This is a genomic window from Polaromonas sp., assembly GCF_039930745.1.
Classification (GTDB): Bacteria; Pseudomonadota; Gammaproteobacteria; order Burkholderiales; family Burkholderiaceae_C; genus Polaromonas.
In genome coordinates, this window is sequence record NZ_JBDTTH010000001.1 from 113,712 (window position 1) to 168,529 (window position 54,818).

General features: G+C 62.0%; 62 protein-coding genes (2 of these 62 cut by a window edge). 25 read left to right on the forward strand and 37 right to left on the reverse strand.

Features of this window, described 5'->3' with window-relative positions:
• Positions 1-669, forward strand: partial view of a LysR substrate-binding domain-containing protein gene (locus tag ABI660_RS00540; protein ID WP_348063871.1) — the 3' portion only. The gene continues 228 nt to the left of window position 1, outside the view; only the last 669 of its 897 coding nucleotides appear in the window; the start codon falls outside the window, past its left edge; its stop codon occupies positions 667-669.
• Positions 670-700: 31 nt separating this feature from the next.
• Positions 701-1,189 (forward strand): GNAT family N-acetyltransferase, encoded by a 489-nt coding sequence (locus ABI660_RS00545; RefSeq protein WP_348063873.1) that lies wholly within the window; start codon positions 701-703, stop codon positions 1,187-1,189.
• 40 nt (positions 1,190-1,229) lie between these two features.
• Here the strand turns inward: ABI660_RS00545 and ABI660_RS00550 are convergent, their stop codons facing one another.
• Positions 1,230-1,946: an SIMPL domain-containing protein gene (locus ABI660_RS00550; protein WP_348063874.1), complete on the reverse strand. Its 717-nt coding sequence runs from the start codon at positions 1,944-1,946 to the stop codon at positions 1,230-1,232.
• A gap of 278 nt (positions 1,947-2,224) precedes the next feature.
• Here ABI660_RS00550 and ompR point away from each other — a divergent pair, with 278 nt between their 5' ends.
• Positions 2,225-2,962, forward strand: coding sequence for a two-component system response regulator OmpR (gene ompR / locus ABI660_RS00555; protein WP_348063876.1), 738 nt, complete (start codon positions 2,225-2,227; stop codon positions 2,960-2,962).
• A gap of 79 nt (positions 2,963-3,041) precedes the next feature.
• Positions 3,042-4,439: an ATP-binding protein gene (locus tag ABI660_RS00560; RefSeq protein WP_348063878.1), complete on the forward strand. Its 1,398-nt coding sequence runs from the start codon at positions 3,042-3,044 to the stop codon at positions 4,437-4,439.
• A gap of 336 nt (positions 4,440-4,775) precedes the next feature.
• Here the strand turns inward: ABI660_RS00560 and ispF are convergent, their stop codons facing one another.
• A complete protein-coding gene (gene ispF, locus ABI660_RS00565) occupies positions 4,776-5,273 on the reverse strand; it encodes a 2-C-methyl-D-erythritol 2,4-cyclodiphosphate synthase (protein ID WP_348063880.1) in 498 nt (165 codons plus the stop codon).
• Positions 5,270-6,082 carry a 2-C-methyl-D-erythritol 4-phosphate cytidylyltransferase gene (gene ispD, locus ABI660_RS00570; RefSeq protein ID WP_348063882.1) on the reverse strand — a complete coding sequence of 271 codons (813 nt, stop codon included), beginning with the start codon at positions 6,080-6,082 and terminating at the stop codon, positions 5,270-5,272. Before ispD ends, ispF begins: the two co-directional genes overlap by 4 nt.
• Positions 6,083-6,207: 125 nt before the next feature.
• On the opposite strand from ispD, the gene mfd reads away from it, so the two are divergent.
• From mfd to ABI660_RS00605, 7 genes are all read left to right on the forward strand, one after another.
• A complete protein-coding gene (gene mfd, locus ABI660_RS00575) occupies positions 6,208-9,681 on the forward strand; it encodes a transcription-repair coupling factor (RefSeq protein WP_348063884.1) in 3,474 nt (1,157 codons plus the stop codon).
• Positions 9,682-9,734: 53 nt separating this feature from the next.
• On the forward strand, positions 9,735-10,004 hold the full coding sequence (locus ABI660_RS00580) for a hypothetical protein (RefSeq protein WP_348063886.1): 270 nt from the start codon (positions 9,735-9,737) through the stop codon (positions 10,002-10,004).
• Positions 9,985-10,419: a type II toxin-antitoxin system VapC family toxin gene (locus ABI660_RS00585; protein WP_348063888.1), complete on the forward strand. Its 435-nt coding sequence runs from the start codon at positions 9,985-9,987 to the stop codon at positions 10,417-10,419. Before ABI660_RS00580 ends, ABI660_RS00585 begins: the two co-directional genes overlap by 20 nt.
• Entirely contained in the window at positions 10,412-10,654 is a 243-nt protein-coding gene (locus tag ABI660_RS00590) for a hypothetical protein (RefSeq protein WP_348063890.1), read from the forward strand. Before ABI660_RS00585 ends, ABI660_RS00590 begins: the two co-directional genes overlap by 8 nt.
• Before the next feature lie 62 nt (positions 10,655-10,716).
• Positions 10,717-10,851 (forward strand): hypothetical protein, encoded by a 135-nt coding sequence (locus tag ABI660_RS00595; RefSeq protein ID WP_348063892.1) that lies wholly within the window; start codon positions 10,717-10,719, stop codon positions 10,849-10,851.
• A 112-nt stretch (positions 10,852-10,963) separates the two neighbouring features.
• A complete protein-coding gene (serB, locus tag ABI660_RS00600; protein ID WP_348063894.1) occupies positions 10,964-11,674 on the forward strand; it encodes a phosphoserine phosphatase SerB in 711 nt (236 codons plus the stop codon).
• A 2-nt stretch (positions 11,675-11,676) separates the two neighbouring features.
• Positions 11,677-13,530 (forward strand): ABC transporter ATP-binding protein, encoded by a 1,854-nt coding sequence (locus tag ABI660_RS00605; RefSeq protein ID WP_348063896.1) that lies wholly within the window; start codon positions 11,677-11,679, stop codon positions 13,528-13,530.
• On the opposite strand, the gene ABI660_RS00610 is transcribed toward ABI660_RS00605, so the two are convergent.
• Positions 13,527-15,110 (reverse strand): alkaline phosphatase D family protein, encoded by a 1,584-nt coding sequence (locus tag ABI660_RS00610; protein ID WP_348063898.1) that lies wholly within the window; start codon positions 15,108-15,110, stop codon positions 13,527-13,529. The two genes, ABI660_RS00605 and ABI660_RS00610, sit on opposite strands and share 4 nt — an antisense overlap.
• Positions 15,107-17,914, reverse strand: a complete 2,808-nt coding sequence (locus ABI660_RS00615; protein WP_348063900.1) for a 7TM diverse intracellular signaling domain-containing protein — start codon at positions 17,912-17,914, stop codon at positions 15,107-15,109. Before ABI660_RS00615 ends, ABI660_RS00610 begins: the two co-directional genes overlap by 4 nt.
• A gap of 204 nt (positions 17,915-18,118) precedes the next feature.
• On the opposite strand from ABI660_RS00615, the gene ABI660_RS00620 reads away from it, so the two are divergent.
• A complete protein-coding gene (locus tag ABI660_RS00620) occupies positions 18,119-18,448 on the forward strand; it encodes a cupin domain-containing protein (protein ID WP_348063902.1) in 330 nt (109 codons plus the stop codon).
• A 126-nt stretch (positions 18,449-18,574) separates the two neighbouring features.
• Here the strand turns inward: ABI660_RS00620 and ABI660_RS00625 are convergent, their stop codons facing one another.
• The 14 genes from ABI660_RS00625 to ABI660_RS00690 all read right to left on the reverse strand — a co-directional run bounded on the left by ABI660_RS00625 (position 18,575) and on the right by ABI660_RS00690 (position 27,122).
• Positions 18,575-18,964 carry a response regulator gene (locus tag ABI660_RS00625; RefSeq protein WP_348063904.1) on the reverse strand — a complete coding sequence of 130 codons (390 nt, stop codon included), beginning with the start codon at positions 18,962-18,964 and terminating at the stop codon, positions 18,575-18,577.
• Between the two features lie 49 nt (positions 18,965-19,013).
• Entirely contained in the window at positions 19,014-19,217 is a 204-nt protein-coding gene (locus ABI660_RS00630; RefSeq protein WP_348063906.1) for a hypothetical protein, read from the reverse strand.
• Between the two features lie 204 nt (positions 19,218-19,421).
• Complete coding sequence (locus ABI660_RS00635) at positions 19,422-19,622, reverse strand: hypothetical protein (protein WP_348063908.1); 201 nt, start codon at positions 19,620-19,622, stop codon at positions 19,422-19,424.
• Positions 19,623-19,633: 11 nt separating this feature from the next.
• Positions 19,634-19,798 (reverse strand): hypothetical protein, encoded by a 165-nt coding sequence (locus ABI660_RS00640; protein WP_348063910.1) that lies wholly within the window; start codon positions 19,796-19,798, stop codon positions 19,634-19,636.
• A gap of 5 nt (positions 19,799-19,803) precedes the next feature.
• Positions 19,804-19,980 (reverse strand): hypothetical protein, encoded by a 177-nt coding sequence (locus ABI660_RS00645; RefSeq protein ID WP_348063911.1) that lies wholly within the window; start codon positions 19,978-19,980, stop codon positions 19,804-19,806.
• A 227-nt stretch (positions 19,981-20,207) separates the two neighbouring features.
• Entirely contained in the window at positions 20,208-20,804 is a 597-nt protein-coding gene (locus ABI660_RS00650) for a CDP-alcohol phosphatidyltransferase family protein (RefSeq protein ID WP_348064085.1), read from the reverse strand.
• A 75-nt stretch (positions 20,805-20,879) separates the two neighbouring features.
• Positions 20,880-21,365 carry a hypothetical protein gene (locus ABI660_RS00655; protein WP_348063913.1) on the reverse strand — a complete coding sequence of 162 codons (486 nt, stop codon included), beginning with the start codon at positions 21,363-21,365 and terminating at the stop codon, positions 20,880-20,882.
• Positions 21,366-21,561: 196 nt separating this feature from the next.
• Entirely contained in the window at positions 21,562-22,344 is a 783-nt protein-coding gene (locus ABI660_RS00660; RefSeq protein ID WP_348063915.1) for a DUF2726 domain-containing protein, read from the reverse strand.
• A gap of 227 nt (positions 22,345-22,571) precedes the next feature.
• Positions 22,572-23,189 (reverse strand): S24 family peptidase, encoded by a 618-nt coding sequence (locus ABI660_RS00665; RefSeq protein ID WP_348063917.1) that lies wholly within the window; start codon positions 23,187-23,189, stop codon positions 22,572-22,574.
• A 297-nt stretch (positions 23,190-23,486) separates the two neighbouring features.
• Positions 23,487-24,191: an FHA domain-containing protein gene (locus tag ABI660_RS00670; RefSeq protein WP_348063919.1), complete on the reverse strand. Its 705-nt coding sequence runs from the start codon at positions 24,189-24,191 to the stop codon at positions 23,487-23,489.
• A gap of 40 nt (positions 24,192-24,231) precedes the next feature.
• Positions 24,232-24,444 (reverse strand): DUF3820 family protein, encoded by a 213-nt coding sequence (locus tag ABI660_RS00675; RefSeq protein ID WP_348063921.1) that lies wholly within the window; start codon positions 24,442-24,444, stop codon positions 24,232-24,234.
• Positions 24,441-24,812, reverse strand: coding sequence for a translation initiation factor Sui1 (locus ABI660_RS00680; RefSeq protein WP_348063923.1), 372 nt, complete (start codon positions 24,810-24,812; stop codon positions 24,441-24,443). The genes ABI660_RS00675 and ABI660_RS00680 overlap by 4 nt, the downstream gene beginning before the upstream one ends.
• A gap of 31 nt (positions 24,813-24,843) precedes the next feature.
• Positions 24,844-25,929, reverse strand: a complete 1,086-nt coding sequence (locus ABI660_RS00685; RefSeq protein WP_348063925.1) for a M48 family metallopeptidase — start codon at positions 25,927-25,929, stop codon at positions 24,844-24,846.
• Between the two features lie 11 nt (positions 25,930-25,940).
• Positions 25,941-27,122 carry a YjgN family protein gene (locus ABI660_RS00690; RefSeq protein ID WP_348063927.1) on the reverse strand — a complete coding sequence of 394 codons (1,182 nt, stop codon included), beginning with the start codon at positions 27,120-27,122 and terminating at the stop codon, positions 25,941-25,943.
• 322 nt (positions 27,123-27,444) lie between these two features.
• Between ABI660_RS00690 and ABI660_RS00695 the strand changes: the two genes are divergently transcribed.
• Entirely contained in the window at positions 27,445-28,335 is an 891-nt protein-coding gene (locus ABI660_RS00695; protein WP_348063929.1) for a dienelactone hydrolase family protein, read from the forward strand.
• 157 nt (positions 28,336-28,492) lie between these two features.
• Positions 28,493-29,827: an OmpA family protein gene (locus ABI660_RS00700; RefSeq protein WP_348063930.1), complete on the forward strand. Its 1,335-nt coding sequence runs from the start codon at positions 28,493-28,495 to the stop codon at positions 29,825-29,827.
• Between the two features lie 104 nt (positions 29,828-29,931).
• On the opposite strand, the gene ABI660_RS00705 is transcribed toward ABI660_RS00700, so the two are convergent.
• Both ABI660_RS00705 and ABI660_RS00710 read right to left on the reverse strand, forming a co-directional pair.
• Complete coding sequence (locus ABI660_RS00705; protein ID WP_348063931.1) at positions 29,932-30,384, reverse strand: surface-adhesin E family protein; 453 nt, start codon at positions 30,382-30,384, stop codon at positions 29,932-29,934.
• 162 nt (positions 30,385-30,546) lie between these two features.
• A complete protein-coding gene (locus ABI660_RS00710; RefSeq protein ID WP_348063933.1) occupies positions 30,547-31,098 on the reverse strand; it encodes a hemerythrin domain-containing protein in 552 nt (183 codons plus the stop codon).
• Positions 31,099-31,210: 112 nt separating this feature from the next.
• Here ABI660_RS00710 and ABI660_RS00715 point away from each other — a divergent pair, with 112 nt between their 5' ends.
• Positions 31,211-31,651: a universal stress protein gene (locus tag ABI660_RS00715; RefSeq protein ID WP_348063935.1), complete on the forward strand. Its 441-nt coding sequence runs from the start codon at positions 31,211-31,213 to the stop codon at positions 31,649-31,651.
• 14 nt (positions 31,652-31,665) lie between these two features.
• Here ABI660_RS00715 and ABI660_RS00720 read toward each other — a convergent pair whose 3' ends face one another.
• Together ABI660_RS00720 and ABI660_RS00725 are read right to left on the reverse strand one after the other, a co-directional pair.
• A complete protein-coding gene (locus tag ABI660_RS00720; protein WP_348063937.1) occupies positions 31,666-31,842 on the reverse strand; it encodes a hypothetical protein in 177 nt (58 codons plus the stop codon).
• Between the two features lie 91 nt (positions 31,843-31,933).
• Entirely contained in the window at positions 31,934-34,381 is a 2,448-nt protein-coding gene (locus ABI660_RS00725; protein WP_348063939.1) for a hypothetical protein, read from the reverse strand.
• Positions 34,382-34,647: 266 nt separating this feature from the next.
• Here ABI660_RS00725 and ABI660_RS00730 point away from each other — a divergent pair, with 266 nt between their 5' ends.
• Together ABI660_RS00730 and ABI660_RS00735 are read left to right on the forward strand one after the other, a co-directional pair.
• The gene (locus ABI660_RS00730) at positions 34,648-35,307 is read left to right on the forward strand and encodes a hypothetical protein (protein WP_348063941.1); all 660 of its coding nucleotides are present in this window, start codon (positions 34,648-34,650) and stop codon (positions 35,305-35,307) included.
• A gap of 1 nt (position 35,308) precedes the next feature.
• A complete protein-coding gene (locus tag ABI660_RS00735) occupies positions 35,309-36,160 on the forward strand; it encodes a hypothetical protein (RefSeq protein ID WP_348063943.1) in 852 nt (283 codons plus the stop codon).
• Positions 36,161-36,420: 260 nt separating this feature from the next.
• Here the strand turns inward: ABI660_RS00735 and ABI660_RS00740 are convergent, their stop codons facing one another.
• The 5 genes from ABI660_RS00740 to ABI660_RS00760 form a co-directional block, all read right to left on the reverse strand.
• Positions 36,421-37,065: a glutathione S-transferase gene (locus ABI660_RS00740; protein ID WP_348063945.1), complete on the reverse strand. Its 645-nt coding sequence runs from the start codon at positions 37,063-37,065 to the stop codon at positions 36,421-36,423.
• Between the two features lie 117 nt (positions 37,066-37,182).
• Positions 37,183-37,494 carry a PilZ domain-containing protein gene (locus tag ABI660_RS00745; protein WP_348063947.1) on the reverse strand — a complete coding sequence of 104 codons (312 nt, stop codon included), beginning with the start codon at positions 37,492-37,494 and terminating at the stop codon, positions 37,183-37,185.
• A 380-nt stretch (positions 37,495-37,874) separates the two neighbouring features.
• Positions 37,875-38,327 (reverse strand): VOC family protein, encoded by a 453-nt coding sequence (locus tag ABI660_RS00750; RefSeq protein WP_348063949.1) that lies wholly within the window; start codon positions 38,325-38,327, stop codon positions 37,875-37,877.
• A gap of 330 nt (positions 38,328-38,657) precedes the next feature.
• Positions 38,658-39,239, reverse strand: a complete 582-nt coding sequence (locus tag ABI660_RS00755; RefSeq protein ID WP_348063951.1) for a cold shock domain-containing protein — start codon at positions 39,237-39,239, stop codon at positions 38,658-38,660.
• A 47-nt stretch (positions 39,240-39,286) separates the two neighbouring features.
• Positions 39,287-39,715: a GNAT family N-acetyltransferase gene (locus ABI660_RS00760; protein WP_348063953.1), complete on the reverse strand. Its 429-nt coding sequence runs from the start codon at positions 39,713-39,715 to the stop codon at positions 39,287-39,289.
• A 164-nt stretch (positions 39,716-39,879) separates the two neighbouring features.
• Here ABI660_RS00760 and ABI660_RS00765 point away from each other — a divergent pair, with 164 nt between their 5' ends.
• Entirely contained in the window at positions 39,880-40,902 is a 1,023-nt protein-coding gene (locus ABI660_RS00765; RefSeq protein WP_348063955.1) for an IS110 family transposase, read from the forward strand.
• A gap of 500 nt (positions 40,903-41,402) precedes the next feature.
• Here the strand turns inward: ABI660_RS00765 and ABI660_RS00770 are convergent, their stop codons facing one another.
• The 8 genes from ABI660_RS00770 to ABI660_RS00805 all read right to left on the reverse strand — a co-directional run bounded on the left by ABI660_RS00770 (position 41,403) and on the right by ABI660_RS00805 (position 49,303).
• The gene (locus ABI660_RS00770; protein WP_348063957.1) at positions 41,403-42,281 is read right to left on the reverse strand and encodes an N-acetylmuramoyl-L-alanine amidase; all 879 of its coding nucleotides are present in this window, start codon (positions 42,279-42,281) and stop codon (positions 41,403-41,405) included.
• Between the two features lie 130 nt (positions 42,282-42,411).
• Positions 42,412-42,696 carry a hypothetical protein gene (locus ABI660_RS00775; protein WP_348063959.1) on the reverse strand — a complete coding sequence of 95 codons (285 nt, stop codon included), beginning with the start codon at positions 42,694-42,696 and terminating at the stop codon, positions 42,412-42,414.
• 9 nt (positions 42,697-42,705) lie between these two features.
• Positions 42,706-43,368 (reverse strand): hypothetical protein, encoded by a 663-nt coding sequence (locus ABI660_RS00780; RefSeq protein ID WP_348063961.1) that lies wholly within the window; start codon positions 43,366-43,368, stop codon positions 42,706-42,708.
• Positions 43,369-43,645: 277 nt separating this feature from the next.
• Positions 43,646-44,146: a peptidoglycan-binding domain-containing protein gene (locus ABI660_RS00785; RefSeq protein ID WP_348063963.1), complete on the reverse strand. Its 501-nt coding sequence runs from the start codon at positions 44,144-44,146 to the stop codon at positions 43,646-43,648.
• A gap of 263 nt (positions 44,147-44,409) precedes the next feature.
• Positions 44,410-44,712 carry a hypothetical protein gene (locus ABI660_RS00790; protein ID WP_348064087.1) on the reverse strand — a complete coding sequence of 101 codons (303 nt, stop codon included), beginning with the start codon at positions 44,710-44,712 and terminating at the stop codon, positions 44,410-44,412.
• 177 nt (positions 44,713-44,889) lie between these two features.
• Entirely contained in the window at positions 44,890-45,411 is a 522-nt protein-coding gene (locus ABI660_RS00795; RefSeq protein WP_348063965.1) for a hypothetical protein, read from the reverse strand.
• Positions 45,412-45,532: 121 nt separating this feature from the next.
• On the reverse strand, positions 45,533-46,759 hold the full coding sequence (locus ABI660_RS00800) for an MFS transporter (protein WP_348063967.1): 1,227 nt from the start codon (positions 46,757-46,759) through the stop codon (positions 45,533-45,535).
• 129 nt (positions 46,760-46,888) lie between these two features.
• Positions 46,889-49,303, reverse strand: coding sequence for a transglycosylase domain-containing protein (locus ABI660_RS00805; RefSeq protein ID WP_348063969.1), 2,415 nt, complete (start codon positions 49,301-49,303; stop codon positions 46,889-46,891).
• Between the two features lie 81 nt (positions 49,304-49,384).
• On the opposite strand from ABI660_RS00805, the gene ABI660_RS00810 reads away from it, so the two are divergent.
• From ABI660_RS00810 to ABI660_RS00830, 5 genes are all read left to right on the forward strand, one after another.
• On the forward strand, positions 49,385-50,680 hold the full coding sequence (locus ABI660_RS00810) for a serine hydrolase domain-containing protein (protein ID WP_348063971.1): 1,296 nt from the start codon (positions 49,385-49,387) through the stop codon (positions 50,678-50,680).
• Between the two features lie 39 nt (positions 50,681-50,719).
• Positions 50,720-51,133: a DUF1801 domain-containing protein gene (locus tag ABI660_RS00815; RefSeq protein WP_348063973.1), complete on the forward strand. Its 414-nt coding sequence runs from the start codon at positions 50,720-50,722 to the stop codon at positions 51,131-51,133.
• A gap of 240 nt (positions 51,134-51,373) precedes the next feature.
• Positions 51,374-51,574 carry a hypothetical protein gene (locus ABI660_RS00820; RefSeq protein ID WP_348063975.1) on the forward strand — a complete coding sequence of 67 codons (201 nt, stop codon included), beginning with the start codon at positions 51,374-51,376 and terminating at the stop codon, positions 51,572-51,574.
• A 161-nt stretch (positions 51,575-51,735) separates the two neighbouring features.
• Positions 51,736-52,809, forward strand: coding sequence for an ROK family protein (locus tag ABI660_RS00825; protein ID WP_348064089.1), 1,074 nt, complete (start codon positions 51,736-51,738; stop codon positions 52,807-52,809).
• Positions 52,810-52,988: 179 nt separating this feature from the next.
• Positions 52,989-53,297 (forward strand): hypothetical protein, encoded by a 309-nt coding sequence (locus ABI660_RS00830; RefSeq protein ID WP_348063977.1) that lies wholly within the window; start codon positions 52,989-52,991, stop codon positions 53,295-53,297.
• A gap of 21 nt (positions 53,298-53,318) precedes the next feature.
• On the opposite strand, the gene ABI660_RS00835 is transcribed toward ABI660_RS00830, so the two are convergent.
• A complete protein-coding gene (locus ABI660_RS00835) occupies positions 53,319-53,900 on the reverse strand; it encodes a DUF2889 domain-containing protein (RefSeq protein ID WP_348063979.1) in 582 nt (193 codons plus the stop codon).
• A gap of 163 nt (positions 53,901-54,063) precedes the next feature.
• Between ABI660_RS00835 and msrB the strand changes: the two genes are divergently transcribed.
• Together msrB and msrA are read left to right on the forward strand one after the other, a co-directional pair.
• Positions 54,064-54,567 (forward strand): peptide-methionine (R)-S-oxide reductase MsrB, encoded by a 504-nt coding sequence (gene msrB, locus ABI660_RS00840; protein WP_348063981.1) that lies wholly within the window; start codon positions 54,064-54,066, stop codon positions 54,565-54,567.
• Positions 54,568-54,612: 45 nt separating this feature from the next.
• Positions 54,613-54,818, forward strand: partial view of a peptide-methionine (S)-S-oxide reductase MsrA gene (gene msrA / locus ABI660_RS00845; RefSeq protein WP_348064091.1) — the 5' portion only. Its footprint extends 475 nt past the window's final position; 206 of the gene's 681 nt are visible here — the first part of the coding sequence; the start codon lies at positions 54,613-54,615; its stop codon lies beyond the right edge, outside the window.

Here is a 54,818-nt window from a genome sequence, read left to right on the forward strand (position 1 = left end):
CTCGCGCAGTTGGAGGCCGCGACGCTGGACCTCATTACCAGCAGCGACGGGGGCGGTGCCCTGCACCTCTCGACGCTGCCCACCTTCGGCGCCAAATGGCTGATCCCGCGCCTGCCGGCGTTCCAGAAGGCGCATCCACGCATCGCGCTGCATTTTGTGCCCTACCTGCAGGGCTATGACTTCCAGCGCGCCGACCTGGACTGCTCCATCCTGTTCGGTAACGGCAACTGGCCGGGTACGGTGGCCGACTACCTGACAGGCCGCGATGTCGTGCTGATCGCGCCGTCCGCCGGGTCCGGCCGGCCGCGCCTGCGCAAGGCGCAGGACATTGCGGCCTTCACGCTGCTGCAGCATGTGAGTGTTCCGCATGCCTGGTCGCACTGGTGTGCGGCCCATGGGGTCAGCGGCGTCAATGCACTGGTGGGCCCGCAGCTGGACCAGTTCCACAGCCTGATCCGCGCGGTGATGGCCGGCATGGGCCTGGCGCTGGTGCCGCACTGCCTGGTCAAGGACGACATTGCCGCCGGGCTGGTGTCGGCCCCGCTCAAGGACGGCTACATGGACGACATGGGTTATTACCTGTGCTACCCGGAATCGCGCAGCCACCTCAAGCCGCTGATCAGCTTCCGGCAGTGGCTGCTGGACTCGGTGAACAAGGTGGATGGCTAAGTACACCCATAGGAAAGAAAGAAAAGCATCCATGAACATCAACATCCGCGAAGCGCAAGCATTCGACGCCGCCCTGATCCATGCCTTCATCGTCGAACTGGCTATTTATGAAAAAGCCGAACAAGAAGTCGTGGCCAGCGTGGCGGATATACAGGGCAGCCTGTTCGCGCCAGACTCCCCCGCACGGGCACTCATTTGCGCGGTCGACGGCCAGCCCGCGGGTTATGCGGTGTATTTCCTCAGCTATTCCACATGGCTGGGTCGCAAGGGCATGTACCTCGAAGACCTTTACATATCCCCCAAACTTCGCGGGGGAGGCGCCGGCAAACACTTGTTGCGCCACCTGGCCAAACTGGCCGCTGACAGCGGCTGCGGACGGCTGGAGTGGAGCGTGCTGGACTGGAATGAGCCCGCGATCGCGTTCTACCAATCACTGGGGGCCAAGCCGCAATCGGAGTGGGTGCGCTATCGCATGACCGGCCAAACCCTGAACGACTTCGCGCGCCAGGAAGTCAGATAAGGCCAGCCAGCCGCAGAGAAGCTGGCTGCCCTCTCATGGATCACTTCATCTGCACGAAACCCGACACATTCACCAGCACCGTGCTCTTGCCGGCCTCCACCGGAATGGAAGCATCCGACATGGAGGCTTTGGCTTCCATCGCCATCATGCGTGGCCGGATTGGGCCCTGGTCGTTGGCATTGACGGAGACTTCGCGCAGCGTGTAGCTGGAAAAACCAAAGCCCCTCGCAATTTCCGAGGCCTTGGCCTTGAACTGCTCAATCGCCTGGGCCTGTGCATCGCCCTCGACACGCGCACGTGCCTCGCGGCTCAGTGCAAAACCGACATTACCCATGGTCAACGTCTGGATCCTGCCGGCAGCCGCCGTGATGCGCGGAAAGTCCTTGCCCTCCAGCACCAGCTCCGTGCTGCCCTGCCAGCCATTGATCTTGCCGTCCTTGCCATGGCGCGGGTACAGGCTGAAGTTGCCGGTCCGCACGTCCATCAAGCCGGGCTGCGCGGTTTTTTTGGCTTCAGCCAGCGCGGCTTCGAGTGCCTGCCTGAGCTGGTTCTGCACTACGGCAGCATCCGTGCCATCGCGCGTGGTGCTCATCGCAATTGACAGCAAGTCCTGCTGCACCTCGACCGCGGCGCTGGCCGACAGCTGGGCGACGTTTTGCAACGGTGCGTAGGGCATGGGCATCACGTTCTGGGCGAACAGCCCGGTGCTGCCGGCCAGCAGCGCACAGGCAGCGATGAGTTGGATTGATTTTTTCAAGAAATGGCTTTCGGTTGAATAAAAGGAAAAAGAGGGGTACCGCGCGGACATACTGCACAGCAGACGAAACGATAGGCTGCTTTTTCGGTACACCGTGTCAGCATTGGTCGCCAATTGTTGTCATCCGCCACGCCGAGCGTGGCATTGGCGCGCATCTGCTTGTTATCTGGCTTGCCCTCGGCTGAAACTTCTGTAACAGTATGTCAAAGTAACCAAAAAAACTGGATTCTCCATTTTTAGCCCTCAAAATCGGCTCTGTTACAAATTACGATAGCCTTATGACACAAGCTAGCAATTCAACCCGAGCCGACAAGATTCTGATTCTGGACGATGACGCCCGCATCCGCGACCTGCTGCGCCGCTACCTCACGCAGGAAGGTTTCGAGGTCATCCTGGCTGAAGACAGCAAGGCCCTGAACCGCATCATGATGCGCGATGCCGTGGACCTGATCGTGCTGGACCTGATGATGCCCGGCGAAGACGGCCTGTCCATCTGCCGGCGCCTGCGTTCCGCCAACGACCGCACCCCCATCATCATGCTGACCGCCAAAGGCGAGGACGTGGACCGCATCGTCGGCCTGGAAGTCGGCGCCGACGACTACCTGGCCAAACCGTTCAACCCGCGCGAACTGCTGGCCCGCATCCACGCGGTGTTGCGCCGCCGGCCTGCGGTGGAGGTTCCTGGCGCGCCTTCGAGCGAGCAGGAAGTGGTCAACTTCGGCCCTTTCAGCTTCGACATGGGCTTGCGCACCCTGCAGAAAAACGGCGAAGAACTTCCGCTGACCACCGGCGAATTCGCCATGCTCAAGACCCTGGTGCGGCATCCGCGCCAGCCGCTGTCCCGCGAAAAGCTGGCGCAACTGGCACGCGGCCGCGAATTCGAGCCTTTTGACCGCAGCCTGGACGTACAGGTTTCGCGCCTGCGCAAGCTCATTGAGGTGGACGCTGCCGCGCCGCGCTACATCCAGACCGTCTGGGGCATAGGCTACGTCTTCGTGCCGGACGGCACAAGCTGAAGCGCCACTTGCTGCCGGACGCCAGATTCCCCTCAGGCTGACCGGGCCGACCCACCTCTTCCGTCCCCCGAGTCCCCGAATGCAAGGCACCCGCGCCGTACACCTGGAAACTGCTCCCGCCGCGCTGGAAACTGCGCCGGCCCCTCTGGAGATGCGGCCACGCGTCGGCCTGAGCCTGTTCTGGCGCACCTTCCTGTTCCTGTCGATCCTGTTGATCGGCTGCATCGTCGCCTGGCTGCAGACCTTCCGGGCACTGGAATTCGAGCCGCGCGCCGTGCAAAGTGCCAGGCAGCTTGCCTCGCTGGTCAACCTGAGCCGCGCCGCGCTGAAATATTCCGACTCCATCACGCGGGTCTGGCTGATCAAGACGCTGGCCGAAGAAGAAGGTGTGCGCATCTCGCCGCGGGAGCCGCGCGACAAGTACGAACGCTTTGTCAACGACCCTTTCAGCGAGCGCATCGGCGATGAACTCACGGCGCGCATGGGCGAAGGCACGGTGGTGGCCAAGTCCGTCAACGGCACGGTCGGCCTGTGGGTCGGGTTCAACATCGACGGCGACTCCTACTGGCTGCTGACCGACCCTTCGCGCCTCGGGCCGCTGCAGGGCGGTACCTGGCTGATCTGGCTGATCACCGCTGCCATCCTGTCGCTGCTGGGCGCGGCACTCATCGCGCGGCTGATCAACCGCCCGCTCAAGCAGTTGTCCTTTGCCGCCAGCCGCATGCGCGACGGCGACTTCGACGCCAGCCTACTCGACGAACAGGTGGCAACCAGCGAGATCCGCGAGGTCAACATCGGCTTCAACCGCATGGCCGAGCAGCTTTCCAAAATCGAGGAAGACCGCGTCATCATGCTGGCCGGTATTTCGCACGACCTGCGCACTCCGCTGGCACGCCTGCGGCTGGAAACGGAAATGAGCGTGTCCGACGCGGAAGCCCGGGCCCACATGGCTGCCGACATCACGCAGCTCGACGCCATCATCGACAAATTCCTCGACTACGCCCGACCCGACCCGCCGCAGCTGGCGCCGGTGTCGCTCAATGCCATCATCAGCGCGGCCGTGTATTCGGTGGCCGAATACACCGACATGCGCGTGAACGTGGTGTTGCCGGGCCAGATCACCGTGCTGGCCGACGAGGTGGAATTGTCCCGCGTCATTGCCAACCTGCTTGAAAACGCAAGGCGTTACGGCAAGACGCCGGAGACCGGCATGGCCATGGTTGACATTGCGGCCAAGGAACGCGACCAGTGGGTGCTGATCAAGGTGCGTGACCACGGCACCGGCGTTGCGCCGCAGGCACTGAACAACCTGACCAAGCCATTCTTTCGCGGCGACGCTGCCCGCACCGCCGCCACCGGCGCCGGCCTGGGCCTGGCGATTGTCGAAAAAACCCTGCACCGCATGGGCGGCGTGTTTGCGCTGGCCAACACCAGCTCCGGTGGATTGGCTGCACATATCAAACTAAGGCGTGGTTAGCCCCCACGGTTGCTCACTGCGTGTAGCGCCCTGCCCCCCGAGGAGGCCGCTGCGCCTGCGGACTGGCGGAGCCAGATCCGCGGCCCCTGCTTGAATTGGAGAGCTCCCACGGTTGCTCACTGCGTGTAGCGCCCTGTCCCCCGAGGGGGCCGCTGCGCCTGCGGACTGGCAAAGCCAGATCCGCGGCCCCTGCTTGAATTGAAGAGCTTCCACTCTCCCACCGGTTTGCCCCCTCTTCCTCTGGGAGAGGGTTGGGGTGAGGGCTGCAGTCCAATAGAGCAGCTAATTCTTGATCAAATAAGCCTTCAGCCCTTATCCAGTGGGCGCAAGAAGCTATCAATACAATAGCGCTACGGCGCGGGCTTCCATACTCAGGCCCTGCCCCACCGGGCCTAGTTTCTCGGCGGTCTTGGCTTTCACATTGATGCGCGACACGTCCAGGTCCAGCGCATCGGCCAGGCACTGGCGCATGGCCGGAATGTAGGCGGCCAGTTTGGGCGCCTGCGCAATCACCGTGCTGTCGATGTTGCCGATGCGCAAGCCGCGCTCAGCCAGCAGGCGGCCGGTTTCACGCAGCAGCACGATGGAATCGGCGCCGCGAAAGCGCGCGTCGGTGTCGGGAAAATGCCCGCCGATATCACCGAGCCCAGCCGCACCCAGCAAGGCGTCAATGATGGCGTGAACCAGCAGGTCGGCATCGGAGTGCCCCAGCAAACCGGCACTGTGCGGCACTGTCACGCCGCCAATGATGAGCGGCCGGCCCGGCACCAGCGCATGCGTGTCCCAGCCTTCTCCAATCCGGAATGGGGGGACGGCAGCATCGGATTGGGTCATGGCATGGCTTCGTTGGGGGGCACGGCAAGAGGGGCAGCCTTCGCAACGGAAGCCTTGCGGGCACGCGGTTTTGTCCGACTTTTGATCAGGGCCTCGGCTAGCACAAAATCTTCCGGGTAGGTCACCTTGAAATTGAGGGCACTGCCGCGCACCAGCTGCGGCGCCAGGCCGGCAGCTTCCATAGCGCTGGCCTCATCGGTCACGGCCTCGCCCAGGGTCTGGGCCATCAGCAGCGCCTGTGTGAGGGCTCCCAAGCGGAACATCTGCGGTGTTTGCGCCAGCCATTTGTCCGAGCGCTCCACGGTGACCACCACGCGCTCGTCCCGCCCCTGCTTGAGGGTATCGGGTACCGGCTGGGCCAGCAGGCCGCCCACCGGGTCGCTGTGGCAGGCGTCGATCAGGCGATCAATCAGCGCAGAGGTAATCAGGCAGCGCGCAGCGTCGTGCACCAGCACCCAGTCATCAGGCTCTGCGCCGCCGGCGGCGAGCTGCTGCAGGCCACCGAGCACACTGGCCGCACGTGTGGCGCCGCCACAAGACGCAACCTCATACTTGGCTTGGGCCTTTCCGTTGAAAAAATTGTCGCCCGCAGCCACCACCACCAGGCAGGAGTCAACGCGCGCCACCCCCGCAAACGCCTGCAGCGTGTGCTGCACCATGGGCAACCCGGCAATCGGCTGGTATTGTTTGGGCAAAGCCTCGCCACCCTGCGCCGCGATACTTTCGGCGACGGCGCGTGTTCCCTGGCCAGCGCACGGAATCAGCGCAAAAAGGCGGGGAATCAGGGATTTCGGCGGGATCGGCGTCATGACTTGATCATAGATTCTAAAATCAGGGCTTCAAAGACCAGCCAGGTCCGTTCACACCCCACTCCGCACCGTTTGGGGTGTTTCCCTTTTGTCCCCCCGATTCCTGTTACCTTTCCGACTGCTTCATGGATTTACCCAAACTGCTTCCGGGCAAACGCTACACCCTCCCGCAACCCGCCGGCTCTGCCGACGCCCTGTTGCTGGCGCAGCTGGGCTTGCGGGAAAAAACGGCGGGACGGCTCATAGCCATCATCACCTCGGACGCCGCTACCGCGCAGCGCCTGCTCGACGAACTTGCTTTCTTTGCGCCCGCGCTGCGCTGCGCGCTGTTCCCGGACTGGGAAACCCTGCCCTACGACACGTTTTCACCGCACCAGGATCTGATCAGCGAACGGCTGGCGACCCTTTGGCGCATCAGCCAGCATGACAAGGAAACCGGCGCCGACGTGGTCATCGTGCCGGCCACTACCGCGCTGTACCGCCTGGCACCCCCGGCTTTCCTGGCCGGGTACACCTTCCACTTCAAGGTCAAGCAAAAGCTCGACGAGGCCAAACTCAAGAGCCAGTTGACCCTGGCCGGCTACACTCACGTCTCACAGGTGGTCAGCCCCGGCGAATACGCCGTGCGCGGCGGCCTGATCGACCTGTTCCCCATGGGCTCAGCCGTGCCTTATCGCGTGGACCTGTTCGACGACGAAATCGACAGCATTCGCACCTTCGACCCCGACAGCCAGCGCAGCCTGTACCCGGTGCCCGAAGTGCGGCTGCTGCCGGGCCGCGAGTTCCCCATGGACGACGACGCGCGCGCCAAGTTCAGGAACCGCTGGCGCGAGCTGCTGGACGGCGACCCGACCAAAAGCCGCATCTACAAGGACATAGGCAACGGCGTGGCGACGGCTGGTATCGAGTATTACCTGCCGCTGTTTTTCGACGACACGGCCACGGTGTTCGACTACCTGGGCAGCGAAGCCACCGTGGTGCTGCACGGCGACCTGGAGCCGGCTTTCCAGCGTTTCTGGCAGGACACCAAGGACCGCTACCGACTGGTGCGCGACGCGCCGGACCGCCCGGCGCTGCCGCCCGAAGCGCTGTTCCTCGGCACCGAGCAGTTCTACGCGCGCGCGAATGACTACCCGCAACTCGCGATGCGCCCGGCGATCGAAGACGTGGCCGATAACGCGAACTTCCAGAAACTCGGCGAGATGTCAGTGCTGCGCGGTGCGGAAGACCCGCTGGCCCGGCTGAAAACCCACATCCGCAACACGCCGCAACGTGTCTTGCTGCTGGCCGAAAGTGACGGCCGGCGCGAAAGCCTGCTCGACTTCCTGCGCGCCAGCAGCCTCAGCCCGCCAGCCTTTGACTCGCTGGAAGACTTCCAGACCAGCAGCGAGAAACTCGGCATCGCGACGGCGGCACTCAACACCGGTTTCAGCTGGCTGGCCGGCGACATCGACTTCGTCACGGAAACAGAACTGTTTGCCGCCGGCGCGGTCACGCGACGCCGCAACAGGAAACAGGAACAGGTCAGTGACGTCGAAGCGTTGATCAAGGATCTCTCCGAGCTCAATGTCGGCGACCCGGTGGTGCACAGCGCCCACGGCATCGGCCGTTACAAGGGCCTGGTCAACATGGACCTGGGCCAGGGCAACACCGAGTTCCTGCATCTGCAGTACGCCGACGAAGCGACCCTGTATGTACCGGTCAGCCAGCTGCAGCAGATCAGCCGCTACACCGGCGTCAGCGCCGACGAGGCACCGCTGCACCGCCTGGGCAGCGGCCAGTGGGAAAAAGCCAAGCGCAAGGCTGCCGAGCAGGTGCGCGACTCTGCCGCAGAACTGCTCAACATCTATGCCCGCCGCGCGGCGCGCGAGGGCCATGCCTTCCGCTATTCACCGGACGACTACGAAACCTTTGCCAATGACTTTGGCTTCGAGGAAACCGCCGACCAGCGCGCCGCCATACACGCGGTTATCCAGGACATGATCAGCCCACGGCCGATGGACCGTCTGGTCTGCGGTGACGTGGGTTTTGGCAAAACCGAAGTCGCACTCCGCGCCGCCTTCATCGCCATCACCGGCGGCAAACAGGTGGCGCTGCTGGCGCCCACCACCCTGCTGGCCGAGCAGCACTACCAGACGCTGGTGGACCGCTTCGCCAAATGGCCGGTCAAGGTTGCCGAGATGAGCCGCTTCCGCTCGGGCAAGGAAATCACCGCCGCCATCAAGGGCATCGCCGACGGCAGCATCGACATCGTGGTCGGCACGCACAAACTGCTGAGCCAGGACGTGAAGTTCCAGCGCTTGGGCCTACTGATCATCGACGAGGAACACCGCTTCGGCGTGCGCCACAAGGAAGCGATGAAAGCCATGCGCGCCGAGGTGGACGTATTGACACTGACCGCCACGCCTATCCCGCGCACCCTGGGCATGGCGCTCGAAGGCCTGCGCGACCTGAGCGTGATCGCCACCGCGCCGCAGCGGCGCCTGGCCATCAAGACCTTTGTGCGCAGCGAAAACAATGGCGTTATTCGTGAAGCGGTGCTGCGTGAGCTCAAGCGCGGCGGCCAGGTCTACTTCCTGCACAACGAAGTCGAGACCATCCAGAACCGGCGCGAAAAACTCGAGACCCTGTTGCCGGAAGCGCGCATTGCCGTCGCGCACGGCCAGATGCCGGAGCGAGAACTCGAGAAAGTCATGAAAGACTTCATCGCCCAGCGCTACAACCTGCTGCTGTGCTCCACCATCATCGAGACCGGCATCGACGTGCCGACCGCCAACACCATCGTCATGAGCCGCGCCGACAAATTCGGCTTGGCGCAGTTGCACCAGCTGCGCGGCCGCGTCGGCCGCAGCCACCACCAGGCCTATGCCTACCTGATGGTGCCCGACATCGAAGGCCTGACCAAACAGGCCAGCCAGCGGCTCGAAGCCATCCAGCAGATGGAGGAACTCGGTTCGGGCTTTTACCTGGCCATGCATGACCTGGAGATACGCGGCACCGGCGAGGTGCTGGGTGAAAACCAGAGCGGCAACATGATGGAGATCGGCTTTCAGCTCTACAACGAGATGCTCAACGAGGCCGTGTCCTCGCTGAAGGCCGGCCGCGAACCCGACCTGCTGGCGCCGCTGAACATTGGCACTGAAATCAACCTGCATGCGCCGGCCCTGCTGCCCAGCGACTACTGCGGCGACGTGCACCTGCGCCTGAGTTTTTACAAAAAACTGGCGACCGCCAAAAACACCGATCAGATCGACAGCCTGCTCGAGGAAATCGTGGACCGCTTCGGCAAACTGCCGGCGCAGGCCCAGACCCTGATCGACGTGCACCGGCTGCGCGTGATTGCGAGGTCTTATGGCGTGGTCAAAGTCGACGCAGCACCCACCTTGATCAACATCACGTTCAAGAAAGACCCGCCCATCGATTCGATGGCCATCATGCATCTGATCCAGAAGAACAAGCACATCAAGCTGGCCGGTAACGACAAGCTGCGTATTGAGCGCGAGCTGAAAGAGCCAAAAGACCGGGCGCAGATGGTGCGCGATGTGCTGAAGAGTTTGGGTGTGCCGCCGGTAATGGCAACTCACGACAAGGTTATTTAAGGGGTGAGTGCGATGCACTTATAATTGCGAAATGTAATTATTTAGGAACCCTCATGTCTCAAGTCACCATTTACCTTGAAGAAGATGCCTTGGCTGCCGCCAAAATAGCGGCGACTCGCTCCCAAGTCTCTGTCAGCAAGTGGTTTGCCCAGTTTGCGGAAGCAGAAAAGACCAAGCTCACCAGTGACCGCACGCATTTTTGGGCAGAGATTGATCGTTTACGCAACCCTGCGAGCGATCAGGAACTGGATTTCTTGCTCGACCCCCAGCAACGCTACGCAGATTTGGCGCCGGACCGCCGACTTGAGTCGTTTGACCATTGATTCCTTTGGCGTACCACTTATGTATCTGCTGGACACGAATATCCTGATTTATGCCTATCGACATCTCGGCGGATGTAGAGAGCGCCTGGAGGCGCAAGCCCCATCGGACCTGCGCATCTGTGCAATCAATCTCGCCGAGATCGAATACGGCATTGCCAAATCTTCGCGCCCTGAGGCGCTAAGTTTGTTCCTGACAAATATTCAGGCCCGATACGCACTGCAGCCTATGAACGCTGAGTCAGCGAAGCAAGCCGGACAATTGCGTGCGAATCTTGAGCGGCAAGGACAACCTATTGGCGCTTATGACGTGCTGATTGCTGGAATTGCACTGGCCAATAACCTGACCGTGGTGACCCGCAACGTGCGCGAGTTCTCAAAGGTGCCGCACCTGAAAGTGGAAAACTGGTATGACTGACAAAGCCGACGTACCCCGGGACGCGCCAGTGGATGGACGCATCGCCATCAAACTCCAGCGCGACAAGGATGGCCAGTTTCTCAACCTGCCCAAAGGCTGGAAATTCACCAATAACAAGGTGACCGCTCATAAAACCGAAGCTGCCTTGGTGTTGATGTCGGTGCGGCCCGGAAAACTAAAACGGCCGCAGATGTCACGCCAAGCCTCGGACTACCCAAAAACAACAGCAAAGTAGGCCTCCAGCTCAAGCGGTACCTGCGCAAGCAGTTATCAAAAAAGTAGCACCTAAAAATCAAAATGACCAAGCTCCTGCTCAACGCCGCCAAGCTCCCTGACAACGGCAGTGTGGGCGACGTGGTGGACTTTGATGACCTGAGCCGGCTCAAGGCCTGGACGCGGCAGACGCGGCCGGCCGCCCAGGCCATGGGGTAAGGCGTTCATTGATTGGCTGAGCAGAAGACGCACTGCAGCTGAAGCATCAAATAGCCTTCCAGCCCTTTATTTAACCGCATAGTCAGCTACAAAACTAATAGCATAAACTTCCATGACCCCCACCGAAATGTCCTCCGGCCTCGTTGTCAACATTGCCACGCCCGACATCAAACTCGAACACTTCAAGCTGATCGCCTTCGACATGGACTCGACGCTGATCAACATCGAGTGCGTCGATGAAATTGCCGACGCCGCCGGCCGCAAGGCTGAAGTGTCGGCCATCACCGAGGCAGCCATGCGTGGTGAGATCACCGACTACAAGGAAAGCCTGCGCCGGCGCGTGGCCCTGCTCAAGGGGGTGAGTGTGGACAGCATGGACGAGGTCTACCATCAGCGCCTCAAACTCAACCCCGGTGCGGCCGAACTGGTGCACGCCTGCAAGGCCGCCGGCATGAAGACACTGCTGGTCAGCGGCGGCTTCACCTTTTTCACCGATCGCGTCAAAGGCGAACTCGGCATCGACTACACCCGCTCCAATGTGCTGGAAGTCGAAAATGGCCTGTTGACCGGGCGCATGGTGGACCAGCCCTGGGGCGACATCTGCGACGGCGAGGAAAAACGCCGCATGCTGCTGGAGACCTGCGGCATGTTGGCCATCAATCCGCTGCAGGCCATCGCCATGGGCGACGGCGCCAATGACTTGCCCATGATGGGGGTGGCCGGCCTGTCGGTGGCCTACCATGCCAAACCCAGGGTACGCGAGCAAGCCATGGTGGCCATCAACACGGGCGGACTCGACCGCCTGCTGGAAGTTTTTCTCTAAGAATGTTCCTTCTCAAGCGTTTCGAAAAACTGCTGCACGCCTATCCCGAGGGGGAGCCGGCCCTGCCGCCTAAGGGGTTCATCGCCTTCATCTGGGCCGCTTCCCATGGCGCACGCGGCTACATTGTGTTGCTGGCCCTGCTGTCGGCCACGATGGCCGCTTTCGATGCGTTGCTGTTTGCCATGCTTGGGCGCATCGTGGACTGGCTGTCCACTACGCAGCCTGCCCGGCTGTGGGAAGAACGCGGGCCCATGCTGACCCTGCTCTTCATCGTTGTCTCGGCCAGCACCGTGGTGGTCGCGCTGCAGACCATCGTCAAGCACCAGACCCTGGCGATCAACTTCCCTATGCGCCTGCGCTGGAATTTCCACCGGTTGATGTTGGGTCAGAGCCTGTCTTTCTACCAGGACGAGTTTGCCGGGCGCCTGACGACCAAGGTGATGCAGACGGCGCTGGCGGTGCGCGACACGCTGTTTGTATTGGCCGATGTGCTGGTCACCATGGGTGTGTACGTGGCCACCATGACCCTGCTGGCTGCGGCCTTTGACGTTCAGCTGGTGCTGCCCTTCCTCGCCTGGCTGGTGCTGTACCTGATGACGCTGGCCTATTTCGTGCCGCGGCTGGGGCGCATGGGCAAGCAGCAGGCCGACGCGCGCTCGCTGATGACCGGGCGCATCACTGACGCCTACACCAACATCACCACGGTCAAGCTGTTTTCGCACACGCAGCGCGAAGCCGGTTTTGCCCGCGCCGCCATGCAGGACTTCATGAAAACCGGCCATCAGCAGATGCGGCTGGTCAGCCTGTTCGAAATCGTCAACCACGCGCTTAGCATGGGGCTGATCCTGGGCATGGCGGGCACGTCGTTGTGGCTGTGGTCACGCGGGGCCGTGGGTGCCGGTGCGGTCGCGGCGGCCACGGCCATGGCGCTGCGGCTGCAGGGCATGTCGCACTGGATCATGTGGGAGACCACCAGCCTGTTCGAAAGCGTGGGCACAGTGCAGGACGGCATCAATACCTTGTCGCAGGCCCACGCGATTGTCGACCGGCCGGATGCCACCGGGCTGCAGGTGCCGCGCGGCGAGATCCGTTTTGAAAGCATCAGCTTCAGCTACGGCAGCGGTGCGTCCGTCATCGACAGGCTGAACCTGACCGTGCGGCCGGGTGAAAAAATCGGCCTGATCGGCCGCTCCGGCGCTGGGAAATCCACCCTCGTCAACCTGCTGCTGCGTTTTCACGACCTGCAGGGAGGCCGTATCCTGGTCGACGGCCAGGACATCGCAGCCGTCACGCAGGACAGCCTGCGCAGCCACATCGGCATGGTGACGCAGGACACTTCGCTGCTGCACCGTTCGGTGCGTGACAACATTGCGTACAGCCGGCCCGGCGCCACAGAGGCTGACGTTCACCGGGCCGCGGAACGCGCTGAAGCTGACGGTTTCATCGCGCATCTGAATGACCCGCACGGACGCACCGGCTACGACGCCCACGTGGGTGAGCGCGGCGTCAAGCTCTCCGGCGGGCAGCGCCAGCGCATTGCGATTGCCCGCGTGATGCTCAAGGACGCGCCCATCCTGCTGCTCGACGAAGCCACCAGCGCGCTGGATTCGGAAGTGGAACTCGCAATCCAGAGCAGCCTGAACCGGTTGATGCGGGGCAAGACGGTGATTGCGATTGCGCATCGCCTATCCACCATCGCAGCCATGGACCGGCTCATCGTGCTGGACCAGGGCCGCATCATCGAAGAAGGCGACCATCGCAGCCTGCTGGCCAGTGGCGGACTGTACGCGCGGCTCTGGGCACACCAAAGCGGAGGTTTTCTCGCGGAAAGTGTTGAGGAAGCCGTGGAGATTTAGGTTTTTTCAAGCACCGGCCGACCGGCCTGCACCGCAAACCGGGCGAGTGTTTCAATGCCGCTGTCCTTCTGCGTCACATCGCTCACCACCCGCAGCGTGGTTGTCAACTGGTGCGGTGCGAACTCGACCACGCCATAACCTCTGCGTTCCGAATCGGCAAATACAAAGTGCGGATTCTCGTCCAGCATCTCCGGAATCCTCTCGTTGCCCGCCGAGCGGGACGTGATGCTGGTGCCGCAAAATTCCACGCCGATGGCCGGCTCGGATGTCCGCGCGTAGTCGGCCTTGACATGCCCGACCCAGTTCTCGTGCACGTCACCGCCCAACAGCACCGGATTGGCCACTGTGTGTTTCTGCAGCGCACGGGTCAGGCGCGAACGGGCAGCCGGGTAACCGTCCCAGCCGTCGTTCCACAAAACATGGCCCTCCCCCGCGCGAAAATCCCGCTGCCCGAAGAGCGACTGCTGGCCCAGCACGTTCCAGCTGCCTTGCCTGCCGGCGTTCCTGCCCAATTCGCCGTCCAGCCAGCGCTCCTGCTGCTGGCCGAGCATGCTGCGGCCCGGATCGTTCCACGCCGGGCAGGTGGATGGGTTCACCGTGCTGGAGCCTTTTTTTCCATCGCGCGTGCAGACCTGCGCATCCTTGTACTGGCGCGCATCGAGCATGTACAGCGAGGCCAGGCGCCCATAGGCCAGCTGTCCGTAGATGCGCATTTCGGCTCCAGCAGCCAGTCCGGCCAATGCCCGCGTGAGTACCGACGCACGAACCGGCATGTGTTCGTAAAACGCCTGATAGGCTGCGGCCCGCCGTGCGGCAAAGTCCGGCACCGGTTGGCCGCTGTTACCTTCAGTCAGCCCTGCGTAGTCATTCTGGACTTCGTGGTCGTCCCAGGTCACCAGCCAGGGACAGTTTTCGTGCATCGCCTGCAGGTCTGCATCTGCCTTGTGCAGCGCATAACGCTGGCGGTAGTCGTCCAGCGTCAGAACCCAGCCGCCCGTCGGCACACGCACCGCATTCGAGGCGCTTGGGTACTCATAGATGTAGTCCCCGAGAAACATCACGAGGTCCAGGTTTTCATCGCGCATGTGCCGCCAGGCGCTGTAGTAGCCGTGCTCCCAGCGCTGGCAGGATGCATAGGCCAGGCGCATGCGGGCCACTGCCGCGTCGGGCGCGGGCAGGGTTCTCGTGCGCCCGGTGGGGCTGACAGCGTCGCCGAAGATGAAGCGGTAGAAGTACCAGCGGTCCGGCGGCAACCCTTGCACCTCCACATGGACGGCATGCGCCAGGGCCGCCGGCGCAGGAGCCAACCCGGTCTGGACCATGCGCGAAAATTTTTCGTCATGCGCCACTTCCCAGCGTACTTCAGGCGCCGGCTGTCGCGTCTGGTCCGCGTCCAGCATCAGGCGGGTCCACAGCACCACTGAATCCTGTGTCGGCGAACCACTGGCAACACCCAGCGTAAACGGGTTGCCGGCGATGCTGGTGCGCGCACGAGCGCCGCGCGGCAGACAAAGGCCAGCGCCGACTGCACTGGCCCAGTGCAGCAAGGCCCGCCGGTCGATCGGAGTGGCGCCGTTCATGGCGCCAGATCCGCAGCCAGGGGGAACAATGCAGCCTGCGAGACGGCCTGCAGCGGCAAGCGTACAGAAAAGCAGGTGCCCACGCCCGCCTGGCTCGTGACAGAAATGGTTCCGCCATGAACGCTCACCGCGTTCTTTGCAATGGCCAGACCCAGGCCTGTGCCCTGGATGGTTCCCACATTGCTGGCCCGGTGAAATGACTCGAACAGATGGGCAATCTCGTCTTCGGGAATGCCGATGCCGCTGTCGGACACCTCCAGCACCAGCGCCTCAGGCTCGGTGTACACCCTGAACAGCACTTCGCCCCCATGCGGAGAGTACTTGACGGCATTGGACAGCAGGTTGCCTAAAATGTGCCGGAGCAGTTTTTCGTCGTAAAGACCGGGTTCATTGCTTCCGGCGTAATCCAGCCTCAGCGCGCAGGCGCTGTCGGGCTGCTGCACCCGCGCTTCGTCGAGCAGTTCGCGGCACAACCGTTGCAAATCCAGGGTATGCGGGTCGAACTCCAGCATCTGCGCCTCGGCCTTGCCTATCAGCAATACCCTGTCCAGCATGCGCATCATGCGCTGCACGCCGGCGGCAATGGTGTCCAGAATCTCGGCCTTTTCCGCGGCCGGCAGGCGCTCTCCGTAGTGCCTGAGAATTTCGCCCGAAGACAAAATAGTCGCCAGCGGCGTGCGGAACTCATGGCTGGTCATCGCCACAAAACGGCTGCGCAAGGCATTGAGTTCTTTTTGCCGCTCCACCGCTTCGCGCGTGTCTTCTTCGGACTTCTTGCGCTCGGTGATGTCCAGGAACGTCCAGATCACCCCGGCGTCCGGGTCTTGCGGCTGTAGGCAGCTGCCGCCCATCTGCACCCACAGCATCTCGCCATTGCGCCGGCGCAGCTGTTGTTCGCAGGTGTAGGTTCCCATCTCCCGCAAAACCGCGCGTGCGCGCCGCCCGAAGGCGTTCCATTCGTCGGCATCTGCATGCAGCTGAAGTGCGGACTGGCCCATCAGCTCCCCGCGCGGGTAGTCCATCATCTCGGCAAACTTTTCGTTGACCCACTCCAGCCTGCGCCGCACCGACAGCACAATGCCGACCAGCGCGGTGTTCAGGATGGCCTCGCGTTCGGAAGACGTGCGCACCAGCTCGGCTTCCAGTTCCTTGCGCCGCGTGATGTCCATCATCACCCAGACCGTGCCCTGCGACAGGTCGCGCGGGCTGACGGCCTTGCCGGAGAGCGAAATCCAGATCAGTGTCCCGTTGTACTGGCGAACCTGGATCTCTGTCAGGTAGGCCCGGCCTTCGCCGATGCAGGCGGCCACCTCGCCGCCGACACGCAGGTACTGCTCGCGCGACAGGTAAAACGGCTCCATCGAGGTCAAGGGCCGGTCACCTGCACCGAAAATTTCAAGCATGGCCTGGTTGGCCCAGCGGAAGCGCCCTTCCGGCGTCAGGAATGCAATACCGACGATGGAGTTCGCAAGAATGATTTCGCGCTCCTGCAAAACCGCGCGGTAACGCTCCTGCGACTGGCTCAGCGCCTCGAGCATGGCCTGGTCGGCCTGGCTGGAGGCCTGTGCCCGCTCTTTTTCGTTCCGCTCGATATTGATGCGGTCGGCCAGTGCAAAAGACAGCAGCACCATCTCCAGCGCGGAACCGATCAACAGGGAATTGGAGGTCAGCAGGTTGGAGGGCAGCACGCCGGTGTTGTGCAGCACCAGGGTGGCCACGCCCAGCAGCAGCACGGCCCACGCCGTCAGAAAGTAAGACGCACCCGGGTGCTTCTGCCGCACACTGAGGGCGCCAGCCAGCACCACCACCGTGACGCTGACCACGGCCAGCACGGTCACCATCCACGACGACACCGTGTAGGGCAGCAGCAGCGCGGCCAGCAGCGCCAGCAACCAGCTCCCCACCAAAGCCAGCATCACGCGGTTCATGCGCGGCATGCGAACGGCGCTGTTGAGGAAGTTGCGCGCAAACAGGATGCCGAAAGCGGCGGCGGCGGCCATGCCTACCGGCGGCGACACGCTGTTCCACCAGGTCTGCCCAGGCCAGAAAAACTGCCCGCCCATGCCAGTTAGCGCGGCCTGGGAAACAGCCATGCCGCCGACAAAACCGACATAGATCAGGTAAGCGCGGTCACGCACCGACAAATACAGCAGCAGGTTGTACAGCAGCAGGCCGACCAGCAGGCCGAAGTACAGGCTCAGCAGCGAATACTCCAGCTGGTCGTGCTGCCACAGCGCCGGTGCCTGCCACAGGCGCACCGGCGCCGACAGTGTGCCCTGCGACTGCACGCGCAGATACACCAGGTTCTCCCCACCCGGCTGCAGCGTCACCGGCAGGACATGGTTGCGGTGCGGCACCACCCGGCTGGCAAAAGGCCGCAGATCACCCCCGCTCTGACGGACAAACTCGCCTCGGTTGTTGGGGGTGTAGAGGTCCAGCTGGTCAAGCGCCGGGTACGCTACTTCGAGCAGCCACTGCGCGGGCGCATCGGCCTGTGCCTGGAGCGCAATGCGCAGCCAGAAGGCGGACCGTGTCAGTCCGAAATTGGTGGCGGCCCCGCTTTGCGGCACGTGGTTGAAGCGCGCCTGCTGCGCCGGCTGCAGTACTTCGTCGAGCGTCAGCTCGCCGCTGCTGTCTTCCAGCACCATGAAGGCGCGCGACAAGGTGTAGCTGCCTTGCTGGCCGATGGACGTGGCCCCGCCTTGCGCATGCAGCGCCAGGGCTGCCAGCGCCAACAGCGACAGCCAGAGCCAGCGCAGGAACCGATGCGGTTGGATGGCGTACGGGGAACGGTGGTTGGGCATGGGGCGGCTGAGCGAATTGGCGCCATTATCCGCTGCCCGAAATTTCTGCTGGACAAGCACTGCGAGGCTGGGTACGGTAGGGACTCATTCCATTTCTAAATCATCCGTGCACTTTGTCGGCTTCGCTAGCCGTACGTCTGTACTGTCGTTGCTTCGCCTTCGCGTTCACGAATGATTTAGAAATGGAATCACCGGAGACATACCATGGCCCTTGTTCACGCCCAGCCGCTCGACGTCATCAGCGTGCGGCCCTTCGCAGCGCAGTTGCAGGGTGCCAAGACCCACAGCCTGCTCAAAACCGGCAAGCTCCAGCTCATGCGCCTGGTGCTCTCGGCAGGCCAGCATGTGCCCGAGCATCATGTGCCGGGCGAGATCACGATTCACTGCCTGGAGGGTGAGGTGGTGGTCAGCACGCCCGGGCTTGCCCGCACGCTGGGCGCCAGCGAACTGATGGCACTGCCGGGACGGGAGCCGCATGCCTTGCGGGCCGTCACCGATGCCTCGCTGCTCGTTACCATCCTGTTGCATCCGTGAGCAGGCAAGCTCCCGATAAGCTGCTGATCGCTATCTAGCTATTTGTTTCATAGCAGTCTGCGAAGGACTGGCAAGGGCTACAGCCAATTTTTAATGAAATTCGCAGAAGGCCGGACCGGGGAGATTTCAAGCGGGCCGCGCGATCTGGGACGTCTCTGCAATGCAGTAGGCAAAAAATTCGTCGAGCTCATTGGACTTGTCGAACACCGCATCGGCGCCGAGTGCCATGCTTCGCTGGCGAATGTCGGGGGTGGCGAAATTGGTCAGAACCACCACCTTCTGGTGGGGCTCGCGCTGGCGGCAACCCGCCAGCACCCCGAGGCCGCTGCCCTCGCGCAAAAACATGTCGACCACGGCGAGCTGCCATTGCCCGTCGTGAAGCGATAGCCATCGTCTGGCTTCCGATTCAGTCGCGGCGTGGCCGATGACGGTCACGGACGCAATCTCCTCCAGCGTTTCGATGAGGTTCTCGAGGATGGTCTGGTTGTCCTCGACAAGATAGGTGATCAGTGCCAACGGGCGTTCCTCGTTCCTGCCGGATGTCTGGGTGCGGCGACACCAAAAATCAGTTCAACATGCCAAACTGCTGCTGCAGGTGCGCGGCTTTCAACCGTTCATGGGCTGCATCCAGCGCTGCAAAGGCCGCGTTGATGGCGCGCTGGTCGGGGGCCGGGGCTCGCAAGAGCATGTCGTAGGTCGCGCGCAAAAAATCGTAATCAGCCAGCGCAACAGTGGGCCGCGCGTGAGACGTAAAAACCTGTGCCTGCATATTCATCTCCCTGAGGGAATCGACGCGAGGCGGCTGCCGCGCGCCTTCTGAAATCATTGTGGAAGTTCGGGCTGGCCGCTGGCATAGGTCAACGCAATATTCATCTGTGGGAGACCACCTACCCTGCGGGTTGTGCGCCATTTATTGGTGCATGCCGCCGATGCAACCGGCCGCCGCGCCCAGAGCAACGGGCATGAGAAGTGTTCAGAGAGGTCGCAGGTGGGTGGGCGCATCGAAGTCGCCCATGGCCTGCTTGAAACGGATATGCGCTTCGTCCATCGCGACCATGGCTTCATCGACTGCCCTGTAGTCCGGCGGGTCCATGCTCAGAAAGCGCATGTAGTCGGCACGGGCCTCATCGTAGTCGGCCAGTGCCTGCTGGGCCTTGGAAAGCGGGACAGACATGGCGAAGCCTTTCAGATGGCCGGCTGGCCCGTGCCGGGCTCTTCCGGATGGGCCAGCGGCAGTACCGGGCCGAGGTCGGGTTCGACGGGGAGTTCAGCCGGAGAATACACGGGTTTTTCTCCCGGCGGCAACGGCTCGCCGTTTTCGGAAGGATGGGGGCGGTGGGTTGCCGACATGGGCATCAGAACGAGGCCGTCAATATTTCCACCGGAATGCCCGCGCCAACCACCGCAGCCGCGGCGGCCACACCAACCGAGACCACCGACACATAGGCAATCACTGCTCCCATCAGGCCGTGGGCACGCCGATGGTCTGAACCTCGCGGAGGCGCCTGATTGGCGCTTGAATCGGAAAACATGATTCATCATGGACCTGCTGGGCCCAGTCCACAATAAGAAATATTTACAGCGCGGTGTCAGCGGCGGCTGACACGGGCGCTCCCGCGGTGGCGTCAGATGCCTGGAATGGCTCAGTTTTTAATAGCGCCCGGCGCTTTATGCTCAAGGTCTGTAGGCCTTATTTGTCTACAACGCTCTCTATGGTGAGGGAGATGAGGCGACGCCCGCAGACTGAGATGACGCCGCATCAGAACTTCGGAATACGCAAGGTCTTGCTCAGCATCAAGGAGCCGGACAGCACAAACAGCAGCGCCAGCGGGTGCAGGGCCCATGGCCCGAGCATCCAGACGCCACCGTGAATCTGCTCGCCCAGCCGCCCCTGCCAGGCCGCGAACGCCAGCAGAGCCGTCAACAGCACACTGGTGGGAATCGGCGTTCCCTCGAAATAGGCCACCTTGTCAGCCCCTTCGGACAGGGCTTCGGCCGTCACGTTATAGCGTGCCAGCCGGCTCACGCCGCAACAGACAAAATAGATCAGGGCAACCCAGTCCCAGCCACCACGCAGGCCGGCGGCAAAAGCCAAAGCCGCCGGAGCAACGCCAAAAGAAATGATGTCGGCCAGCGAATCCAGCTCACGGCCCAGGGCCGAATGCTGGCGCCGCCAGCGTGCCACGCGGCCATCCAGCACGTCAAAAATGAAGGCGGCCGGGGCCATCGCGGCGGCGGCATAGAAGTAAACCTTCGACAGCTCTAACGCATAGAGCATCGCCAGGAAAACGCCGGCCACCCCGCAGGCGGCATTGCACAGCGTGAGAAAGTCTGCAAGGTGAAAGCCCCGCAGCATAGAGAAATGGCGGGGCTTGTCCGGCACAGCTGCTGACACGGATGTTGCCGGGTTAGTGGGCAAATGACCCTCGCCTTACTTCTGCGGCACCGGCACGATCATCACCGGGGCATCGGTTTTCGGTTCGATCCGGACACTGGTGGCACCAGGCGGCACCACCACAGTTTCAACCTCGCGGATCACCCCGCCACCGGCAACGCTGCCGCTGGTGTTGCCGTAACCCATGACGCGGGCCTCGCAGGCTGACTTGTCTTCTCCCTGCAGGGCTTCGCAGCGCAGGCGCGCATTGGTTTCGAACTGCGCACCGCTGTTGTCGAGTTTGCCCTTGCGCTTTTCCGCGGCCGCGTTGTTGGCTTCCCTCAGGCAGGTGTCCCGGTCCTGCTGGGTCCGGCCGCTCATGCACGCGGCGCGTTCCCTGGCGACGTCGCCGGAGGCATCAATGCCGGTGGTGCCGGTGGCCGTGATCGGTGTCTGGGCGAAAGCCGCACCAGCCGCCATCACCAGGGACAACCCCGCGCCGGCGAAGGCCCGACGCATCTTGAATCGGTTGGATGTGCTCATGTTCTGCTCCTGGACTGTGAAAAATACAGTCTAGGAAGCCATGAGCAAGCGGGCTGAGGGACTTTGCGCCCGCTGTGCGGTGCCTCTTACCCAAACCCGTGTAGGACGGGTCTTTCAGCGGCCGCCAGCAGGCCGTGGATAGCGCAAAACTCGAGGCCAGGCCGCCTGCTCCGGGCGAACAGACCTTCGCAGAGACCTACTTGACAGGCCTCTCGCCCATGGTGAAGGAATCTTCCCATTGGTTGGCAAAACGACCCGGTTTTTCACGCGTCATGAAGGAGCCGGTGCCATCCGGGTTGAAACCAACATTGCGACTTTTCTCTTTGGGATCGATCTCGGCCGCACGCTTGTCCCTGAGCTCTTTCATGGCAGAAGCCTTGGCGGCGCGGGATTTTTCACTGGCGAAGTCATCGAGCGCCGCGTGAAAACTGGTGTCGCCGCCGCGAGTTTCATCGGCCTCTTCCTCGGAAAGCTGCGCCTCACCCAGAAAGGCTGCCCGCATGGCGCCGCCGGAAGGCAGGCCGCTGCTGCGCACGGTGGTATAGCCGATACCGCACTCGAGCAACAGGCTTTCCTTCATCTCGCGCTGGACCCGGGTCATGCCGCGTTTGCCGGGAACGTCCACGCAGCCCACAACCTTGCCGCTCAGGGTGCACACGGTGAAGGTGCAGTAGACCCCCTCGAGCAATTCATGCCAGCCCTGGTCCTTGTTTTCAGGCTGGTTTCGAGTGCTGGGGATGGTGAACCGCATCACCGGCACCTTGACCATCACGGCGTGGTCGGCAAACGTGGTGCGCAGCCAGCTCCATACTTCCTGCTCCTCGCTGTTCACCATGGCGCGGGCGTTCAGCAACCAGCGCGCGGGCGGCCGCAGCTTCTGCACGGCATGGCGGCGCAACCATTCCCGGTGCAGCAGGAATCCGAGCCCGGCGCCCACCACAAGGCCCAACGCGGTCATCAGCCATGTCAATAAATTCAAGGTAGCTCTCCTAATGTGGGCTTGCCGACGGAGGTGCAACTCCGCACCGGAGGCGAGCATAAATCACAAACACCCTGCGGGTCAAAACACGGCCATCGGCCGATCACCAAATGAAGCGGAGCCTGCAACGGCCCGCAAAACGCCTTGCATCCGGCCTAGGAGGAGTCTAACCAAATCCCGCTGAAGGATGAATTTTCTATCTAGCAGACCGCCAATACCCGAATTTTTCAGCGGAATTTTTTGGTGAACTCACGCACGACGCCGATGATCTCGGCATCGCCCAGCGGCCTGATGGGATAACGCACGTTGAGCGGTTTGAGAAAAAGCTCGCCGCCGTCTTTGATCAGCTGCTTGAACGTTGTCTGGTTGTAGCTGTTCAGCGCGATCACATAGTCACCGGGCAGCGCCACCATCTCCGGCTCGACGATCAGCAGGGAGCCGTCGGGGAACGAGTCGAGACTTTCGCCCACCATGCTGTCACCCTGCACACGCAGCGCAAACGTGTGGCGCTTGATGGGAATGGTCACCGGCACCATCTCCAGCCCCACCTTGGGCTTGAAATTGTCAATGATGGTGTAGTTTCCGGCCTGCACTTCTGAAATCAGTGGGACCTCGGCCCTCACGTCAAACCCAGCGCTGACATTGGAGCCACCGGACACCAGTTCGGCCACGGAAATGCCAAGCAATTCCGCCACCCTGCGCTGGTTGGAGCGCTTTGGAGCCGTCCCACCTGGTCTTTCCCATTGTTGTACAGCCCCGCGGCTCACGCCTGCAGCGTCAGCAAATTGCTGCTCGCTCATGGCCAGTCGTTTGCGGCCTTCCCTGATCAGTGTATGAACGCTCATAGTCTAGAGGTTATTCTTCTGTCACGATAGAAAATTATTCTCAAGATAGAGGATTTAGCATTCCTGCGGAACGCATCTTCAGTGTCAGTGGTACATGGCCGTGACAGGGCCTGAAGCGGCGCCGCTAAGACGCCTTCAAACAAGCTCTGTGCGTAGCCTGTTGTTGTTCTTGCTGTTGTCTCGGTCTTGCTAACGAAAATCTGGGTATGAAATCCGGGGAAAAAAGGTCTGCAACAACCCCCTGTGATACTTTTTTTATTCGATACCGAAGCACGGGAATGGCTCCCTGGAGAGCGGTCAGTGGCCCTGGTCTTTCAGCAAAAACTGCATGCTGGTTCCCGCCAGTTCCAGCACATCGTTGTGCGCCAGCGGCACCGCCTCAGCCCCAATGGACAGGCCATTGAGCGTGGGCTGGACCTTGCCTGCCATATGGGCCACGTAATAGCCGTAACGCCGGTGCGACACCGCCACCAGGCTGACGTCCGGCTTGCCGAAAGTCGTCACCGCCTTGACCACCGGCACTTCTAGCCCGGCGGAGGAACCCGACAGCACCTTGAAGCTGGCGTGCAGCGTGCCGCCTCCACCCGGCACAGCGTGCGCATCCAGCTTCATCGCCGCAGTTTCGTGGTAGCCCGAATCCTCAGAGGCCGCCAGGTACTGGATCCTGAAGTTTCCGATGGCAATGATGTCGTTGTCATGCAGCAATTGCCGCAACTTGATCATCTTGCCGTTGATGTATGTGCCATTGGTACTGGCCAGGTCCTCGACATACACGTCTGCCAGCCCCTGCAGGTCAAACACACAGTGCTCGCCGCTGACCACCGGGTTGTTGAAGACGATATCGTTGCCCGGCCTGCGGCCCAGCGTTGTGCGGTCCTTGTGCAGGTAGACATGCTTGATCTCGACTCCCTCGACCGATGCGATAAGTTGCGGCATATGGCTTCCCGGCAGCGTCAAGACCGCATTGCGCGCCTGTCGCGCAGCGGCCTGGCTTGTGGCCATCGTAATCCTCCCGCCGCAGCGAAACAAGGTCTAGGGCCTGTTAGCGCCTGCGCAGGGGTTCGAGCAGCGAAGACAGGCCGTTATGGTCGATCTCCAGCATCAGCGCCAGCAACCGCCCGGTTTCGCCCTTGGGAAAGCCCTCACGGGCAAACCAGGCCAGATAGTTCCCCGGCAAATCGGCAATCAGGCGGCCCTTGTACTGGCCAAAAGGCATCTCGCGCGTTACCAGCAGTTGCAGGTCTTCGGGCTTCATGCGGCTTTTCCGCTTGCCGGTTTGACCTTCCAGCCCTGCTTTTCAAGCCAGGCAATCACCAGCACGCCATGGTCGCCTTGCACTTCAACGACGCCGTCTTTCACCGTGCCGCCCGAGCCGCAGGCAGCCCTGAGCTGCTTGCCGAGCTGGACCAGCGCTGGCGCATCCAGCGGCAGCCCGCGGATGACAGTGACGCTTTTGCCTCCGCGGCCTTTGGTTTCACGCGATACCCGCGCAATGCCATCCGTGGGCGTGAGCGCCCCGGCTTGCCTGCAAGTGCAAGCGGCCACCGGCTGCCGGCAGGAGGGGCACATCCTGCCCGATTCCGTGGAGTAAACCAGGCCTGTGCCTGATGAATAACTTTTCATGGCGGGTCTTTGCTCTGCCGCTGATTCTGCATCAGCGCCCGGCCGCTTCCCTGAAATACCGCACACGCTCTGCATCCGGCGGATGGGACGCAAAAGCAATGCCCAGCCACGAATCCTGGCCCGGCACCTTGCTGCTGTTTTCGCTCTTGCCCTTGTTTTCGGCTGACGCCTGACTCGCCTTGTTCATTTTTTCCTCGAGCTTGTCAAACAAGGTGACCATCACTTCGGGAGAGATGGCCGCCGCCTTGAGGATGCGCACCGCCTCGGCATCAGCCTCGCGCTCGGCCTCCCGCGAATAACTGGCCTGGCCCATCAGCACAGGCACACCGGCCAGCACGGTGCTGAAGTCTCCCAGCACCACAGCGGCCAGCCCACTCAGCACGGTAGCCTGTACCAGCAGGCGCACGCCGTGGCGATGCCGCACATGGCCGAGCTCGTGGGCCAGCACGGCAGTAATCACCTGGTCGTCCCCGCCCACCAGTTCCACCAGTTCGTCGGTCATGACCAGCGTGCCGCCCGGCAAGGCGAAGGCATTCGGGCCGATACGGCTTTGGCGAAACACCAGCTGCCAGGGGGGCACGGTACCTGCCGGCGCAGCATTGGCCGCCTGCACCAGCGCAGCCCGCAGCCGCGCCTGTTCGCTCGCGGGCAATTTGCTGGGCCGCATCAGGTGTTCGTCAATCACTGCCAGCGATGTTTCGCCAAGCGAGGCGTCCACGCTCAATGGCGTCATGGCCACCACCGCACGGGCAGCGACGGGCAAACCCCACTGCTGCACCGCCACCACAATCGCCAGCAACGCCACCACGCTGCCCAGCACCCAGCGCCAGCTTTGCTGCGCGCGAACCACCAGCGAATCGCGCAGCCCATGGCTGCGGCACCAGTCGTCCCACGCAGAGGCATCGGCACACTGCACAGCCCCCCCACCCTTGAGGTGCGCTATCCGCACGCCATGGCGGGTGCGCTCCGGCCATTGAACGTCGGCGATCGCCTGTATGCGACGAATGCCCTCGCCGGTGATCTGCAGGGCAGCACCGTCGAGTTGCAACGTGACCGGATGCGCGCGGGCACTGATGCCGTCAAAATAACTGGCACGAAGCCCTGGCGTGGTGTCCATGAGGTTCCGGCTCAAAGCCCGATGTCAATGCCGAACATATCGCCGGCGGCGTCACCGGCAGCATCCCCTTCAACCGCGCGCATCTGGCTCACCAGCGTGTCCGGGCTGACGCGGCTCTTGACGGTCACCGCTTCCAGCCGGATGCGCGCAAGCGCCACCGCTGCAAACGGCCAGTACAGTCCCAGCGTGACAATCACCAACAGCCAGTTTTTGAGGGTGAGCCCCAGCAGCGCCCTGAACCGCAGATGGCTCAGAAACCGCAGCGAGGCATTGCCGGTACGCGTCCACACCAGGTTCTGCATGCGCGAGATCACATAGGGCTTGACCACCACCAGCATGGCGATGGTCGTGGCAATAAATCCGAAGATCGCCACAAAAACAGCCATCCCCTTGCCCACCCGCCCCATGGCCCCGCCCGCAAAAGCAATGGCGGCAAACACGGCAGCCGTCAGCAGCGCTGCCAGCAGCATCACGCCAACGGTCTTGAAAATCACCTTGTAGAAGGAGCCGAGCGTCGCCTTGAAGCTTGTTTGCAGGGACGCCAGCGCGTAATGGTTGTGCTGGTACTGCTTGAGGTTCCACAGCAGCCAGGGAGCCACGCCCAGGCTCACCAGCGTCACCGCCAGCACGACAAACCCATACCAGTTCGGCGGCTTGCTGGGGTCGGCTATCCCTGTGACAGCCCCCAGAATCACCAGACCGGGAAGAAACATGGGCAGCACGGCGCGATACGCGTCGCCCAGCGAACCCCTGAAACCGAAACGCAGGCCACGCCAGCTGGTGTTGGCCATGCGAAATTGCATGGACGATTTGAGCAGCGCGGGCCAGATGGCCGTCACGATGACAAAGGCCACAAAGCCGGCCATTGCCGAAAAATTCCCCGCCACCGAATACAGCCCGAACAGCAGGCCCACCAGCAGATAACCTTTGAGCATCTTCAGCGGGTTCCCGTGAAAGTCCAGCGGTTCACCATCGACCAGCGTATTGCCGTAAAAATAACGCAGGCGCCGCACCTTCGCCCAAGGGTAATAAATGCCCAGCGTCACCAGCAGCAGCAACAGGTTGACTATCCATATGCGGAAATATTCGCTCCCCGACCCGGTGAACTCAACGCGCAGCTGATACGCCTGGGAGTCAAGGGCTCCTGACGGGGTGGTCAAGTTGCGCCCTGGGTTCGACACTGAATCATTCATGAAAGCTCCTCCGCTGTGTGTTCCGTTTTTTGACGGGATGCATGGAGCACCCTCCCCGGCAAATAATGTAACGCCCTCTCACCCCCTGCTCGCGAAGCAGGCCCAGCGGCGCGATGGCGAGCCCCGGGCCTGGAACGGCAACTGAACCGGCGCCTCACTGAAGTCAGGCATGAAATTCGGCTTTTGCCCTTGCAGGGCGGACGCAAGCTGCTTCTTTTTTTATAGCAGATGCCCGCGATAAATGCAGGAGAATTCTGGTTGAGCGTTTTGCTCCGCTGGCGTATGCTGCGCCCTGCCCTCGTCCTTTTTCAAGGAGAACGCCATGCCGCCACGCCTCACCGCGCAGGATTTCGACCAGGAATTGCTGATCCTCTTTGACGCCTATGTGCATGGCAGCCTGGACCGGCGCGGCTTCCTGAACCAGGCGCAAAAGTTTGCCAAGGCCGGCATGACGGCAGCCGGCTTGCTGGCCGCGCTCAGTCCCAACTTCGCCGCCGGCCAGCAAGTGGCCAAAGACGATGCACGGCTGAAAACCGAGTTCCTGTCCTATCCCTCGACAGCGGGCACCGGCAACGTCAAGGGCTACCTGACCCGCCCCGCCAGCGCCAGCAACACGCGCCTGCCGGCCGTGCTGGTGGTTCACGAGAACCGGGGCCTGAACCCGCATATCGAGGACATCGCACGCCGTCTGGCGCTGGACGGCTTCATGGCCTTCGCGCCCGACGCCCTGACGCCGCTGGGCGGTTACCCCGGCGACGAGGACAAGGCCAGGGCAGCCTTTGCAACGCTGGACCAGGCGAAAGCGCGCGAAGATTTTGTGGCCGCTGCGCAGTGGCTCAAAGCGCGCCCGGACGCCACCGGCAAGGTCGGCGTGGTGGGCTTTTGCTACGGTGGCGGCATAGCGCACATGCTTGCAACCCGGCTGCCCGAACTGAATGCCGCTGTTCCCTTTTACGGCAACACGCCCGCGCCTGCAGACGCCATCAAGGTCAAGGCCCCACTGCAGGTGCACCTGGCCGGGGTGGACGAACGCATCAACGCCGCCTGGCCAAACTATGAAGCGGCTCTGAAAACTGCCGGCGCGAAGTGCGAGGTGCACCAGTACGCCGGCACCCAGCATGGCTTCAACAACGACACCACACCGCGTTATGACGCGGCGGCGGCGAAGCTGGCCTGGGAACGCACGGTCGCCTTCTTCAAGGCGCAGCTCTAGTGTCCTGCCCGCGCCGCAGGCGTAAAGCCCCGGGCTCTTTGAGTCCTGTCGGGCGCCTACCCTGAAGCCGGCCAACTCATTATTTTTTACACAGCCCGGCACAGCACCAGCGGTGTGCGCAGGCCCTAGACTCGCAATACACAAAACAAGGAGCCGCATGCATCCGTCCCAAAACGACAACGCCAGCAAAACCTGGCTGCTGGGCCTGTGCTCAGCAGCCGCTCTGGCAGGCTGCGGTAAGGAAGCGACCACCACCGTGGTGGTGCCCCCGCCGCCACAGGCAGCTGTTCCGGCAGCGGCGCCGGCCAGTGCAGTGTTGCCCGCCCCTGGCGCTTCGGAACCCTCTGCCGCATCGGCCCCCGCACCCCCCGCACTTGCGGCGTCTACCGATCTGGATAATCCCACGCCCCTGGCGTCGCGGGAACTCAAGGGCACAGGGGTCAAGCAAGCGCTGTCTTATTACTACAGCTTCAGCGCGCCCGCTGGTCCCATCAAGATCACCACGGTTTCCAAAAACTCGCCCAGCGGCGCCACCCAGGCCTTGGGTTTTGCCCTGTATGACCGCAAGGCCAATCGCCTGTGTTTTGACTCCAGCGGGAACACCAACAGCGACAAGACCGTGGTCCTGAACTGCCAGATAGAAAAAGCCCAGCCACTTATTCTCCGGCTGGACCTGTCCGAGGAAACCATTGACTACAGCCTGCTGCTGGACGGCACCATCGAACTGCCTGCACCCCAGGCAGCCTCCACCGCCACCAGCGTTGCCGGGCCGGGATCAACCGACATCGACGAACCCACGCGGCTCAAAACCAACCGGATCAAGGGGGAAGGTGTCAAAAAAGCGGTGGCCTACTACTACGCCTTCAACGCCGGGCCAGGCGAACTCACGCTGACCATCGACGGCAAAAATACCTCCGCTGGCATCACCGAAGCGCTGCTCGGCGGACTTTATACCCTGCGCTCGGAACGTCTTTGCCAGGCGGAGCTGGGTAACACCACGCTTGAAAAACGTGCTGTGACTACCTGCAAGGTCGACAAGCGCCAGCCGGTCATCCTGCGCCTGGACCTCTCCGCAGAGACCGTGGATTTTCGCGCACGGTTTGACGGCCCCCACGACTTCGACGAGTATGTGGCACCCAAAACCATTGCCATTGCACTCGACGCCGCCGTGCTGTTTGACTCCGGCGCATGGGTGCTTAAACCCGAGGCCCGCAAGACACTGGACGAAGCCGCGGCCCGGGTGAAAAAGTTTACCGATGCACCGGTTGCGATATCGGGCCACACCGACAGTGTCGGCAATGACGCAGCCAACCAGTTGCTGTCCGAGAACCGTGCAGCTGCCGTGCGCGACTATTTCGTCAACCTCGCGGCTGTGCCAGCGGGCCGACTCAGCATCAAGGGTCACGGAAAAACCCAGCCCGTGGCCGACAACAAGACAGAAGAAGGACGCGCGCGTAACCGCCGGGTGGACGTGGTGATCACGCCCAAATAGCGCCCCTGCGAGAGCACTGGCACTGCAACCCGAAAATATCGAAACATGAAAGTGCTTCTTCGCTTTCATCTTGTTTCGCTACTTCCGTGTTGCGGGACAGGACACTAGTTCATTTGCACCGCACCGGTTTCGCAGGCCGCGCGAATGATTCGCGCGAGCGGGTTGGGCTGAATGGTGCGGAATTCCACCCAGCGTGGTTCGGCGGCCGGAAAAACAAGCGTCTTGTGCGACGGTCCCTGCCAAACCGGCAGCAAGTAAAAGCTGATCTGCGCATAACGCGCGGTCTTGTTGTTGCAGTCAAACACCACCTGCGACTCAAAAGACCGGTAAGGCACGCCGTCCCGGTTTTCCTTGGCCACCGACCGGTTGACGCGCAGCTTCAACGTGCGCTGATGAGCGTTGACTGCAATCGGGCGGGGGTCCACTTCAATGGTATTGACTGCCGCATCGAGGGGGTCACCCATCACCGTCAACCAGTGCGTCTGGGCGAGCCCGTAGGGGCTGGCAAATACGCATGCCAGCGTCAGGACCTGTCTTGTGATGAAACAGACTTTCAAAAACCAGCCCCCTGTGCCAATGCGTATTTATAGCAGGGGACTTCCGCGCCGTGCAAGTTCAGAGAAGGGGTATCTGATTATTTTTCAACAAAATTTGCCTGCAGCCCTTATCTGTCGGTGATTAACAGCTATTGTTTTTATAGCGTCTCACGGGCGAGGCAGCTAGATGTGCCCAATGGGCTGAGGCGTATGCCGCAGGTGAAGCGAGAGGCCCAGTGCTTCCATGTGGTTGCCGTTGCGCCGCAGAACGGTTTCCGCCAGGGGCAGGAAATGCTCTTCTTCAAAGCGAGCGTGCGCCGCATAGTTGCGAACCAGTTCTTCCACGGCGCCGAGATCCAGCTCAACCGGCCGGGCCTTGGCAACTGCCTTGACGGCGGGCTCCAGTTTTTTCCACAGCGCCTCGATATGGCGGTGTTCCGCCGTCAGCCGCCGCACCATTGCCTCGGCAAAGTCCGCTTCCTCACCTCGTCTGGCGCTGCGCAGCACCGCCGGAAACAGCTCGCGCTCTTCGTCCGCGTGATGCTCATACACCGCGTCGTGGAACAGCGCCAAGGTGTGGGTGGCAATGGTTTGCGCCTGTGCTGCGGCCGCCTGCAGGGCGGGCAGCTCCTCAAAAGCCTGCAGTTGCGACAGGATGCCCAGATGGCACTGGGAAAAACCAGTCAGCGGCGCGCTGGAATGACCCGGTTCATGCGCGGCAGGATGAGTTTTCATGCGGCCAATATAGAGGGGCGCCTGTGCGCGTGGCTTGATACACATCAATAAAGCGGCCACCCACTCGCGCAAGATAATGAGAGCCCGTTCACCATCACCAGACAAGGCACCCATGTTCAAAAACATTCTTCTGGCGACCGACGGTTCCGAAGCATCTGCCCACGCGGCCGAACTCGCTGTCAACCTGGCACGCACACACGGAGCCAAACTCACCGCGCTGTATGTCGTGGACCCCTACCCCTATCTGAGCATAAGCGAGACCAACCCCCTGGGCTTTCAGGCCTACATGGACGCCGCCCAGCAACACGCCGCGCAAGCCCATGCCAAGGTCGCGGCGCTGTGCAGCGCGCCGGGCGTGCAGATCCAGCTCGAAGCGCGCATGGCCGAGGATGTGTCGGCCGCCAGCGGCATTGTCCAGACGGCCAAGGACGAAGGCGCGGACCTAGTCGTCATGGGCTCTCACGGCCGCACCGGCATCGTCCGGCTGGTTCTGGGCAGCGTGGCCTCCAAGGTGGCGGCCGAATCGCCGGTGCCGGTACTGATCGCACGCTAAGCGGCTGCGGCTACCTACCAGCCGATGGCCCTGGGCAGCCAGGTCGCAATCGCCGGGAAGGAAAAAATCAGCACGATGCCCAGGATCTGCAAGCCGACGAAGGGCATCACCCCCAGGTAGATATGGCGTGTGGGCGCGTGCTCACCTCCGGCGGCGCCACGCCGCGCAGAAAAAACAGCGCCCAGGCTCACCTCAAGACCAGAATTTCGGCGCTTGGCAAGAGCACCGTCAACATCGCCAAACTTGTTCCTTCGCCGGCTCCCCTCTTCGTAGGAACCTCGCCTATTCCTTTCCTTCAGCACACAGCGCTGCGATCACCGGTTCCGTCAACTTTTCACCCAGGCGCAGGCCCAGCTGGTGGTAGGCCTCCCACTGCTCCTCGTCAAAAAACTGGTCGCCGGTGGGCTGCTGCGGAAAGCTGGGGTGGCGTGCTGCATAACCGGCAATGTCCAGTGGCATGTCGGGAAGCACGCGTGGTTTGAGCACCACCAGCAGGCCCGGCAGCTTGCGCCTGGCGTAATGAATGCGGGCCAGTAGGAAACATTCCGGGCCAGCCTGGCCGGTGAAGGCCTTGCCGCTGCCCACGCAGGCGTAAAACGCCCGCAACGCGGCATCGGTGTGCACCTGCCCTGTGGGATCGATGAATTCGATGCGCGCACCGTAGTCGATTCCGGCCTTGCGCGTCATGTTCTCCAGATCCCCGAAGGTGTAGCCCGGGTCGGCACCGCAGTCGGCCACCACGATCAGGTCCAGTTCGCGCTTGAGCAGCGCATACACACCGGTGTTCTCGAAGTGTCCGCCGTCCGACACATACCAGGCTGTGCTGCGCAGTCCCGGAAAGCGCGCCAGCAATTCAGCCAACAACAGCGAAGGTTTGGGAAAGCGCATGGCCATCGACCGCCTCTGCCGGTCTGCGGCGGGCAGTGCCGGTGCCCGGCTTGCCTGCCTGGGCAGCAGCAGTTTGTCCGTCCAGTAGCCCAGGCGCAAACCCGAGAGGAAGAGCAAGGCCGCCAGGCCGGGCGAGGTCTGCGAGCCCATGCCACTGCTCGCCGCCGCACCCGACACCGACACCCAGCGCGAGAGTTTTCCCGGCAAAGGCAGCTTGTCGGGCGGCGTCGGCAGGGCCGTGCCGGTTTCCACGCCGAGTGAACTCACGGTCAGCGCGATGCCCTTGCGGTCGGCGTTGTAGTTGCCCGTGCGGTCATCCACCGACTGGTTGATGCAGCAGGTGATCAGGTGCACCGGGCCGCCGTGTTCTTGCGGCTTGTAGTTCGCCAGATCCACGTCGTCGCCTTCCACCGCCTCGATCAGCCGGGCCACCTGCTCGGTGGCGGCACGCGTGACCGGGTTCAGCGGCGACCCGCCAGCGAAGCGAAAACCCGCTGCAGGGGCATCCGCTGGAGGCGCGTAGTTGCCGGTGGAGACATAGGCCCGCTCGATGCGTGCGCGGTAGAAGTTGTGCAGCGACGAAAGGTTGAGCACGGCAAAGTCCTTGCGCGTTGCCCAGACATAGACCAGGCACAAGCCACCGACCACGGACCAATGCAGCACGTTGAGCTGCCGTGCGGCCACATCGCCACCTGGCAGCCAGCGCCAGAGAAGGTCAAAGCGCACCATGGTGTGAAAAGCCGTCAGCCATGCCAGCGCCACCAGCAACAAAAACACCAGGCCCACCACGTTAAGCAGCAGCTCTGTTTTGACCGGCCGGTTTCGCGGCCTGGAGAGCCAGCGCTGCAGGGCAGGCATTACCAGGCGTGCCGCCACGACCAAGGCCGGGGGAAGCGCAAGGCTCGTCTGGCTGAGCCAGGCCAAGGGCTGGCCCTCCCTGAGGAACTGGCGCGCCAGCCACCAGGCAGCAAGGTCCAGCAGGCCAAACACCGCAAAAGCCAGCACGCACCACAGCGCCAGGGCCAGGCGCTTGGTGTGCCGCAGGCGCTGCTGTGGCACCAGCGCCGGATTGCGGTCTTCCAGCAGCCGCAGCGCTATTGCAGTCAGGGGCGAAAACAGCAGCGCCGCGCCCAGCAGCATCAGCGCGGTCGCCCACGGCATGCCACCGGATACCAAGCCAGACACTGTGCTCTGCACCAGCAGCACACCCACAGCCGCGCCCAGCACCGCCACCATGATGTCCCCGGCCATCTGCCCCGGCCGGTCCCGGCAGAACCAGTAGCGGAAGATGAAATGGCAGCCCGCAAACACCGGCAGCGCCAACAGGCACCACCAGACCGAACCCGCACTGGCCCAGAAAGGCGCGGGCAAGGCGGGAAACGCTCCCATCAGCACATAGGGCAGAAGCATGAAGGCAGCGGCCAGCAGCATCAGCACCGCCACCTCGAAATGTGTGGACAACACGCCGCGCAGGATGGAGGCAAAGGCCTGGCCCAGGTCGCGCGCGCCTGCCGGCGTCAGGTAGCGGCCATTGCTGCGGAGCCACCACAGCAGCAGGGTGTCGTCGCTGCCCAGGCGCTCCTGCACCGCCTCTGCCTTCTGGTTCTGCTGGTAAAGGCGGCCCAGCGCCGCACCGATGTAGCCGCCGCCGGAAACCGTCGACAGGAAACCGAAACGCACCAGCAGCTTGTTGCGCGCCAGCGCACGCAGCAACCCGAAGCAGAAAGTGGCGCTGCGTATGCCCCCGCCCGAAAGCGCCAGGCCGCAGGTCAGGCCGTCCAGGCCAGCGCGCGCGGTCGCGGCAGCTTGCGCCGAAGCGGCGCTTTCTTCTGTGGTTCCCATGGAAATACCTCCTTGAAAACAGGCCGTCAATCGCTCCCTGCAACTCCGGGGCCGGCGCGGTCCGGCTGGGTGCGCCTTCGCCAGCGTAGCGAAGCCGGGTAAGCTGCGCATCCTCTCTTTGTAGGAGCCACAGCGCAACAGGCGCGCCGCCATACCCCAAGCGGGCTGGGCTGCGCTGGTATTTTTTCCTCCTCCAAACGGAGGATGACAGGTGTGGATTTTGGTTCTAAAACCGTCAAGGTTCCAGGTTTTGACGGAGTTTCCGCATGCCCCTTCCTGAAGCAGTCAAGACACTTCGCCCGGCCGTGGCGGCTGTGGTGTTGGCCGTTCTGGTGCCGCTGGTCACCTTCAGCGAATCGACCATCAAGGGGCTGATGTCCGGCTGGCTGGACCGCTGCCTGATCGTCCTCGAAAAAGAACGGCTCGGCCCCACCAAGCTGATGGTCACCGGCTACATGCGCGGCCAGGCGCCCAAGGCACTGCCGCTGAGCTTCAGCGCCAGCAAACCCCTGATGCTGAATGTCAAGTTCCTGAGCTCCGCAGACCTCAGCGGCCTGGACCGGAACGCCAACCTGGGCCTGCACCCCATGGCCGGCGAAACCTGCCCGGGCGCACTCTGTGAAGGCACCGTCTACACCGAAGGCGGCGAGCCCAAAATCAACTTCACCCTGCATGACCTCAGCGAATCTTTCCTGTACCGGTTTCACATCCGGCTGGCGAGCCCCGGGGCGCTGGACGATCTCGGCGTGTTTGTGGTTTACGAAAGCGGTCTGAAAGATGGTGTCTGCCGCGTCGAAAACGCCAGCTTGTTCAACTGGCCCGTGCGTGTTGGTCCGCTGGCCAAGATACTCGCCTCGGCCGCCCTGCTTCTCGTCGCGGGTTATGCGGTCACGATCCTGACGGGATGGAGCAAGAAAGGAGATTGACATGCGCACTCTTGTGATGGCCCTTGTTCTCGCGTCAGCCGCACCGCTGGCGGCAGCGCAAGCCACCTTGCAGCTGCTGGTCAAGCAGCACGCCTCACCCAACACCCCGAAGCCGTTTCGCGACCTCGGGCGCTTTGACATCCGCCTCGGCAATACCAGTTCTTCCGACGGTGAATGCCCGGGCAACACCGACGCCAACGGCAAGGTCAGTTGCCGCTTTGTGTGCAAACCCGACGATCAGGTGGCCAGGAACTTCAAGATTGTTCCCCCGCGCAATGAACGAACACGCGGCTTCACCTCTCCCGTCACCCGGGAGGTGGCCTTGAAAGGTTGCCAGCTGTCCGTGGCCGAGCTCGAGTTTGTCTACATGGACTTTGCGATTGCGCTGAGAGACCTGACCAAAGGCACGCCGCTCGAAACACAGTTTGCCAGCGTGGGCACCCCCCGGTTCGACGCCGCCAGCAAGGAGTGGGACCAGCTGAGCGCCACGCCGGCCGGCCGCCAGAAGCTGGACCAGCTGCGGACGCTTACCGGCGAAATTGCGCTGGAAAAAGCCTCGGACCAGGACACCGCCAGCGCCACCCGGTGGGACCATTTTTCGGTTGGTATTTCCAACGTGCTGCTCAAGAACTCGGCGTTTCGCAACTATGGCCGGGAAACAGCCACGCGGATCGAGGTGTCACCCAACAAGGCCGACTTCTACAAGAACCTTCGCGTGCTGGGCGCACACATCGAAGCCAAGGAAGCCATGACACCGCTTGACGCCCGGGTGCTCACCGATGTCAACAAACTCAGCAGCACCAGTTCCGACAAACTTCCCGCGGCATCGTTCAAGTCGATTGCACTGGATTGAGGCAAGCACTCAGGGAGTCCGGGCTGGTTTGACTCCCTCGCCCTTTGGGAGAGGGCGGGGTGAAGGCTGCTGGTCTATGCATAGGGGTATCGCATGTTGCGGTCTGCTGGCCTTCACCCCAACCCTCTCCTAGAGGGCGAGGGGGACAAGAAAAGCATGCTGCGTGCAGCGACCTGGGCAGTTACGGATTGAGAGAGGAATATGCCTCCAGCCCTTTCCAGACGGGCGCAAGCAGCTATCAATTCAATAGTGACCGATAGTCAGGCTTTGGTCTGCGCAGCCTTGCGGTCGGCCACCACCTTCTGCGCGGAAGGCCGCTCGCCGATGAACTTGATGTAGCCCTTGTAGTCCACGCCGCCGGCCAGCAGCAGGTCTTCACCGAACGCCGCCTTGCTGGCCATACCGACCAGCGGCAGGTTGGCAAAGGCCGCGCAGTCGGCCTGGGTAAAACTCTCGCCCGCCACGTACGGTGAAAATTTGGCCAGGCGCTTGAAGGCCGCGATGTTGGTTTCCAGTTGCTTGCGGATGCGCGCCAGGTTACCTTCGCTCAGCGGCTCGGCGCCGAAAAATGCCGAGCCATACAACTGCCGCGCGACGATCTCCAGGTGCCAGTCAATGTAGGTGGTGAGCTCGCGCACCTTGGCCGCGGCAAAGGTGTCGGCCGGCAACAGCGGCGGCTGCGGAAAAGCCGTTTCGATGTAGTCCAGGATGGCCTGGCTTTCGCACAGCGCGCCCTGCTCTGTGCGGATGAAGGGAATCTTGCCCAGAGGCGAAGCGCCGAGGATGGCCTCGTCCTTGCTGTGCGTGGCGGCGTGCTCTTCGGTGAAAGGCACCCCTTTTTCAAGCAGAGCCAGTTTGACCTTGTTGTAGTAGTTGGAAACGGGAAAGCCGCAGAGGGTAAGCATGGGAAGTCTCCTGGTTGTTCGCGCCAAGTTTATGCGGCCCCGCGGGGCCGACATGCAACGGCGGCGACAGCCAGGCCCGAGCGGCTTACGGCGAGCGCTGAGCCCGCCCCGCGCTGTCTAGTTATTAAACAGCGGCGTCAGCAGCCGCACGGCAATGTTGAAGCTGTCGCCGACTGGCGTGGCGCGCACCACCTCTGCTTCGCAGGTCAGCGGGTGCGGGCTGGTGTTGCCCGGAAACTCCAGCACCAGCTCAAGCTGGCTGCCCACGGCGTAGCTGCGGTCAGAAGCAAAACTGAGGCCGGTCGCACTCAGGTCATGCGTGGCGCCCTCGTTGCCTTCCACCATCAGGCGCAAGGCTATGCCAAAACGCGGTGCCGCGCGGTGATCCACAAGCACGGCCTTTTTTTCGGTGGTGCTGTCAGTTTCCATGTTTGTCTCCTTGTTCTGTCAGTTCGGGGAGCCATGCAATCAACGGTCAGTCAACGCAAAGGAGTTTCCAAGATAACTCCCCCGAGGCAGCCGGTGTGTAGGCGTCAGAACATCCTAGCTGTCGGACAGCAGGCAAGCGGCTTGCGCCGGCTGGACCGCGGGGCCAGTTCCGCACAGCCCGTCGCATGCAGTTCACGGCAAAAATTTAAAGGGGAATCAGCCTCCAGCCCAATATGGACAAGCGCCAGTAGCTACAGAGTTGATAGCAAGTCAAATCAACACAATGCACTTACCGGCAAAGCTGTTGCTCGCGGGGCACGCCATCGCTGTCGCCATCCGCGAATAGGCACCCCTGTCAGGTCTGTACGTATCACATGTGCTCATCGGGAAGTCTGCTGCCCGAGCTCTTGGGCGAGCCCGAGGAGAATTCCTTCGGGACCCCGGATGTAGCAGAGCCGGTACGTGTCGTGGTACTGAACCACTTCGCCGACAAGCTCCGCGCCGCGTTTGCCGAGCCGGGCGAGCGTATCGTCGATGTCCTCCACGGTGAACATGACGCGCAGGTAACCGAGAGCGTTCACCGGGGCGTTGCGGTGATCGGCCATCACAGGCGGCGCAAGGAATCGGGACAGCTCGAGCCGGCTGTGCCCGTCCGGCGTACGCATCATGGCAATCTCGACGCGCATGTGGCGCAATCCAGTTACGCCATCAGCCCAGTCGCCTTCGATGGGCGCGCGCCCCTCGAGTTCGAGACCAAGTTCGGTGAAGAACTCAATAGCTGCATCGATGTTTTCCACCACGATGCCGACGTTGTCCATACGCTTGACTGTCATGATGTCTCCTTGATGTCTAACGAGGGTGTAAAAGAACCCGTTTCCGCAAGCATCAGCAGCGCCCTGCCCGTTGCGCAGAGATGGTTGGGCTTTTTTGTTGATGCCCGAAGTGTGCCGCAATTTCGATTACTTTGGCATCAATGAACGGCCCCTTGCTCGTGAGGCCGCCTTATCTGCCATGCTGCTGCCCCACCTTCGTCCTGGCCAGCTTCTCGATGTTGTGCACCATACAGTTCATGGCAAAATTTGAAGAAAAATCCTCCTTCAGCCCAGTAGGTACGAGCGCTATCAGCTATGGAGCTGATAGCAAACCAAATCAACACCACGTACTTATCGGCAAAGCTGCTGCTCACAGGGCACACCATCGTTGTCGCCATCCATCTTGGTGCCGGGGCAGTTTTTCAGGAAGTACGTGGCTTCGGCACAGGACGTCATCTGCGAGCAATGCTGCCGGCCGTCGCAAACATAAGAGGGGGCAGCGGCACGCGAGGGTGCCAGGTCCCCCAAGGGCTGGCCGGCAGGGAGCACCGCTTCACTGGTGCGCCCTGCCGGCGCCACCTTCTGGTAATACGCGTAACCCTGCCACCCGAGCGCCGCCACCAGCAGCACGCCCACCGCCGTCTTCAGAACACCGCCGGGCGAGTTGCCCGAACGGCTCACACGCACGGGGCTGCTGCTGCGGACGGGCTGGTACCCGGCCTGCTGCGCTCCAACGCCCTGCACGTTCACTGCGGACTTTTTGCCCTGGGGATTCAGCTTGACCTCAAACGTCAGCGCCTCGTTCAACACCGGCCGGCCACGAAGGCGGTACTCGGAGATATGGACAAAGATGTCCTGCCCGCCCTGACTCGGGCTGATAAAGCCAAAGCCCTTGTCGTCGTTCCAGCTTTTGAGGGTGCCTTCGAAGAGCATGGGTGGGTTTTAGTGTGTTCGACTTCAGTCGGTTCCTGACCAGCAAGTCAGGCAGCATTGGGAGGCTTGGCAACAAAGCCACGTTCAACATCTCCTAAGAAGCCAACCGATTCATAAAGTCTATGCGCTTGGATACGCTGCGCCCCCGACAACAAGAGTACCTTGTAGCAACCCTTCGACCACGCGGCGTTGAGCGCATATTCCAGTACCAGTTGGCCAAACCCTTTTCTCCGAAATTGATTCAACGTTACTACATGCTCCACCACAGCAAAAGGACGCGCGCCCATCGCCAAGCTTGGAACCACAGCCAACATGCAGGTAGCAACAAGACGCATCTCCTCCTCGCACACGATCAACTCAAGGTTCTCGGAATTCAATATGCCTTCAAATGCCGCTCGAATAGCAGGCTCCGCAATCGCTGGGTCAGTTGGCCTAAGTTCGCGATAGAGCGCAAGGATTCCTGTGGCGTCAGACAAGCGTGCTGTGCGTACCGAGGCAGGCATATGAGATGCGGTTTAACGAATGAAAGGAACTTCCCCGTCCCAAGCAAGCCGCGTCCCGTTGGGGTTGCGGTTTATGGCAACTGAGTGCCACGATGGAGAGGTCAAACTTTTCATCAACTCACCTGGAAAGGGAAATCATGGCTATCGTAACCCTTGGAATTGACCTCGCCAAGAACGTCTTTGCTGTCCACGGCATCGATGAATCCGGCAAGCCCGTACTGGTGCGACCCGAGGTGGCTCGCGCCAAACTACTCGAACTCATCGCCCATCTGCCGCCTTGCATCATCGGCATGCAAGCGTGTTCTGGCGCCCACCACTGGGCCAGGGAGTTCACCAAGTTTGGGCACACGGTGCGCATGATGGCACCCAAGTTTGTTGTTCCCTACCGCATGAGCGGCAAACGCGGCAAGAACGACGCGGCAGACGCCGCCGCCATCTGTGAAGCCGTCGCCCGACCCAACATGCGCTTTGTTCCACTCAAGAGCATCGAGCAGCAGTCGCGCCTGTTCGTGCACCGCGCGCGCCAGGGGTATGTGGAGCAGCGTACCTCTCTTATTAACCGTATCCGTGGCTTGCTGTCGGAGTTGGGCATTGTGTTGCCCCTCAAAGCGACTACTACTACTGTGCGCCGGGAAACCCACAAGCACCTGGAAGACCTGCCGGGCTGGTGCAACACGGTGGTGGGCGATGCCTTGAGCGAACTCACCCGCCTGGATGAACGTATTGCCCAATACGACAAACACCTGGCCCATATCGCCAAAGAGGACGAACAGTCCCGCCAGCTCATGCAGCTCAGGGGCATAGGCCCGACGACTGCCAGTGCCATTGTGGCGAGTGTCGGCCAAGGCCACGACTTCACCTGTGGGCGCCAGTTCTGTGCCTGGCTGGGCTTGGTGCCGGGCCAATACAGCTCAGGCGGCAAACAGAGATTGGGCCGCATTACCAAGGCCGGTGACCCGTACTTGCGTACCCTGTTGATCATGGGCGGCAAGGCGGTGCTGTCGGCGGCGAAGACCAAGACCGACCCCTTGAGTCGCTGGGCGATCAGTGTGCAAGAGCGCCGGGGTTACTGGAAGGCTGTCGTGGCCATCGCAGCCAAGAATGCGCGCATGTGTTGGGCCATGCTGCAGCGCGGTGAGGGGTTCAAGATGCCTGCGTAGGCAGTGCCAGCTTGCAACAGCTTGAGTTGTAGATGTCACCGTGTGATGACTTGTCGTTGATGAGTGAAAGGTTTGGACCTGCGCCGGGGAATGCTCGATCATTTCCAGGGAGGTAGCAGCATGGGAAACCATGCTGATCCCCGACTAACGAATGGAGCCCTCGGCGCGCGTCTTTCATCAGGGTCCGCTGCAAGAAAAGCAGCCTCGAATGACCGTTTGTAGTTTCGCCGTCCACATGCCTTGTGCTCAATAGGCAACGACAGATATCACAGGGTGATGCAGAGGCAGTAAAGAAGTCAGATTCCGTGGTCAATCGCTTCGCGATTCAAGCACGGTGGATTTCTGTTTGACAAAGGTGGGGAAGCTCTTGTAGCAGAGCTAACCGGCGCTGCGCTGTTTCATCGCGAAGCGTCCAGCAACTGAAGCGAGCGAGGTTGAGTGAAGGGATAAGCCGCCCTACGCACAGACTTACGCAAGAAATACGGTCTTCAATAGCAAGATTAATAGCGATTGCCCGTGTACCGAGCATCCCAAGCCTCTGGAATCGCCCGTCCATCACCCACGGTGAACGCGGCTCCCGCATCAGAAAGTCCCAAAGTGTTCTGCGCCCATAAGCCCACCGTCTGCCATATCAGCGAACCCGGGTCAGACTGCCGATCCTTGCTGGATTGTCGGTGTGGGTGAATGTGGGTCATCCTTCCGCCATTTGCGGCGACAGCGTTTACGATCCACTGAACTGCCGCCTTGGCGGCGTCGGCCTGTGCAGTTGGGAGATTCATGGGTTGCCTCGGAGTGGGCAGGTTCTTAGGCTGCCACAGCGTTTCTGGCCGTCCCTCGATGCCTGCATACCACCCATCTATCTCGATGCCGACACTACGCCCGTTGAGGCCATTGGCGTGATTACATACCTCAGTGAGGTCATAGAGCTGAATGATTTTGCCCGCCCGGGTGATGCCGAAGTGAATAGGCACGCCGTGCCATGATGCGGGTTTTTCGCCAATTTTGGAGGCCGTTTGATGCAGGACCACTGCCGTGATCTTGGGCCAGGTTCGGTAGGGAGTGGATACCGAACGACCAGAATGGGGGTGCTTGGCCCGCTCGTCGATGATGTTCGCCGTGGCCCCAGCTTGGCCGGCGGCCTGAACAGCCATCTCGAGGGCTGCAGCACCAGTGGGCGTGATAGATCGCGGGCGTTCGTCCGCAGGTGCACGAAGGCCTTGTGATACTAGGAAGTTGCCGTAGGCGTACAGGGTCTCATCGCCGAGGACACCATCGGCACCGAAGCGTGGGAGGCTATACCCTAATGAAATAAGCTGGCTCTGCGCGATAGAAACGTAGGGATCCTGGGAGCCCTTCTGCAAGGAGTTCTGAATGGGCATGGTGGGCCTCCTAGGATTGACGGATGGCAGTAGAGGGTTGGTTCTGAGGGTAACGCGCTACCGGCGGGGCCCTTTGGCCCGCCGGTGGCGCTCCGCACAAGGTAGGTTCTGGGACGACGTTACGCTGCACTCATGCGAGTTTGCCCAACAACGTCACCACTATTCCGCCGAACTCCTCTATGTTTGCGACGATCTTGTTGATCTTTTCGTTTCGGTCGCCAGCCTTTTTTACAATTTCCATTAACTCGGCTAGTTTCTTCACATCAGCGGGGTCAGGGAAGAGCTTCTTGACTTCGTCGTCAGTAAGCCTCGTGACAGATGAGATCCTGCTTGCAAGTTTGGCGTCGGTTCGTTCACCTGCTTCGTCAGCTAGACCGTCGATATCATTCTGAAATTTGTCCCAATTGATAGGCATATTGCCTCCCTATGATTTAATTTTGGCAGCAATCGACTTGACTTTTTCGACAAATGCCTTTCCGCTATTTGCCTTATCTTGTGCTCCTTTGGCCTTGACGACCAAATCAGAGACGGCTTCATCTGTTTCATCGATGAATGCTTCCACTTGCTTATCGGTAATTCCCAGCATCTCCAAATAGCGCTTTCTGTTTGCCTCTACTTTGCTGGCTGACTGCAGGAAGGAAGTGAGTGTGTTGTTAATCGCACGCGCTTGGTCATAGTCCACTTTAAGCTTCGCCTTGACCGTCCTCTCTAGATCTTCGAGAGGCTCAATGAGTTCTATTCTCTTTTCGTTGATTTTCGACTGAAGCTTTGCCCCGACCATCACGACAAAGCGCAGTCTGTCTTTGGGATCGTTAGAGGCGACCACCTGCTTCCAAACCGCATCGACTTGCTGATCGCCGAAAAACTCGGCTGCAAACGTTGGAACCCATACCTCTTGTACGAACTCGTCCACTCGCCGTCGTTTCTCTGCGAAGAACTGCTCCAGTAGGCGATTGTGAGATGACTCGATTGCTGTGATCCGAGTCCCCAACTGTCCGGAGAGTTCTGGAGCTTCGGGTGGAATGGATGCGCAGCCGGCTATAGCGACAGAAGAAAGTACAATCAAAATTCGAATCCAAGGGCTCATTCTGGGTCCTCCTCTATGTTGATTGGAATGCTTGGTGATCGTGTGGGGGTCGGCTCGAACTGACCAGAGCGATCAAGCCTGTAGGCGGTGGACTGATGGCTTTCCCGTACAGTAGATTGTTGAGGCCGAGGTAGCGAGAGAGCTCGGTTGTGCGGCCTAACGAAGCCCTTGTAGTTGGAGGTGAGCCGCACACAACGGTAAGGCGCCGCGAGGCGTACGATCACCGATACGCTTCTCGGCGCCTTGCCGTTGTGTGTCGGTCTCGACTTGTTAGGTCTCATGGCGTGGTGCTGGACGGCTTCGGTAGATTCAGAACACGTCTTGTAGCATCGTCAAGCTCGCCCGTAGCAGGCACGCCCTTTTGCTGCTGGAGACGTGCGAGTGCTGCCTTGCTCGCTGGTCCGAAGTACCCATCGGAAGGTCCGCTATATACCCCTGCGGCCTTGAGCTTTTCCTGTACCAGCGCGAGTTCCACGGTTCGCTCCAACTTTCCAATTGCCTGGCTGGTTCTTCTCGTTTCCACCTGCGCTTGCGACGCCGTTGACTCGGCGCGCTTCGCCACGCTCTCAATTTGCTCCAACTTGGCGCGAACACCCTTTTCGTCGAAGGCGACATCAACCGTCTTCCAGACGGACATTCCAAGAAGAACGACGGCGAAACCGGACAGGCATGCTCCCCCAAGGCCGAAGGCCTGATGCCTCACATACACATAGCAGACGCATCCGAGCATGAGCGCTCCCAAGACAAGGGCGACAATGAATGCGGGATTGTTCGCCATGGGCCCTGAGACCTAACTTTGATATATCCCGCAAACTGTGGAATCACATGGCACCTTGTCAAATAACATGGCGCAAGAAAATAGAGAAAACATTTGTAGTCAGGGCCTCTGCCCATTCAATTAGCACGGGGCGCTACTAGTCCAACAAACAACAAGTATGAATTTCGGGCTACGCCCTGTCATCCTACAAATAGACTAGATAGATGCATTCTTCTTCATAACGCGGAGGCACCCAAGCTGCTCCAGCCATCCGGAAACCGCTTCTAAGCCTGCCAAACCCCATACCCCAGTTCCCGCAACGCAATCCCCAACTCCACCTCCATGTCGCGCGCCCCTTCGTAGGGCATGGGGTTGTACATGGCGTACAGACCAGGCAGCAGGCGCAGGCCCCACTTCTGCACGTACACGTTGGCCTGGATGCCGGCCTTGTGTTTGTCAAAACGCACATCGGGGTCCAGCCCTGTCATGCCGACGTAGACAAACGGTTTGCCGAGCTGGTAGTCGGGGTTGGCGCGGCGGAAGCGGCCCACATTCCACACCTCGTCGGACAGCTCGATCACATACACGTGGTAGTGGTGGCTGCGCGGTGTGCGCGGTGTGCGCGGCGGTTTTTTAGCGCGCGGTTTGCCCGGCGCGGCATCGGCTGCGGCCGGCGGGCTTTTCTTTCTGGCGGTCTTGCGGGGCGCGGTAGCCATGGTGCCTGAAGTATGCGGCAGGCGGACGGCCATAGCCGTTGCCGCGCGTCAGCCGTGGTAGGACCCGCTTCGTTTTCTCACCGTCACCTTGGATTCGGTCACGCTGTGCACCGGGTCCCGGATCACTATCACACTGGTTCCCGGAGGGTAAGGTTGTGGGCTGCTGCGCTGTATCAACAGCATGACTTTGATAATCGACTGCTGCAGGCTGCTTTTGAGGCTGAATTGCAGTCCAGCCGGCACCCAGAAGCTGTAGGAGTTGGTCTCCAGCTGCGTTCCTGCGGCGGCGGTGGTACAGCCCATGTGCAGCCCGTAACGCAAGGCCAGCAACAAACCCAGCCGGGCCCAGCCCCGCCCCTGCTCTTCGTCCTGCGTGCGTGGGTAGTCGAGGATCAGGTTGCTGCCCTCCTTCTTGACCTTCATGTGGAACACGATGTTGCCGTTTTCTTCTATGGCCAGCGCGCCAGCGGCAAGCCGGGCCGTCACACCCGTGACGAGCGTGAAAACATGGCCGGAATCAAGACTCTTGGCGCAGGCAATCACCTGCTCAAGTTGAATGGTGATGGGCATGGGATGTTCCTTTCCGGGCCATGCGAATGCAGGGCACCAGCACCCAAGCGTAACTGCCGTGCCACACGGCGTCATCCTCCAAAAGGTGGAGGAACCGGGGAAACACTCCGCCCCGGGCAGGTCAGCCCCCGCGCGCCGCATCGCGCCGGCGCAGCGCCCAGGCGAAGAACACGCCCTCGGCCGCCATGACCAGGCCGCCCAGCGCCACCACCGCGCCGGAGCCCAGCCGCCCGATCAAGGCGGCAGCCACCACCACACCGGCAGACTGGCCCAGGAACAGGAAAGAAGCGAACAGCGAGACGGCCGTCCCGCGGGCGCCGGGCGCCATCTGCGTGGCGGTGGCCTGCATGGTGTTGTGAAACATGAAAAAGCCAAACCCGGCCAGCAGGCTGGCCGGCAAGGCGGGCAGCCAGTGCGGCGTGTAAGCCAGCACCCATGCACTCGCCCCTACCAGTATGCCGCCCACCAGCACCAGCCCCTGCTGGCCGAAGCGGCGGATCATGTGGCGCCCCACCGCCATGTAGAGCACGCCGCCCAGGCCGAACAGCGCCACGATGGCACCCGCCACCGACAGTGCCAGGCCCAGCGAGCGATGCAGGTGCGAAGCCCAGATGGCCAGCGCACCGAAACCCGCTGCCCCTTCGACAAATGCCATCAGCAGCACCACGCGTGACCACGGGCCGGTGACGATGAGCAGCGCCTGCTTCACAAAGCCGGCGCGCGCGGCCTGCGCATGGGGCACGGCCATCGCTGGCAGCGCCGCAGCCTGTTGCCGGCGCCAATCTACCCACAGCAGCGCGCCGACCACGCCGAACAGCAACGTCAGGAAAGCAAAGGCCCAGCGCCAGCCCAGTGCGTCGGTCAACAGCCCGCCGGCCAGTTGGCCGCCCACAATGCCCAGCGTGCTGCCCAGGCCGGTGCGCGTGAGCATTTCCTGCAGTTGCTCGGGCGGCACGGTGTCGCCCACCCAGGCCATGGCCAGCGGAATCAGGGCCGCCGCGCCCAGCGCCATCAGCAGGCGCGCAAACACCAGCATGTCCAGGCTGGTGGCCAGCGCCGCCACCACGCTGCCCACGCAACAACCCAGCGTGGCAAAGGTGACGATGCGGAACTTGCCCAGCCTGTCGCCCAGCGGCCCGTAGAAAAGCTGGGCCACACCATAGGCCACCGCAAACACCGACACCACCTGCGCCGCCTGCACCAGGCTGACGGCAAACACGCGCGACAGCTCAGGCAGCATGGCGTCGCAAATGCGCTGCGCCACCATGCTGGCGAAGGTGGCAAAAGACAGCAGAAGAATCGACCGCCGCGTGGCCGCGGAAAGGGGGGCAGAAACGAGCGGGGTCACTGGCAGGAGGGGTTCATGAAGAAGGAATCACCGGGGCATTAGGCGCGCCGCAAAAAGGCGATTGTGCTTGCCGGCTCATTGTAGGCAGGGCTACAAGCAGGTGCTGCGAAGAAAGCAGCCGCGCCCGGCTTACCGGCCCTGAATAGGCGGCAAGGGTATGTATTGCGGTGTGCGTTCGCCCTGCGGCAGGCCGATCACCACACCGGTTCCCGGCGGCGCGCCGGCGCCGGTTGAGGGCTGCCCGCTGGGCCGGGCACCGGGAATCGCCTCCCAGCGCTGGTCGGGGCCGGCCGGGGCTGGCCGCGGAGCGGCCGGCGGAGGCGTGTGGACGGGCAGAACCTGCTCTTCAGCCGGTACCGGCGGCCGTGCGCCGGACGGCGTGCCGGACGACGGAAAAAGGCCGCTGAGCCAGTTGTTCACTTGGTCGATCACCGGGTCCTGCATGCTGGCGCCGCGCGGTGCTTCGAAGCGGGCGTTCGCGTCCAGCACCTTGCTTTTGAATGACTGCTGGAAAAAATCGCCAACGATGGGCAACGCGCTGTGGGCGCCCTGGCCCCAGTAGTCGCTGAGCGTCACACGATTGTCGTTGAAGCCGACCCAGGCACCCGCCACCAGCTGCGAGTGCATCAGGACGAACCAGCCGTCGGTGTTGTCCTGCGTGGTGCCGGTCTTGCCGGCCACGTCGGCCTGGATGCCGAAACGCGAGCGGATGCCGGCGCCGGTGCCGCGGTCAATGACACCGCGCATCACGTCCACCAGCAGCTGTGCGGTGGGAATGGACATGGCCTGCTCGGGCGCCTGGGCCTGAAAGGTTGCCAGCACCTTGCCGTTGCGGTCTTCCACGCTGGTGATCAGCAGCGGCTCAATGTAGCTGCCGCTGTTGGCAATGGTGCCGTAGGCCGAGACCATTTCCTTCAGCGTCACCGGGCTGGTGCCCAGCGCGAGCGAAGGCACCACATCCAGCTTGCTTTGCCGCACACCCATGGCCTGCGCCAGGCTGGCCACCTTGGCCGGGCCCACGCTTTGCATGACCTGGGCCGTGATGGTGTTCTTGGAATACACCAGGCCGTCGCGCAGGCTCATGGGCGCGTAGCTGGGTTCGCCGCCATCTTTGGGCCGCCAGACGTTGCCGTTGCCCAGCGCAATTTCCACATCCTCATCCATGAAAGTATCGGTCGGGCGCGCACCATTCTCAAACGCGGCGCCATACACAAAAGGCTTGAAGGTTGAACCCGGCTGCCTGCGCGCCTGCTGCACGTGGTCGAACGGGTCTTGCGCAAAGCTGCGGCTGCCGACCCAGGCCTTGACATGGCCGTTGCGCGGATCAAGGGCCATGAAACCGGCCTGCAGACGGGTCTTGTCCTGCCGCAACGCCAGCATGAAGGCCGTGTCGCCCTGCAACTTCTTCAGGGCCTCCGCGTCCGTCAGGCCCGACTCCTTCGCGGCCCTGTACTCGGAACTCTCCCGCACAAAAGCCGGCACCACGTCCTTGCTGGAAGCCCAGCGGCGCGCCCCCCACTCTCCGTTGGCCACGCCCTGCAGCTTGTCGGCCTGGCGCGCCACCGCCTGGTTGGCCTGGGCCTGCAGCCGCGCGTCGATGGTGGTGCGCACCACCAGCCCGTCGGCATAGATGTTGTAGTCGTTGCGGTCGGCCCACTCGATGAGCCAGCGGCGCACGTACTGGCTGAAGTGCGGCGCCGCGCCCAGCTGCTCGGGCTGCCGCTCGAAGTCCACCTTAAGCGGCTTTTTCTTCAGGGCGTCAAACTTCGCATCGTCCAGCTTGCCGTGCTTGACCATCTGGGCCATGACGATGTTGCGGCGCTGCACGGCGCGCTCGGGGTTGAGCACCGGGTTGTAGTAGGCAGTGCCCTTGAGCATGCCGATCAACGTGGCGCTTTCCAGCACATCAAGCTTGTCGGCCGTCTTGTCAAAGTAGGTGCGGGCCGCCATGTCAATGCCGTAGGCGTTGTAGAGAAAAGGCACGGTGTTGAGGTAAGTCTCAAGAATTTCGTCCTTGGTATAGACGGACTCGATCTTCAGCGCGGTGATGGCCTCCCTGACCTTGCGCGTCAGCGAGATCGAGCGGCCGATTTCCTTGGGGTAGAGGTTGCGCGCCAGCTGCTGCGTGATGGTCGAGCCGCCCTGCCAGTGACCGGTGAAAGTCAGCGCCACGGAAGACACCGTGCGCCGCAGGTCCATGCCATGGTGCTCGTAAAAGCGGTGATCTTCGGTGGCAATCAGCGCGGCCAGTACATTCGGCGACATGTCGGCCAGCTTGACCCAGTCGCGGTTGGCGCGCTTGAACAGGGCCAGCTCCTTGCCGTCGGCCGAAAGCACGGCGGTCGGCTTTTCCAGCTTCATCTTACGCAGGTCTTCAATGCTGGGCGTGAAGGGGATCAACACCAGCACATACAACAGCAACAGCGCGGGTATAGCCGCTATAGACAGAGCCACGCCACGCCGGGTGGGGTTGCGCAGGCGCCGAAGAATTTCAGCGGCCAGGAGGCGGATACGGTCGAATATCTGGTCGAATATTTTTTTCATCGGTTGCCAGTGTAGGCGTTACACGTCCCAGGCCTTCCGGACGCGGCGGAATAGCCGGAGAGTGCAAAAGCAACAATGTGTATGCTTGTGTATCCGCAGGAGAACAACTTGATACGGGAAAAAACAACGCGACAAGCCCTGTTGGCCTTGCTGCTGGTGTGCAGCAGCACGCTGGCCATGGCCGAGCTGGACGAACAGCTACTTGGCAAGGCCGGCGGCTACCCGGTGCAGCGGTTCGGGTCCGACTTCAGCCTCTTCAAGGAAGAATTCAAGATCGGCACCTTCAGCCATATGGAGAAGGTGTTCTGGCCCCGCACCGTCAAAACCGCCTCGGCCTCGGCCCTGCCCCTGCATGAATCGCCACCACCCAGCATCAGCTACACGTTTGAGGGCCAGAAACTCACGGTCGATGACCTGCTGGCACGCCAGCGCATCACTGGCCTGCTGATCCTGAAAGACGGGAAAGTCATTCTTGAACGTTACCAGTACGAACGCACCGCCGCACACCGGCTGGCTTCGTTTTCCATGGCCAAAACAGTCGTGGCGCTGCTGGTGGGCGTGGCCTTGCACGAAGGCCACATTGCGTCGCTCGATGACAGCGCCGAAAAATACGCACCCGCGCTCAAGGGCTCGGCCTGGGCACCGGTAACCATCCGCAACCTGCTGCGCATGTCGTCCGGCGTCAAATGGAACGACAAGGTCATGCCCGGTGTCATCACCGACGGTGCCCGGCTGGCCGGCGAGTCCTTTTACCAGCGCGGCCGCGGCGGCGCCAGCGCCGTCTCATGGGTCAAGGACGTGACTTACCCGCAAGGGAGCGCCTTCAACTACAACTCCGCGGAAAGTTTTGTTCTTGGCATCGTTCTGCGCGGCGCGATCAAGCAGGACCTGGCCACCTACCTGTCCGAAAAACTCTGGAAACCCATGGGTGCCGAGTCCGATGCCTCCTGGCTCATCGACAGCTCGGGCATGGAAGCGGGCAACTGCTGCCTGAACGCCACACTGCGCGACTATGGGCGCCTGGGCATGCTGCTGGCCAATGACGGCATGTGGAACGGCCGTGCGCTGGTGCCGAAAGATTTTGTGCTTGATGCCACCGACTCCGAGCGGCAACCCGACTACCTGAAGCCGCGCAGGGCAACGCCCTACTTCGGCTACGGCTACCAGACCTGGCTTTATCCCTACCGCACCCGCACCTTCCAGGCCCGCGGACTGTTCGGCCAGGAGCTGATTGTGCAGCCCGAAACCGGAGTGGTCGTAGTGATCACCTCGGCACTGAAAACGGCCGACACCCCCGGCAGTATCTCCACCGAGCGCAATACTTTTTTGGGCGCCTTGCTGACCACGCTGGGCGGCAAGGCCGACCTTTACCGGTAACCAGCAGAGTAGCGGAATTTGTCATGCAGGAAATACTTCATGAAGATGATCCTCACTTCTGCCACGACGCCTGACGAGTACCTCCAGTGCCTTTCCGGGTGGCAACAAGCGTATGCCGAGGCCCTTTGCTCCGTGGTCCGGGCCACGGCTCCCGCCGCGGAAGAGCACTTGAAGTGGGGGCACATCGTCTATTTCCTGAATGGGCCCGTCCTGTTGATACGCGCCGAGCCAACGCGTGTCCTCTTCGGGTTCTGGCGTGGCAAGCGCTTGCGCCATGTCGAGTCACGGTTGAAGCCCGGCGGAAAGTACGACATGGCCACGCTCGAGCTCCGCGAGGGCACACCCTTGCAACAGGGTACGGTCGTCAGGTTGGTGGAAGAGGCGGTTGCACTCAACCGCTCCTTGGGCAACCCTGCTGTGCCCTCTGCACCAGGCGCCGAGCGCGCGGCCTGAAACCTCATGCAACAGGATATGTCGCTGCTTGTCCAGGAAATATCGCCAGCTAAGCGCCAATGGAACATTTGCTGCTCGCCGATCCTTCGGAGAACAGGGTTCGCGCCTATCTGCCGAAATCGAGGTGCTTCAAGCGCTTCGCGCACACTCCTCCCGGTTGTCGAACAATTCCGACGTCAACCGTCCCAGTTCAACCGCTTATAGTCCCTCAAACACTCCCGCAAGCCACCCCGAGCACCTATGGAATCACCCAAACTGAGAGTCGGTCAACCGATCACGCCCGAACAGTTCGACGAGCTCTCGGACGAACAGCTCGCCCGGCTCGTTCCAAAGGCGTATCGCGAATTTTTTCCCGGCAAGGACTTCTGCGCGGATGGCTATTTCTATCTCCACGACGGAACGGCCTGGAGCTTCTACCGGGGTGATTTTCTCGACGACTAGCACTTGCACATTGCTCATCGCAGCCCGACGCCGCTCACAGCAGAAAACACCCTGAACAGCCTGTCGAGCCTTTGGCTGACGGCAGGACGCGACCCGGCGCCATGGAACCGGTGTCACCGGACGGGCAGCATGAAGTTTTCACGCCTGACAACTCCCTGCCCATGCCCACCCGCACCACCGCTTCCCTACCCGCCGAAGACCACCTGTCGCTGCTGCATGGCGGCCTGCAGTTGCCAGCCGTCACCATCAACGGCTACAGCCTGGAGCTGCGCGACGGCCGTGGTTTCCTGGGCGACAGCGTCAGCCGACAGGCGTTCACCCGCATGCTGGACACTTGGCGCAAGCTGTTTCGTGAACTGGACGGCAAAGACCCGCTGGGCACCCTGGCCACGCCGGACATCAGCAAGGACAGGCTTGATGAACTGCTGGACAGGAAAGGACTGGCTGCGGCCGCAATCAACGCGGCGGCGGAAGACTACGCCTGGCAGCTGGCGCGTGTGGTGCGGCGCTTTTTGCGGCAGCCTTCCTGGCGCGGCGTTGAGCGCATCGTCGTGGGCGGCGGTTTCCAGCAAAGCGAGCTGGGCCGGCGCGCGGTAAAGCGCACGGCAGCGCTGCTGGCCGACCAGGGCGTCAAGGTGCAGCTGCGCACGCTGTGCCACCATTCCGACGAAGGCGGCCTGATTGGCTGGGTGCACCTGGCGCCGCCCGAACTTCTGTCGCACTACAACGCCGTGCTGGCCGTGGACATAGGCGGCACCAACGTGCGCTGCGGCATCGTGCGCACGCGCCTGAAAAAGGCGCCCGACTTCTCGAAAGCCGACGTGATAGGCCGCCGCAAATGGAGCCACGCCGACGACGCAGACGACATCCGGCGCGAAGACCTGGTGCAGGGCATTGCAGACATGCTCCAGACGCTGATCCGCAAGGCCAGGAAAAAAGGTCTTGCCCTCGCGCCCTTTGTCGGCGTGGCCTGTCCCGGCATCATTTGCGAAGACGGCTCCATCGCCGACGGTACGCAAAACCTGCCCGGCAACTGGGAGAGTTCACGCTTTCACCTGCCGCAGCATCTGTGCGAAAGGCTGCCCCGTATCGACGGCCACGAAACCCAGGTGCGCCTGCACAACGACGCGGTGGTGCAAGGCCTCTCGGAGCTGCCCTTCATGCGCGACGCCAGGCACTGGGCGGTGCTGACCATAGGCACCGGGCTGGGCAACGCCAGCTACACCAACCACTAGTGAGCTGAATCAATGAAATTCACTGTCACTAGCACGGGGCAGAATCTGTCTGACAAATTCATGCGGCCGTTACCTACCCGTAACGCATCAAAGCTGCCTGCCTGCTGAACGCCGCTTCTGCTTCAATCAAGTCAGTTCCGGAGCCCCACCTCTTTGTCTGCCGCTTCAGGAGAGACCCGATGTTCGATATTTTTCAAACTCGCGCTGATGCCCACCTGCGCAAGGCCCGCGAATACCTGCAGCAGGCCAACCTTTCACACATTGAGCATCAGGTGGCGGCAGAGCACCATGCCGCACTGGCGTCGATGTACGCGCAGCGTGTGGCCTGGCTGGAGCAGGAACTGGCCAACGCCGCCAATGGCTACGGCTCGCCACTGCGCGACGTGCTGCCCAAAAAGGTCGAGGGAATCAAACGCCAGCCCCGTTCCATCCTGAGCTGGCCCGGCACGCCTCGGATAGACAGCAGCAACGTGCCGGAGTCAGCTTAAGTAAGCGCTTGACGAACGCGCTCAAACTTTCCGGTTCAAGGGCTGCCAGCCCGCAAACTTCGGGTAGTGGCGCTGGACCACCGGGCCGTCGAAATCCCAGGCCAGGCATTTGCCCAGATGGAACGGCGGCTCGTCGCTTTCAGGCTCGGGCAGGCCGGCCTGGCGGCGCAGGCGGGCGCGGTAGGCGGGAATGGTCTGGTAGGCCGCAGTCGCCATGTTGAACAGCAACTCGCGCAGGTGTGTGCAGCCGCGTATGCCGCCCAGCGCCCGCTCGATGGCAAAACGCCAGCCCGGCCCCATGGTAACGCCCACCATCTGCTGCATCGGGTCGGTGCCCTGCCGGCATTCGCCAAAAGGCGTGTCGTCCATGGCGGTAGAAATCTCGCGGATCGTCATGCTGTCGTCCACCGTCGCGCGGATCGCCATGCCGTGGATGGGTGTGCCCGGCGGCATGGCGCCGCGCTCTGAGCGTTCCAGCGCATAGGTTTTGGTGTCGGTCAGTTCGCCCTCGATGTCCCACAGGCCGTCCTCGCGGTGGTAGCCGCGGTAAACGACGGCGCGGGTATGCAAATGGGTTCGGGCTTGGGGTATTGGCAGGGGCATGGTGAAACTTCGTTGAACGGACAGCCGTGATTTTCCCAGAATGCCGGCCAGGGCGCCGACCGCCTGCGGGGCGCCAATTTGGCCCTGCTGGCGTCACCACTGTAAGAAACACCGCGCCGCACCGACCAAGCATCATGGCCACAATGGCCAGCAAGGAGACTCCATGAAAAGCCGAAGAAACGTCCTGAGGAATGGTCTGTCAAGCCTCGGCATTTTTTCTGCCGCCGTGGCCGGCATGCGCGGGTTGCTGACGGGTACCGCCGCGCATGCGGCGCGCACTTATGAGCTCATGCACACCGACGCCGAATGGAAGAAACTTCTGCAGCCCGAACCCTACCGCATTCTGCGCAAGGCGGGCACTGAGCGGCCGTACAGCAGCCCCTTGAACAAGGAAAAACGCATCGGGGTTTACAGCTGCGCGGGTTGCGCCCTGCCGCTTTTTTCTTCGGGCACCAAGTTTGAAAGCGGTACCGGCTGGCCCAGCTTCTGGCAACCGCTGGACAATGCCGTGGCGGAAGAAACAGACACCACCCTGTTCATCCGGCGCACCGAGGTGTTATGCCGGCGCTGCGGCGGGCACCTGGGCCATGTGTTCAAGGACGGCCCCAAGCCGACGGGCCTGCGTTACTGCATGAACGGCGCGGCCCTGACCTTCAAGGAGGCGTAGACCATGCGCAACTCATTGATTCTCATGATCGGCGGCGTCATCGCCATGGCGGCCTGGGTATACGTGGGCGGCGGCATGAGCAGCAGCAGTGCCGCGACAGAAGCCGCCGTCAGACTGCCCGCACCGGCCTTCGACGCACCTGCCGGCACGCAGGCCACGCGCGAAACAGCCGTGCTGGCCGGCGGCTGCTTCTGGGGCGTACAGGCCGTCTTCCAGCACACCCAGGGCGTGCTCAACGCTGTTTCTGGTTA

Excerpts from the sequence above, each read along its gene's own strand:
- ABI660_RS00690 (WP_348063927.1), bottom strand. The coding sequence starts at position 27,122 with ATGAATGATTCAGTGTCGAACCCAGGGCGCAACTTGACCACCCCGTCA.
- ABI660_RS00560 (WP_348063878.1), top strand. The coding sequence starts at position 3,042 with ATGCAAGGCACCCGCGCCGTACACCTGGAAACTGCTCCCGCCGCGCTG.
- ABI660_RS00730 (WP_348063941.1), top strand. The coding sequence starts at position 34,648 with ATGCCCCTTCCTGAAGCAGTCAAGACACTTCGCCCGGCCGTGGCGGCT.
- ABI660_RS00655 (WP_348063913.1), bottom strand. The coding sequence starts at position 21,365 with ATGAGCACATCCAACCGATTCAAGATGCGTCGGGCCTTCGCCGGCGCG.
- ABI660_RS00615 (WP_348063900.1), bottom strand. The coding sequence starts at position 17,914 with ATGCCCAACCACCGTTCCCCGTACGCCATCCAACCGCATCGGTTCCTG.
- ABI660_RS00765 (WP_348063955.1), top strand. The coding sequence starts at position 39,880 with ATGGCTATCGTAACCCTTGGAATTGACCTCGCCAAGAACGTCTTTGCT.
- ABI660_RS00795 (WP_348063965.1), bottom strand. The coding sequence starts at position 45,411 with ATGCCCATCACCATTCAACTTGAGCAGGTGATTGCCTGCGCCAAGAGT.
- ABI660_RS00745 (WP_348063947.1), bottom strand. The coding sequence starts at position 37,494 with ATGGAAACTGACAGCACCACCGAAAAAAAGGCCGTGCTTGTGGATCAC.
- ABI660_RS00785 (WP_348063963.1), bottom strand. The coding sequence starts at position 44,146 with ATGGCGAACAATCCCGCATTCATTGTCGCCCTTGTCTTGGGAGCGCTC.
- ABI660_RS00630 (WP_348063906.1), bottom strand. The coding sequence starts at position 19,217 with ATGCAGGCACAGGTTTTTACGTCTCACGCGCGGCCCACTGTTGCGCTG.
- ABI660_RS00645 (WP_348063911.1), bottom strand. The coding sequence starts at position 19,980 with ATGTTTTCCGATTCAAGCGCCAATCAGGCGCCTCCGCGAGGTTCAGAC.
- ABI660_RS00750 (WP_348063949.1), bottom strand. The coding sequence starts at position 38,327 with ATGACAGTCAAGCGTATGGACAACGTCGGCATCGTGGTGGAAAACATC.
- ABI660_RS00605 (WP_348063896.1), top strand. The coding sequence starts at position 11,677 with ATGTTCCTTCTCAAGCGTTTCGAAAAACTGCTGCACGCCTATCCCGAG.
- ABI660_RS00710 (WP_348063933.1), bottom strand. The coding sequence starts at position 31,098 with ATGAAAACTCATCCTGCCGCGCATGAACCGGGTCATTCCAGCGCGCCG.
- ispF (WP_348063880.1), bottom strand. The coding sequence starts at position 5,273 with ATGACCCAATCCGATGCTGCCGTCCCCCCATTCCGGATTGGAGAAGGC.
- ABI660_RS00820 (WP_348063975.1), top strand. The coding sequence starts at position 51,374 with ATGGAATCACCCAAACTGAGAGTCGGTCAACCGATCACGCCCGAACAG.
- ABI660_RS00830 (WP_348063977.1), top strand. The coding sequence starts at position 52,989 with ATGTTCGATATTTTTCAAACTCGCGCTGATGCCCACCTGCGCAAGGCC.
- ABI660_RS00775 (WP_348063959.1), bottom strand. The coding sequence starts at position 42,696 with ATGCCTATCAATTGGGACAAATTTCAGAATGATATCGACGGTCTAGCT.
- ABI660_RS00640 (WP_348063910.1), bottom strand. The coding sequence starts at position 19,798 with ATGTCGGCAACCCACCGCCCCCATCCTTCCGAAAACGGCGAGCCGTTG.
- ABI660_RS00590 (WP_348063890.1), top strand. The coding sequence starts at position 10,412 with ATGACTGACAAAGCCGACGTACCCCGGGACGCGCCAGTGGATGGACGC.
- ABI660_RS00755 (WP_348063951.1), bottom strand. The coding sequence starts at position 39,239 with ATGCTCTTCGAAGGCACCCTCAAAAGCTGGAACGACGACAAGGGCTTT.
- ABI660_RS00580 (WP_348063886.1), top strand. The coding sequence starts at position 9,735 with ATGTCTCAAGTCACCATTTACCTTGAAGAAGATGCCTTGGCTGCCGCC.
- ABI660_RS00635 (WP_348063908.1), bottom strand. The coding sequence starts at position 19,622 with ATGTCTGTCCCGCTTTCCAAGGCCCAGCAGGCACTGGCCGACTACGAT.
- ABI660_RS00725 (WP_348063939.1), bottom strand. The coding sequence starts at position 34,381 with ATGGGAACCACAGAAGAAAGCGCCGCTTCGGCGCAAGCTGCCGCGACC.
- ABI660_RS00595 (WP_348063892.1), top strand. The coding sequence starts at position 10,717 with ATGACCAAGCTCCTGCTCAACGCCGCCAAGCTCCCTGACAACGGCAGT.
- ABI660_RS00675 (WP_348063921.1), bottom strand. The coding sequence starts at position 24,444 with ATGAAGCCCGAAGACCTGCAACTGCTGGTAACGCGCGAGATGCCTTTT.
- ABI660_RS00545 (WP_348063873.1), top strand. The coding sequence starts at position 701 with ATGAACATCAACATCCGCGAAGCGCAAGCATTCGACGCCGCCCTGATC.
- ABI660_RS00685 (WP_348063925.1), bottom strand. The coding sequence starts at position 25,929 with ATGGACACCACGCCAGGGCTTCGTGCCAGTTATTTTGACGGCATCAGT.
- ABI660_RS00735 (WP_348063943.1), top strand. The coding sequence starts at position 35,309 with ATGCGCACTCTTGTGATGGCCCTTGTTCTCGCGTCAGCCGCACCGCTG.
- serB (WP_348063894.1), top strand. The coding sequence starts at position 10,964 with ATGACCCCCACCGAAATGTCCTCCGGCCTCGTTGTCAACATTGCCACG.
- ABI660_RS00740 (WP_348063945.1), bottom strand. The coding sequence starts at position 37,065 with ATGCTTACCCTCTGCGGCTTTCCCGTTTCCAACTACTACAACAAGGTC.
- ABI660_RS00665 (WP_348063917.1), bottom strand. The coding sequence starts at position 23,189 with ATGAGCGTTCATACACTGATCAGGGAAGGCCGCAAACGACTGGCCATG.
- ABI660_RS00815 (WP_348063973.1), top strand. The coding sequence starts at position 50,720 with ATGAAGATGATCCTCACTTCTGCCACGACGCCTGACGAGTACCTCCAG.
- ABI660_RS00805 (WP_348063969.1), bottom strand. The coding sequence starts at position 49,303 with ATGAAAAAAATATTCGACCAGATATTCGACCGTATCCGCCTCCTGGCC.
- ABI660_RS00835 (WP_348063979.1), bottom strand. The coding sequence starts at position 53,900 with ATGCCCCTGCCAATACCCCAAGCCCGAACCCATTTGCATACCCGCGCC.
- ompR (WP_348063876.1), top strand. The coding sequence starts at position 2,225 with ATGACACAAGCTAGCAATTCAACCCGAGCCGACAAGATTCTGATTCTG.
- ABI660_RS00680 (WP_348063923.1), bottom strand. The coding sequence starts at position 24,812 with ATGAAAAGTTATTCATCAGGCACAGGCCTGGTTTACTCCACGGAATCG.
- ABI660_RS00825 (WP_348064089.1), top strand. The coding sequence starts at position 51,736 with ATGCCCACCCGCACCACCGCTTCCCTACCCGCCGAAGACCACCTGTCG.
- ABI660_RS00650 (WP_348064085.1), bottom strand. The coding sequence starts at position 20,804 with ATGCTGCGGGGCTTTCACCTTGCAGACTTTCTCACGCTGTGCAATGCC.
- ABI660_RS00670 (WP_348063919.1), bottom strand. The coding sequence starts at position 24,191 with ATGGCCACAAGCCAGGCCGCTGCGCGACAGGCGCGCAATGCGGTCTTG.
- ispD (WP_348063882.1), bottom strand. The coding sequence starts at position 6,082 with ATGACGCCGATCCCGCCGAAATCCCTGATTCCCCGCCTTTTTGCGCTG.
- ABI660_RS00700 (WP_348063930.1), top strand. The coding sequence starts at position 28,493 with ATGCATCCGTCCCAAAACGACAACGCCAGCAAAACCTGGCTGCTGGGC.
- ABI660_RS00770 (WP_348063957.1), bottom strand. The coding sequence starts at position 42,281 with ATGCCCATTCAGAACTCCTTGCAGAAGGGCTCCCAGGATCCCTACGTT.
- ABI660_RS00695 (WP_348063929.1), top strand. The coding sequence starts at position 27,445 with ATGCCGCCACGCCTCACCGCGCAGGATTTCGACCAGGAATTGCTGATC.
- msrB (WP_348063981.1), top strand. The coding sequence starts at position 54,064 with ATGAAAAGCCGAAGAAACGTCCTGAGGAATGGTCTGTCAAGCCTCGGC.
- ABI660_RS00610 (WP_348063898.1), bottom strand. The coding sequence starts at position 15,110 with ATGAACGGCGCCACTCCGATCGACCGGCGGGCCTTGCTGCACTGGGCC.
- ABI660_RS00780 (WP_348063961.1), bottom strand. The coding sequence starts at position 43,368 with ATGAGCCCTTGGATTCGAATTTTGATTGTACTTTCTTCTGTCGCTATA.
- ABI660_RS00620 (WP_348063902.1), top strand. The coding sequence starts at position 18,119 with ATGGCCCTTGTTCACGCCCAGCCGCTCGACGTCATCAGCGTGCGGCCC.
- ABI660_RS00715 (WP_348063935.1), top strand. The coding sequence starts at position 31,211 with ATGTTCAAAAACATTCTTCTGGCGACCGACGGTTCCGAAGCATCTGCC.
- mfd (WP_348063884.1), top strand. The coding sequence starts at position 6,208 with ATGGATTTACCCAAACTGCTTCCGGGCAAACGCTACACCCTCCCGCAA.
- ABI660_RS00810 (WP_348063971.1), top strand. The coding sequence starts at position 49,385 with ATGCTTGTGTATCCGCAGGAGAACAACTTGATACGGGAAAAAACAACG.